Genomic DNA, 55,412 nt, shown 5'->3' with positions numbered 1-55,412 from the left:
CTCGGTGTGCCTCGCGATCCAGAACCTGTGGCTCGCCGCGACCGCCGAGGGCCTCGGCGTCGGCTGGGTCAGCTTCTACCGCGAGCCGTTCCTCGGCGAGCTGCTCGGCATCCCGGACGGCATCCGGCCGGTCGCGTGGCTCTGCGTCGGGCCGGTGAGCAGGCTGGAAACCGTGCCCGACCTGGAGCGCCACGGCTGGCGCAGCCGCCGTCCCCTGGCCGAGGCGGTGCACCACGGGCGCTTCACGCCACGTGACCCGGGGGTTGCGTCAGCCGCCGGCGTCTGACCCGTTAGCGTTGCGCCGATGCGTCTGATTGCCGTAGCGCTGGGGCTGCTCTCGGCCTTGTGCGCGCTGGCTTTCCCCTTCCTGCCGGTGGTGCAGGACACGGCGGAGGTCGTCTGGCCGACCGGCAGCGACACCCGCTCCGTCAACGCGCCCTTGACCGGGTACTGGGCCCAGGACCTGCGCGCCGAAGTGCCGTGCGCGGCCATCCGCTCGGTGGACGCCCGCACCACCGGTCCCGGCCTGCTCTTCGCCACCGTGCCGGACGGCCGCACCGACCCGAAGGCCGGCAAGGGCGTCGGCCTCCAGCTGAAGGTCGACAACGGCGTGCTGCTCGCCTCCAGCCAGGGCCAGCAGATCGCCCAGCAGCCGCTGCCCGTCGAGAAGTGCGACGTCGAGCTGGACGTCGACGCGACGCAGATGACCCTCGCCGTGGCCGGGACGCCGGTGTTCCACGCCGACGGCGACGTCCGGCCCCGCGTGGTCGGCATCTACTCCTCGATCAACTCGAGCAAGGACCCGATCGCCGGCCTGCACGTCTCGGTCGTGCCGGACACGCGCTACCAGACGTCGCCGACCGCGCTGAAGATCGGCGTCGGGGTGCTCGCCGTGCTGTCGCTGGTCGGCTGCATGATCGCGGTCTGGCGCCGCGACTCCGGCGCCGCGAGACGCGCGCCGCGCTGGGCACCGGTCGGCTGGTGGCGGCTGACGCTGCGGGACGCCACGGTGATCACCGCGCTCGGCGCGTGGGTCTTCATCGGGCCGGTGACCTCGGACGACGGCTACATCCTGACGATGGCCCGGGTCACCGAGCAGACCGGGTTCCTCACGAACTACCACCGCTGGTTCGGGGTCGCCGAGGCACCGTTCGGCTGGTTCTACCACGTCTTCGAGCTGATGGCGCACGTCAGCGTGGTGCCGCCGTGGATCCGGCTGCCGTCGTTCCTGCTCGGGGTGCTCAGCTGGCTGCTGATCAGCCGTGAGGTGATGCCGCGCCTCGGCACCCAGATCCGCACCAGCCGCCCGGCCAGCTGGGCCGCGGCGACGGTGTTCCTCATCTGGTGGATGCCCTACAACAACGGCGTCCGCCCCGAGCCGGTGGCCGCGCTCGGCTCGCTGCTGGCGATCTGCGCGGTGGAGCGCACGCTGGTGACGCGCCGGCTGCTGCCGCTGTGCCTCGGCCTGACCGCGGCCGGGTTCACCCTGGCCGCGACGCCGACCGGGCTGATCGCGGTGGCGCCGTACCTGGTCGCCGCGCGCCCGCTGTTCAAGCTGATCCGCCAGCGCGCGAACGAAAACGGCTGGCTGCCGGTGCTCGCGCCGGTCGCCGCGGCCGGGCTGCTCGTGCTGGTCGTGGTGTTCGCCGACCAGACGTTCGCGACCGTCCAGGAGGCGACCCGGATCCGGACCCAGGTGGGCCCGAACCTGTCCTGGTTCCAGGAACTCGCGCGCTACCAGCTGCTGTTCGCCGACCTGCCGGACGGCTCGGCGCCGCGCCGGTTCCCGGTGCTGCTGGTCGTGCTGTGCACCGCCACCTGCCTGGTGATGCTGCTGCGCCGCGGCCGCATCCCCGGCGCGTCGCTCGGCCCGGCGCGCCGCCTGATCGGCACGACGGCGGTGTTCTTCCTGCTGCTGGCCCTGACGCCGACGAAGTGGACGCACCACTTCGGCGCGTTCGCCGCGGTCGGCGCGTCGATGGCCGCGCTGGCCGCGCTCGCGACCAGTTCGACGGTGCTGCGGTCCAAACGCAACCGCGCGGCCTTCCTCGCGGCGCTGCTGGTCGTCGCCGCCCTCGCCGCGACCGGGCCCAACACGTACTGGTTCGTTTCGCGCCTCGGCGTCCAGTGGACGAACGTGGCGCCGTCGATCGGCGGCATCGGGCTGTCCACGATCCTGCTGGTGGCCGCCGCGATCGCCGGCGTCTACGCGTTCGTCGAGAACGTCCGCGCGCACCGGCCGGGGCTGCCGGCCCAGCCGCAGGAAGGCCGGCTGCGCGCGCTGCGGCGCGGGTCGCTGTCGCTGGTGGTGGTCTGCGGCCTGGTGGCGGGCGGCGAGTTCGTCACGATGGCGTGGGCGATCCACAACCAGGCCGGCAGCTACAGCCTCGGCGCGGCGAACGTGGGGCACCTGTTCGGCAAGAGCTGCAACCTCTCCGACCACGTCATGGTGGAGCGCGACGCGGCGACGAGCATCCTGCACCCGCAGTCCGAGCAGCGGACGGTCGCGGAGAAGCCCAAGGAGCCGAACTCGCCGCTGCCGAACCCCGACCAGGACAACGGCCGCGTCCAGACCGGCTTCCACACCCACGCGGTCGACGACAAGGATCCGCTGGCCGAGCCGCCGCACGGGTTCACCCCGGAGAACGTGCCGATGTGGTCGAGCTACCTCGACCAGGAGACGCGCGCGGGCCGCCTGCGCAGCGACTGGTACGCGCTGACGGAGAAGCCGGCGGACGGCCAGATCGTGGTGGCCACGGCCGGCGCGGCCCGCCGCCCGACGTCGGTGAGCCTCGACTACGGCGTCAACACCCCGGAAGGCGTGAAGGTGCTGCGCAGCCAGTTCATGCTCCCGCCGGGATCGGGCACGGGCGGCTGGAACGACACCCGCATCAACCTGCGCGACCTCCCGGCGGAGACGAACGCGGTCCGCATCAACATCGTCGACAACGACCTGACGGAGGACGGCTGGATCGCGGCGTCGGCCCCGCGCGTCCCGACGTTCACGACGCTGACGGACAAGATCGGCACGAAGCCGGTGTACATCGACTGGCCGGCGTCGTTCGTCTACCCGTGCGCGCAGCCGGTGACGTCCCACGACGGGATCTCGCAGGTCCCGGAGTACCGCATCACGGCGGGCGGCCTGGCGGACGAGGCGGAATGGGCCTCCTCGACCAACGGCGGGCCGATCGGGTGGCTGGAGGAGCTGGCCGAGGAGCCCGAGGTGCCGAGCTACCTGATCGGGCAGCCGAGCCAGTCGTGGGGCCAGCTGCTGCAGATCGAGCCGTTCACCGAAGGCGTCGCGCCGACGGTGGTGCACGGGGAGAAGACCGTGCCGGGGTGGTGGTCCCCGGGTCCGGGGCCGCGCCAGCCCAACGGCAAGGACCCGACGCGCTGACCCCGTCGTGAGTGTTCAGGGCGGGTCTGACCCGACTGAACACTCACGACCAGCCGCAGCAGACCCGGGTCAGGGTTGTGTCCACGCCTGACGGCGGTGGAGGTGGAACCCGGCCCGTTCGAGGTTGGCCACGCTCGGCGAGCCGGGGCGGGCCGTCGCCACCGCCAGGGTGCAGCCCTCCGCGGCCGCCGCCACGAGACGGCGGCGCAGCAACGCCGGCTGCGCGCCCCGGCCGCGGTACTCGGGCAGGGTCGAAGCGGCTCCGAGAACGGCGACCTCGGCGTCGACCGTCATGCCCGCGGCCGCGATCGGCGTCTCCCCTTCCCACACCGCGAACCGCCGCATGATCGGGAGCCGGTGCTCCGCGGCCATGAACGCCGCGACCGGCCCCCGCACCTCGAAGCCGGCCAGCAGGACGCGCAGGAAGAGCTCCTCGTCGACCGCGTCCGGCGGCGGCGCCGGCGCGGGTTCGAGCCGGCGGACGGCCAGGAACCGCTCGCCTGCCGGCACCAGTTCCGGCACCCGCAGCCCGGCCGGGGCGACGACCGCCGGGTGGACACCCTCCCAATCCGGCGAACCCAGCAAACCGCCGAGCGCGGGCAGCGTCTCCGGCGTCACCCCGGTCACCGTCGAGAGGTACCCGAGGGCGGGGTCGGTCGCCAGCACCGCCAGCAATCCCCCGTGCTCCCACGCCCGGAAGCGGCCGGGCACCGCCGCGGCCGACGCCGCCTCGCTCGCCCTCGCCGCCCGGCGGTGCAGGGCGCGCTCCGCCCGGCGCACGTCGGACGTCAATAGCTGCGCGGAGTCCACACCACCCCGTTCTCCGCGCGGGTCCGCGACGAGCCCACGATCAGCAGGCAGCGCATGTCCACTGTGAACGGATCAAGATCGCCCAGCGTCGTGACGCGGATGTCCTCCTCCGGGCCGCCGACGTCCCGCGCCACCACGACCGGCGTCTCCGGAGCGCGGTGGCGGAGCAGGACGTCGCGAGCCGAGGCCAGCTGCGTCGTCCGGGAGCGCGACGCCGGGTTGTACAGCGCCAGCACCAGGTCGGCCGCGCCCGCTGCGTCGAGGCGCTTCTCGATGATTTCCCACGGCTTCAAGCGATCCGACAGCGACAGCACGCAGTAGTCGTGCCCGAGCGGCGCGCCGACCCGCGATGCCGCCGCCTGGGCCGCCGTCACGCCCGGGACGATCCGCACCCGGACGCCCGCGCCGTGCCCCGAGGACACCTGCTCCAGCACCGCCGACGCCATCGCGAACACCCCGGGGTCACCCGAGGACACCACCGCGACCCGCGCGCCCGAAGCCGCCAGCGACAACGCTTCGACCGCCCGGTCGGCCTCGACGCGGTTACCCGACGCGTGCCGCTGCTGCCCCGCCTTCTGCGGCACCCGCGCGACGTACGGCCCGTACCCGACGACGTGCTCGGCGGCCGCCAGCTCCGCCGCGGCCTCGGGTGTCAGCCACTCGGGACCCGCCGGGCCGAGACCCACCACGACGACCTCGCCACCCGGAGCCGGGACCGCAGGCGCGTCGGGAGCAGGACTCTGGCGTGACGCGTAAGCCGGCGAAGGCAGCAGCGCCAGCGAAAAGTACGGCACCGAAGCGGGATCCACTTCGCCCAGGGGCTCGATCCGCTGCTGCCCCCAGGTCGCGCGCTCGACGTAGACGGCGTCGTCCAGCTTCCCGGCCTCTTCGAAGGCCTCCCGCACCGAGCCGAACGTGCGGCCCAGCTTCAGCACGGCCGCCGCGTCGGTGTCCGCCAGCCGCCGGGCCAGTTCGGGTGCCGGGAGCGTGCCCGGGAGCACCGTGAGCACCTCGTCGCGCTGCACCAGCGGGCGGCCGAGCACCGACGACGCCGCGCTCACCGACGTCACGCCGGGCACGACGACCGCGTCGAACCGGCCGGAAAGCCGTTCGTGCATGTACATGTACGAGCCGTAGAAGAACGGGTCGCCTTCGCAGAGCAGGACGACGTCGCGCCCCGCGTCGAGGTGCTCGGCGAGCCGCTTCGCGCTCAGCTCGTAGAAGTCGGCGATCGCGCCCTCGTACCCGCCGGGGTGGTCGGTCGTCTCGGTCGTGACCGGGTAGACGAGCTTCTCCTCGATCTGCCCCTCGCGCAGGTACGGCTCGGCGACCGACCGCGCGATGCTGCGCCCGTGCCGCGCGCAGTGGTAGGCGATCACCGAAGCTTCGGAGATCAGCCGGGCCGCCTTGACCGTCATCAGTTCCGGGTCGCCGGGGCCGAGCCCGACGCCGTAGAGCGTCCCGGTCATTCTTCGGCGCTCGCGAGGGCGTTGATCGCGGCGACGGCCATCGCGCTGCCGCCCCGCCGGCCGTGCACCACCAGGTACGGCGCCGGCGCCCGCTTGGCGAGCTCCACTTTGGACTCCACGGCCCCGACGAACCCGACCGGCACGCCGATGATCGCCGCGGGCACGCCGACGCCTTCGTCGAGGATCTCCAGCAGGCGGAAGAGCGCGGTCGGCGCGTTGCCGATCGCCACGACCGAGCCGGGCAGCTTGTCGCGCCACAGTTCCAGGGCCGCCGCCGAGCGCGTCGTGCCCATCCGCTCGGCCAGCGAAGGAACGCTCGGGTCCGAAAGCGTGCACACGACTTCGTTGCCCGCGGGCAGGCGGCGCCGGGTGACGCCGCTGGCGATCATCTGCGCGTCGCACAGGATCGGCGCGCCGGCTTCGAGCGCGGCGCGGCCGGACTCGACCACGTCGAGCGTGTAGCGCAGGTCGTCGACCAGATCGACCATGCCGCAGGCGTGGATCATCCGGACCGCCAGGCCGGCCACGTCGTCGGGCAGGATCGCCAGGTCCGCCTCCTCGCGGATCGTGGCGAACGAGTGCCGGTAGATCTCGGCACCGTCCCGCAGGTAGTCGATCACAGCTTCCCCTTCAGCTCGTCGAACGGCACCCACCGGCCGTCGACCCGATATCCGTCCGCTTCGGCGACAATGTCCACATGGGACTGTGACGGCTTCCCGCACCGCCGTTCACAGCCCGAGAAGTGCGCGCGCAGGCCCGGCCGGAAGACGGCGTCGGCCCGCACGTCGGCCCGCGACTTCGCGCAGCCGGGCCGGCCGATGCACGCGGTGGTTCCCAAGGCCTCGCCACCGAACCCCAGCCGCTCGAAGACATCGGCGGGTACGTCCGGCAGGACCAGCGACTTCCACGGCGTGACCAGCGCCGGGCCGAATTCCGCCAGCGCCCGGGCCTGCGCGGCGGTCAAGTGCCCGAAGCGGGGCACGACCCCCGCCGCGAAGCCGCCATCCCGCTTGATGAGCCCGGCCGGGACTTCGGTGCTGGTGCGCGGCACCGGCGTCCCGCGCCAGGCCGGGTCGTCGAGTTCGGCGACGCGCCAGGCGGACCCGCGCACGCGGAGGAAGTCGAGCGCGACTTCGACGAGCACCGAGACGGCGTCGGCGCGAGCCACGCAACGTCCGGTGTCGCCGCCCGCGAGCAGCAGGGTTCCCTCGGCCGGGCCGGTCGCCCGCCAGCAGACGTCCGCGCCTTCCCCGGCGACGTCACCGCGGCCGTCGTCGAAGGCGAAGAGGAAGCGGCCGGGCAGTCCGGCGAGCTCCGGGGTGGCGCAGAGCACGGCGTCGAGCGACGCGGCCAGGCCGCGGACGTCGGCGAGCCCGCCGCGCACCCCGCTCAGCGGCGACGCGAGGATGTTGCGGACCCGCTCGTGCGACGGCGAAGGCAGCAGGCCGGCGTCGGTCAGCCGCGTCGCGAGGCCGGGCCGGGTGACGCCGCGCAGCTGGACGTTGCCGCGTGAGGTGAGGTGGAGGTCGCCGTCGCCGCACGCCTCGGCGCAGTCCGCCAGCGCGCGCAGTTGCGGTGCGGAAATCGCACCGCCGGGCAGGCGCACGCGGGCCAAGGGGCCGTCGGCGGCGTCGTGGGGTGCGAAAACACCCGGGCACGCGTCGGCTCGCACACGCGCGGGGTTCGGCATGAGGTCACTGTAGCTGGCGGTTTTCCGGCTCCGGCGGGTCCGAACGGGGCCGGATCCGGGCGACTCCGGCGTCCAGGTCCACGTCACGCCGGGGTGGCGCGCCGTCGGCATCCTGCTCGACGAGCATCGACATCGTTTCCCGGTGTTCCAGCTCACGCCGTTTCGTGCCGTAGAGGAACGCGGTGGTCTCCTCGATGTAGGTCGCGGACAGCCGTGCTTTGAAGCGCGAGCCGTTCTTGCGCGGCCGCAGTTCGATCGCGGCCATGACCAGCAGGATCACGACGCCGCCCGGGAGAGCCAGTCCCAGCCAAGTACCCATGCCCGGCGAACCGGATGACCGCGGGTCAAGTTCCCGGCACAGCAGAACTCTGGTCAAATGTAGTAGGTGTGCTACATTCGATCGCATCAGTTCGATGGGGGTGTCGCGATGAGAGATCCAGCGGTTCCCGTGGTCCGCGTGCGCGGGCTGCGGATGCGCTACGGCACGAACGACGTGCTCCACGGCGTCGAGTTCGAGGCCCACCGGGGCGAGGTCGTCTGCCTGCTCGGGCCCAACGGCGCGGGCAAGACGACGACGATCGAGATCCTCGAGGGCTTCCGGATGCGGTCGGCGGGCGAGGTGAGCGTCCTGGGCGTCGACCCGGCGCACGGCGGGGAAGACTGGCGGGCGCGGCTGGGAGTCGTGCTCCAGTCCTGGCGCGACCACGGGAAGTGGCGCGTGCGGGAGCTCCTGGCCCACCTCGGCCGGTACTACGCGCCCTACTCGACGGAGTCGCGGCCCCGGCCGTGGGACGCCGACGAGCTGATCAAGACGGTCGGGCTCGCCGAGCACGCGCACAAGAAGCTCAAGCAGCTCTCCGGCGGCCAGCGGCGGCGGCTCGACGTCGCCATCGGCATCGTCGGGCGGCCCGAGCTGCTGTTCCTCGACGAGCCGACCGCGGGCTTCGACCCGGAGGCACGGCGGGAGTTCCACGACCTCGTGCACCGGCTCTCCGACGAGCTCGACACCACGATCCTGCTCACCACGCACGACCTCGACGAGGCCGAGAAGCTGGCCGACCGGATCCTCATCCTCAACGGCGGGCGCATCATCGCCGACGGCTCGGCCGACGCGCTGTCCCGGCAGATCTCCGGTGAGGCCGAGGTCCGCTGGACCGTCGACGGCCAGCGCTTCGTCCACGCGACGGCCGAAGCGACGAAGTACGTGTACGACCTGTTCAAGCAGCACGGCGAGGCCGTCTCGGACCTCGAGGTGCGGCGGGCCTCGCTGGAGGACACCTACATGACGCTGGTCCACCGCGCCGAGGCCGGCGGCGAGACGGAGCTGGGTCTCCAGGAAGCGGGTGCGCGATGAACGCCCAGTCCGCCGCCTTGCGGGCCGGGGTGGCCCGCGGCTGGATCGAGTTCAAGCAGACGTGGACCAACCGCGACGACGTCGTCGGCCAGTTCGTCTTCGTCGCGCTCTTCCTCGGCACGCTGTTCTTCATGCGCAACGCGACCCTGCCCGGCACCGGGTTCTCGCTCGGCGCGGCCACCGTGCCCGGCGTGCTCGGCGCCGGGATCGTGTTCAACGGGCTGAACAGCGCGGCCGGCTACCTGTCGATCGACCGCGAAGACGGCACGCTGCTGCGCGCCAAGGCCACGCCGAACGGCATGCTCGGCTACCTGGTCGGGAAGACGACGGCGCTGTCGATGGCGCAGGTCACCAGCATCCTGCTGGTGCTGGTCCCCTGCCTGTTCCTGTACTCCGAGCTCGCGCCGGACGGCGTCTGGTCGTACCTGAACCTGCTGTGGGTGCTGGCGCTCGGTCTGGTCGCCACCCTGCCGCTCGGGGCCGCGCTGGGTTCGCTCACCAACAGCCCGCGGTCCATCGCGCTGATCACGCTGCCGATCATGGGGATGGGCGCGATCTCGGGGATCTTCTACCCGATCACCGCGCTGCCGGGGTGGGTGCAGGGCATCGCGCAGGTGTTCCCGATGTACTGGCTGGGCCTCGGGATGCGCTCGGCGCTGCTGCCCGACGGCGCGGTGGTCGTCGAAATCGGCCAGTCGTGGCGGCCGTTGCCGACCCTGGCCGTGCTCCTGGCGTGGACCGTGATCGGATTGGCCCTGGCCCCGGTGCTGCTCCGCCGCATGGCGCGGCGGGAAGCGGGTTCGTCGGTGGCCGAACGCCGGGAGAAGGCCATGCAGCGTGTGGGGTAGTGATGAGTGAAGTCGTCTACAACCGGATCGCCATGCTGCGCGCGGAGCGGTCGATCTCGCGGCGGCAGCTGGCGGAGGCACTGGGCGTGCACTACCAGACGATCGGCTACCTGGAGCGCGGCGAGTACAGCCCGAGCTTGTTCGTGGCGCTGCGGATCGCGGAGTTCTTCGAGGTCCCGCTGGAGGTCCTGTTCTCGACGAAGCCGTTCCCGCGGCTGGGCGAGCAGTCCGCCTAGGGCTTCGTGAGGCCGGCGTCGACGAGCGCTTGGACGACGTCATCGCGGCGAGCCTCGCGGACGGTCCGGTTCAGCTCGACGTGCAGGAACGGCGCGTCGCCGGCGGCCTGGCCCTGGACGTTCGTCGTCCCGGCCAGGCCCCGGCACGGCTCGGCCCAGGCCCGGCAGACCCGGAACCCGGCTTCGTCGAGGCGGTCGGCCGCGCGGCGGGCGGCGTCCCCGGCTTCGGCGGCCCCGGCCGACAGCACGACGTCCGCCGAGACGAGGGTCGTGTCGTTGAAGCCGTGCAGCTGGACCTGGGGCACACCGCGGCGGGCCAGCAGCGTGGCGACGACGTGGAAGACGGTCCCCGTGTCGTGCGCGGGGTCTTCGCGACGCCGGTGGGCGCCGCCGACCGCGAGGATCGCGCCCGGGGTCCGCCGGAAGAGCTCGAGGCCGACCAGCTCGGTCCGCAGGTCGGACGACGCGTGCGGCGCCTCGACCACCAGCGACGGCGGCGCGGACCGGTCGATCGCGTACAGGCCCCAGGCGCGCTCGGAGCCCGGTTCCTGGTGGACCAGGCTGTCCCCGTCGACGGAAAACCCCAGCTCGCCGAGGTCGTGCGGGGCCCGGTCGAAGAATGCGGCGAACCCGGCTTCGGCGGCCGCCAGCTCGGCGGCGGTCGCCCGGCGGTAGCGCTGGCGGCTCGACTGGGCGGCGGCGAAGTCGCGGAGGAAGGCGTCCAAGCCGCCAGGTTACCGAGCGCCGGTCAACGTCACCTTGACGCACCTCGACCGGCACCGGAGAGTGGAGCCGATACCCACGCGTCGGCAGGTGGAGGAACCCGGTGAGAGTCCGGGGCGGTCCCGCCACTGTCATCGGGAAGAGATTTCCCGAGAGCCAGGAACTCCGGCCGGCGCGCCCGTCGACCCGGGGCGCGGACCCCGAGGAGGAACCTCGTGATCCTGCTTCTGTCCACTTCGGACACCGATCTGCTCAGCGCCCGTTCGGCCGAGGGCGAGTACCGCCTCGCGAACCCCGCGCGGCTCGACGTCGCCGAGCTGCCGGGCTTGCTCGACGGCGTCCGCATCGTGGTCGTCCGCATCCTCGGCACGCCGCGGACCTGGCAGGAGGGCCTGGACACGCTGCGGGCGTCCGGCGCGCACGTCGTCGTCCTGGGCGGGGAGCAGACGCCGGACGCCGAGCTGATGAAGCTCTCGACCGTCCCGGCCGGCATCGCCGCCGAGGCCCACGCCTACCTCGCGCAGGGCGGCCCGGCGAACCTCACCCAGCTGCACCGGTTCCTCTCCGACACGCTCTTGCTCACCGGCGACGGCTTCGAGCCGCCCGCGGAACAGCCCGCCTGGGGCATCCTCGAACGGCCGTCGCTCGCCGAAGGCCCGGTCATCGGGATCCTCTACTACCGGGCGCATCACCTGTCCGGGAACACGAACTTCGTGCACACGCTCGCCGACCGGATCGAAGCCGCGGGCGGCCGCGCGTTGCCGATCTACTGTGCTTCGCTGCGCACGCGCGAGCCGGAGATGATGGCCGAGCTGGGCAAGGTCGACGCACTGCTCGTCACGGTGCTCGCGGCCGGCGGGACGCGGCCCGCCGAGGTGGGCGCCGGGGGCGACGACGAGGCGTGGGACGTCGCCGAGATGGCCGCGCTCGACGTGCCGATCCTGCAGGCGCTCTGCCTGACCAGCGACCGCGAGACGTGGGCGGCCAGCGACGACGGCCTCTCGCCGCTCGACGCCGGCAACCAGATGGCCGTCCCGGAGTTCGACGGGCGGCTGATCACGGTGCCGTTTTCGTTCAAAGAGCTGGACGAAGACGGGCTGCCCCGCTACGTGCCGGACGCCGAGCGCGCGTCCCGGGTCGCTCGCATTGCACTGGCGCACGCTCGGCTGCGGCACACGCCTGCGTCGGAACGGCGCATCGCGCTGATGTTGTCCGCGTACCCGACGAAGCACTCTCGCGTCGGCAACGCGGTCGGGCTGGACACACCCGCGTCGGCGATCGAGCTGCTGCGGCGGATGCGGGAACTGGGCTACGACCTGGGCGCGGACGCTTTCCCGGGCGTCGAACCGACCGGCACCGACCAGCCCGACGGGGACGCGTTGATCCACGCGCTGATCGCCGCGGGCGGCCAGGACCCGGAGTGGCTGACGGAGGAACAGCTGTCCGGCAACCCGATCCGGGTGCCCGCCGCGCGGTACCGCGAGTGGTTCGCCGAGCTGCCTTCGGAACTGCGCGAGGCGATGGAAGAGCACTGGGGGCCCGCGCCGGGCGAGCTGTACGTCGACAACGGCGACATCGTGCTGGCGTCGCTGAAGAGCGGCAACGTCATCATCATGATCCAGCCGCCACGCGGGTTCGGCGAGAACCCCGTCGCGATCTACCACAACCCGGACCTGCCCCCGAGCCACCACTACCTGGCCGCGTACCGGTGGCTGGAAGAGGAGTTCGGCGCGCACGCCGTCGTCCACCTGGGCAAGCACGGCTCCCTCGAATGGCTGCCGGGCAAGACGGCCGGGCTTTCGGCGTCCTGCGCACCGGACGCGGTGCTCGGGAACCTGCCGCTGGTGTACCCGTTCCTGATCAACGACCCGGGCGAGGGCGCGCAGGCGAAGCGGCGGGCGCACGCGACGATCGTCGACCACCTGATCCCGCCGATGGCGCGCGCGGAGTCCTACGGCGACATGGCGCGGCTCGAGCAGCTGATGGACGAGCACGCGAACATCGCGGCGATGGACCCGGCGAAGCTGCCCGCGATCCGCGCCCAGATCTGGACACTCATCCAGGCGGCGAAGCTGGACCACGACCTCGGCATCGACGAGCGTCCGCACGACGCCGAGTTCGACGACTTCCTGCTGCACATCGACGGCTGGCTGTGCGAGGTCAAGGACGCCCAGATCCGCGACGGGCTGCACATCCTGGGCGCGGCGCCGGTCGGCGAGGCGCGCGTCAACCTCGTGCTGGCGATGCTGCGAGCGTCGCAGATGTGGGGCGGTCGCGAGGGGGCGGTGCCGGGGTTGCGGTCGGCGCTGGGCCTGAAGGAAGACGCGCCGATGTCCGATGTGGACGCCGTCGAGAAGACGGCGCGGGAGCTCGTCCAGACGATGGAGATGCGCGGCTGGGACGCCACGGCGGTCGAGTCGGTGGCCCCGGACGCCGAGGTCGCGCGGGTGCTTTCGTTCGCCGCGAACGAGATCGTCCCGCGACTGGCCGGTACGTCCGCCGAACTCGACGCGGTGCTGCACGCCCTCGACGGCGGCTACATCCCGGCGGGGCCGAGCGGATCGCCGTTGCGCGGCCTGGTGAACGTGCTGCCGACCGGGCGCAACTTCTACACGGTGGACCCGAAGGCGATCCCGAGCCGGCTGGCCTGGGAGACCGGGCAGGCGCTGGCGGATTCCCTGTTGAAGCGCTACCGCGAGGACAACGGCGACTGGCCGCGGTCGGTCGGGCTGTCGGTGTGGGGGACGTCGGCGATGCGGACGTCCGGCGACGACGCGGCGGAGGTCCTGGCGCTGCTGGGCGTCCAGCCGGTGTGGGACGAGGCTTCCCGGCGGGTGACGGGCATCGAGGCGATTCCGCTGTCCGAGCTGGGCCGCCCCCGGATCGACGTGACGATCCGGATCAGCGGCTTCTTCCGGGACGCGTTCCCGCACGTGATCGCCATGATGGACGACGCGGTGCGGCTGGTGGCGGCGCTGGACGAACCCGCGTCGGAGAACTTCGTCCGCGCGCACGTCTCGGAGGATTTGGCCGCCCACGGCGATTCCCGCCGGGCGACGACGCGGATCTTCGGCTCGAAGCCGGGCGCGTACGGCGCGGGTCTCCTGCCATTGATGGACAGCGGAAACTGGCGCGACGACAAGGACCTGGCGGAGGTGTACGCCGTCTGGGGCGGCTTCGCGTACGGCCGCGACCTGGACGGCCGCCCGGCGCGCGAGGACATGGAAAGTTCGTACAAGCGCATCGTGGTGGCGGCGAAGAACACGGACACGCGCGAGCACGACATCGCGGATTCGGACGACTACTTCCAGTACCACGGCGGGATGATCGCCACGGTCCGGGCGTTGACGGGCACGGCCCCGGCGTCCTACGTGGGCGACAGCACGTCACCGGACGCGGTCCGCACGCGAACGCTGGGCGAGGAGACGGCGCGGGTGTTCCGCGCCCGGGTGGTGAACCCCCGCTGGCTGGCGGCGATGCGCCGCCACGGCTACAAGGGAGCGTTCGAGCTGGCGGCCACGGTGGACTACCTGTTCGGCTTCGACGCGACGGCGGGCGTGGTCGGCGACTGGATGTACGAGAAGCTGACCGAGTCGTACGTGCTGGACGAGGTGAACCAGAAGTTCCTGCGGCAGGCCAATCCGTGGGCGCTGCGCGGAATCGTGGAGCGGTTGAACGAAGCGGCGGACCGCGGGCTGTGGGCGGAGCCGGACCCGGAGCTGCTCGCGAAGATGCGCGAGGTGTACCTGTCGCTGGAGGGCGACCTCGAGGCGCAGTAGCCCGGAAACGCCCGGGAAACGCGGGCCGGAGTTGGGTGGCGGGCATGATCACCGCCGCCCCTCCGAAGACCCGCTCCTGGGCGCTTCCGCTCATCTGCCTCGGCGCCGCCGTGCTCTACGCCTGGAAGATCGGCGACGGCCAGCTCGGCAACACCTACTATTCGGCCGCCGCGAAGTCGATGACGAGCAGCTTCACGAACTTCCTCTTCGGCTCCTTCGACCCCTATGGCGTCGTCACGGTCGACAAACCGCCGATGGCCCTGTGGCCGCAGGCGCTCTCCGTGTGGATCTTCGGCTTCCACGGCTGGGCTTTGCTGCTGCCGCAGGTCCTCGAGGGCGTCGCGGCGGTCTTCCTGCTCCACCGCACCGTCCGGTTGTGGGCCGGCGAGAACGTCGCCCTCCTGGCCGCGGCGATCCTGGCGCTGACGCCGGTCACCGTGATCATGGACCGCGGGAACAACCCCGACACGCTGCTCGTCCTGTGCCTGGTCGCCGCCGCGTACGCGCTCACCCGCGCGCTCGAAGACGGCCGGAAATGGCTGTGGTGGTGCGCTTTCTTCGTCGGCTGCGGTTTCCTGACGAAGATGCTGCAGGCCTGGATCATCGTGCCCGCCCTGGTCGTCGCCTACCTCGCCGGCACGACCGGGCCGCTCAAGCGCCGGCTGCTGGACGTCCTCGGCGCCGGCGTCGTCCTGGTCGTCTCGTCGTTCTGGTGGATCGCGCTCCACGACTGGTGGCCCGGCGCCAAGCCGTACGTGGGCGGCAGCGCCGACGGCTCCGCGTGGGACCTCGTCTTCGGCTACAACGGCTTCGGCCGCCTCTCCGGCGACGGCGAGGGCGGCGGCATGATGATCATGCGCAACGGGCAGCAGACCATGAGCTCGTTCGGCGGCGACCCGGGGCCGGGCCGGATGTTCAACGACCTGGTCGGCGGGCAGATCTCGTGGCTGCTGCCACTGTCCCTGCTTGTCCTGGTCGTCCTCGGACGCCGGTGGCGCGACGCCGGCTGGCTGCTCTGGGGCGGCTGGCTGCTGGTGACGACCGTGGTCTTCAGCTTCGCCGGCGGCATCTGGCACCCGTACTACACGACGGCGATGGCCCCCGCGATCGCCGCGATTTCGGCCGTCGGGCTCGCGCTGCTGTGGCGCAACCACCGGCGGACCCTGCTCCCCCTGGCCATCGCGGGCAGCGCGGCCTGGGCGTTCGTCCTCACCTCGCGGGACACGGCGTTCCACGGCTGGACGCGGTGGGCGGTGCTCGGCACGGCGCTGGTCGCGGTCGCCTGGCTGGTGGTGGCGCCTCGGCGACGTGCCTTCGTCGCCGGCCTGGTGCCACTGTTGCTGACGCCGGCGGTGTGGTCGGTCGCCGCCGCGCAGAGCACGTCGGCCGGGACGCTGCCCGCCGCCGGACCTTCCAACGGTCCCGGTGCGCCGCCGCCGTCATCCGGCGGGCCGCAGCCCCGGCTGATGCTCTCCGGCGGAGACGGCACCGCCACGCTGTCGGACGAGCAACGACGCATCCTCGACTACGCCCACCGGAACGGCACCGAAATCACCCTGGCGGTGAACGCCGAAGCGGGCACGGTCGCGCCGTTCCTCATCGAGTCCGACGCGACCGTGATCGGGATGGGCGGCTTCGGCGGCCGCGACAACGCGCCGTCGGTCGCGCAGCTCGACCGCTGGCTCGCCGAGGCCAAGCTGCGGTTCGTGCTGAGCGGCGCGGGCACCCCGCCCGGGCCGCCGCGGAGTCCGGTCCAGGGCGAACGCCAACGCTGGATCGAGCGGCACTGCACGGTCGTCGACCCAGGCGCGTACGGCGGCCGGCCCGGCCTCGGACGGGGCGACGGGCCGGTCCGCATCGGCGGCGCGGACACGCTCTACCGGTGCCGCTAACGGCGAGGAAACACCGGCGCGGCGATCATGGCGGCATGCGGGTCCTGGTGGTGGAGGACGAGCCGATGCTCGCGGACGCGATCGCGGAGTGGCTGCGCGACGAGTCGCACGCGGTCGACATCGCCCACGACGGCGGCGCCGCGCTCGACCGGATCGCCGTCCACGACTACGACGTCGTCGTGCTCGACCGGGATCTGCCGGTCGTGCACGGCGACGACGTCTGCCGGCGGGTGGTGGCGTCCGGGGCGGCGACGCGGGTGCTGATGCTCACCGCGGCGGTCGAGGTCACCGACCGCGTCGCCGGGCTGTCCCTCGGCGCCGACGACTACCTGACGAAGCCGTTCGCCTTCCCCGAACTGGCCGCGCGCATCCAGTCGCTGGGGCGGCGCTGCCGGCCGGCCGCGCCGCCGATCCTGCGCCGCGGCGGCATCACGCTGGATCCGGCGCGGCACGAGGTGTTCCGCGACGGGCGCTACCTGCCGCTGTCCAAAAAGGAGTTCGCCGTGCTGGCCGAGCTGCTGCGCGCGGACGGCGCCGCCGTGTCCGCGGAACACCTGCTGGAGAAGGCGTGGGACGAGCACGCGGACCCGTTCACGGGTGCGGTCCGGCTCACGATCCTCAAGCTGCGCCGCAAGCTCGGTGACCCGCCGCCGGTGGAGACGGTCACCGGGGTCGGCTACCGGCTCCGATGAGCCTCCGGCTGCGGCTGACCGTGCTCTACGGCGGCCTGTTCCTGCTGGCGGGCGGGGCGCTGCTGGGCGTCACGTACCTGTTGTTCACGCGGCAGGTCGGGCGGCGGGTCACGTTCATCGCGGGCACCGCGCCGGCCGGGCTGCCTTCGCTGCCGTCACCGGAGTCGCTCGACGAGCAGGCGCGGCAGGTGCGCGAAGCGGCGGCGACGTCGCTGCTGACGCAGGGCGCGATCGCGCTCGGCGCCGTGGCGGTGCTGGCGGCCGGGCTGGGCTGGCTGGTGGCGGGCCGCGCGCTGGCGCCGTTGCGGCAGGTGACGGACACGGCGCGCCGCATCGCGGCGGCGGCCGACCCGGGCGGGCACGAGCGGATCGCGTTGCGCGGCCCCGATGACGAGGTGAAGAACCTCGCCGACGCGTTCGACGTGATGGTCGAGCGGCTCGACCGGTCGTTCGACGCGCAACGCCGGTTCGTCGCGAACGCGTCGCACGAGCTGCGCACGCCGCTGACGCTCAACCGCTCACTGGTCGAGGTGGCGATGCACCGCCGCACGGCGTCCGACGACGTCCGGCAGCTCGGCGGCAAGCTGCTGCGGATCAACGCGCGGCACGAGAAGCTGATCAGCGGGTTGCTGCTGCTGGCCCGGTCCGAGAGCGCGCTGACCGAGCGCTGCCCGGTGGATCTGGCGGCGGTGGTGGCGCACGTGGTCCCACCGGGGGTGACGGAGGACCTGGCCGAGGCGACGGCGCTGGGCGACGCGCTGATGCTGGAGCGCCTGGCGCACAACCTGGTGGAGAACGCGCTGCGCCACAACGTGGCAGGCGGCTGGGTGCGCGTGACGACCCGGTCGTCGCCGGGCCGGGCGGAGCTGGAGGTGGCCAACAGCGGGCCGGTGATCCCGCCGGAGGAGGTGCCGGCGCTGTTCGACCCGTTCCACCGGCGCGCCCGGGTGGCGGCCGAGGGAGCGGGACTGGGGCTGTCGATCGTCCGCTCGGTGGCCCACGCCCACGGCGGCGAGGTGACGGCGACGGCGCGGGAGGAGGGCGGCCTGGTCGTGGTGGTGACCCTGCCGGCGCCTTGAGGCTCGCTGAGTCGCGCGGCCAGGTCAGCAGGGCGTGCGTCGCCGCTCGCCGCGGGCCTGATGGCTCGAAGCGATCCGGACACCCGCGCCCACTCGCCCGCGCCGCGGGCTTGCACCGCTCCGGCACGGCCCGCGCCGCTTGCCCGTTCCTCCGCTGCCGGTTGCCCGTCCTGCCACCGAACCACGATCCGGCGCGCGGGAATCCGGGCGCCGCCTTACTCTCCCGCTCACTTCGCCGTTTCGGTCCGTTGCGGCCTCACCCGGGCGGCACCATTCCCGGGAAAATATCGGATATTCGGCCGCTTTTCGCCCGCCGGACGCCCCTACCCGACCTTCGCGTCTTGACTTCGTCAATGGTCTAGTCCAATAGTTTGTCCACCCTCGAACCCCACCGGGAGGACGGATCATGCGCAGAAGCAGACTGGCCGCCATCGGGCTCGCCGTCGCCACCTTCATCGGTACCGCGGTGAGCCTCGTGATCGGCGCGCCCTCCGCGACAGCGGCGCTGAGCACCAGCTGGTACGCCGCCGCGCCGTATCTGATGCCCGTGAGCAACAATCCCCCCGATCCGATCACCGTGATGAACGCGACCGGGCTCAAGGCCTTCCAGCTCGCGTTCATCCTGGCGCCCAACGGCGGCGGCTGCAGCCCGACCTGGGACGGCACCAACGCGGTCTCCTCCGACACCACCGTCGCGAACGTGATCTCCCGGATCCGGGGCAACGGCGGCGACGTTTCGGTGTCCGTCGGCGGCTACGGCGGCACGAAGCTCGGCCAGACCTGCGGCACCGTGGCCGCGACCGCCGCCGCGTACCAGCAGGTCATCACCAAGTACTCGCTCAAGGCGATCGACTTCGACCTCGAAGAGCCCGAATACGAGAACACCGCGGCCATCGCCAACGAGCTCGGCGCGGCGAAGACGTTGCAAGCCAATAACCCCGGCCTGTTCGTGTCGGTGACCATGCCGGGCACCGCGGCCGGCACCGGCTGGTTCGGCACGCAGCTGCTCGACCAGGCGAAGTCGATCGGCTTCACGCCCAACAACTTCTCGATCATGCCCTTCGACGGCGGTTTCAACGGCGGCTCGTCGCAGGTGTCCGCGCTGGAAGCGCTGCACGGCCTGCTCATGTCGCACATGGGCTGGGACAGCGCGACCGCGTACTCGCACGAAGGCTTCTCCGGCATGAACGGCAAGTCGGACGCGGCCGAGATGTTCTACACCGCCGACTTCCAGACGGTCTACGACTACGCGACCAGCCACGGCCTCGGCCGCTTCACGTTCTGGTCGGTCAACCGCGACCGCGCGTGCGTCGGCACGACGGACAACGGCGTCTGCAGCAACGTCCCGCAGAACGACTGGGACTTCACGAAGTTCAGCGTCCGGTTCGCCGGCGCGACCCCGCCCCAGACGACGCCGACCCCGCCGACCACCACGACCCCGACCACCCCGGGCGGCGGCTCCTGCACCGCGGCGGCGTGGGACAAGGCGAAGGTCTACGTGAAGGACGACGTCGTCTCGCACAACAGCCACAAGTTCACGGCGAAGTGGTGGACGCAGGGCGAGGAGCCCGGCACCACCGGCGAGTGGGGCGTCTGGACCGACAACGGCGCCTGCTGAGCCGTCCGGCCCGTGCGGGTTCCGGCCCGCACGGGCTACTTCCAGTCGAGGTGGGTGTTCTCGCGCTGGACCTCCGGGGTCAGCGCGGGCACCTCGACGACGTGCCGCCCGGCTTCCCGCAGCAGCTCGGTGCCCCGGGCGTCGACGAAGACGGGCGGCTCGCGCCACGCGAAGACGACCCGCGGGATCCCCGCGCCGAGGATCAGCTCGGTGCAGCTGCGCGGGTGGGAGCTGCGGTTGCTGCACGGCTCCAGCGAGCTGTACATCGTCGCCCCGGCCAGGCGCGGGTCGCCGGCGCACTTGGCGAGTGCCGCTTCCTCGGCGTGGTTCAGGGGGTCGCCCTCGCCGGAATGCCCGGTGGCGACGACCTCGCCGCCGGCGTCGGTGATGACGGCCCCGACCCGGAAGGTGTGGCTCGGCGGGCACTCGGCGGCGAGCGCGATGGCTTCCCGCAGGCGCCGGACGTCCCGGCCGGTCGGCTCGGCCGCGGCCCGGTACCGGAGGATCGCCATCCCTTGGAGCTCTTCGACGCCGGCCAGGATCAGCGGGCGCGGGTAGAGCCCGGGCCCGACGAACCGCGGCGCGCCCGGCTGCCCGACGAAGAACGGCGCGATCGCGAGCCGCAGCTCGTCGGCGAGACCTTCGGTGAGGAACCGGGTGTGGATCCTGCCACCCCCTTCGACCAGCAGGTTGCCGATGCCGCGCGCCCCGAGGTCGTCGAGGATGCGCGAGAAGTCGGAGGGATTTCCGGCATCGACGACGGTCGCGACGTGTTTCAGCGCGTCGGCGGCCCCGGGCGGTGCGTAGACGATCTTTTCGGTGTCCCCGACGGTGAAGAACTGCGCGTCCGGGTCGAGGCCGCGGGTGGTCACGGTGACCTTGACGGGTTGCTCGGGCTTCCCCTGCTCCAGCCGCCTCCGCCGCAGCTCCGGCGAGCGCACGAGCAGCCGCGGGTTGTCGGCCCGGACGGTTCCGGCCCCGACGAGGATCGCGTCGGCCTCGGCTCGCAACCGGTCCACGACCGCGAAGTCGTCCTCAGTGGACAGTACGAGCCGCTCGGGCGAGGTGTCGTCGAGGAAGCCGTCGAGCGACTGCGCGGCGGACAGCAGGACGTGCGGCCGGGTGATCACCCGGACCAGTATGCCCGCCCCGTAACGCACCCGGCGATTGCGACGTCTACGAGTGCATGACCACGCGAGGCTGGTACAAGGAACGGACGCTCACCCTGGTCGACACCCTCGGGCGCGACGTCCCGGTGACGACCGGGCTCACGCGCGACCCGGAGGGCCGGCTGGTCGCGGCCATCGCGATCGGCGACGGCCCGAGCGCCGTCTACCGCCACGTGCTCGACCAGGACGACCGCACCGGACTCGTGGTCAACGCGGCGCACACGGTCGACGACCTGCGCACCCTGTCCGGCATCGAACCGGCCCGCGGGCTCCGCGCCCACCACCAGACCGGTCAGGCGGGCAAGACGGCGTACTGGCGGACGTAGAGGTCCGTGTACGTCACCGGGCCGCGCGGGCCCGGGACCTTGTCCAGGTTGATGCCGGTTTCCGGGACCGCGAGCAGCTTGAAGCCGTCGAGGAGGCGGGTCGGGGCGTTCCAGAAGACGCCGGTGCCGGTGTAGCCGTCGAAGAAGGCGTCGGCGGCCGCCGCGTCGTCGGTGGCGATGCCCGCCGCCAGGCCCGACGTCTGTTCGTTGGCGATCTCCACCGCGTCGGCGAGCGCGCCGACCTTGGCCACCGTGACGGTCGCCTCGCGGTCGGAGTCCAGCGCCCACTCGTAGCCGATGGCGTGCTCGTGCGGCGCCAGCGAAGGCGTGACGCCCCGCTCGGCCAGCGCCTCGGAGATGCCCGGCCAGACGTCGTCGTGGATGCCCTCGTGGATGAGCAGCAGGTTCAGCCGGTTGCAGACGCCCAGCCGGTCGAGGCTCGCGTAGACGAGGTCACGCGCCTTGGTGACGTCCGCCCCGCGGTCGACGTACAGGACGCCGCCGCCGTCGGCGTGGGCCAGCGTGCGCACGCCGTGGACGGCCGCCTCGGTGGCCAGCGCCCGGGTGCTGTCGCCGCTGCCGCGCAGGATCACGAGCGGCACCAGGTTCGGCAGCCGCACCAGCGCGGACGCCGCCTCGCGCTCCACCCGCGGCACGAGCTGCACGCAGTCGGCGTCGATGCCGGCCTCGGTCAGCGCCGGGGCGATGACGACCTCGCGCAGCCGCTGCGCCGAGCCGAGCGCGGCCGAGCCGGTGCGCAGCACGCCGCCGTTGCGCGACTTGACCAGCTGCGACGCCACGTCGACGGTCACGTTCGGCCGCGCCTCGTAGTTCGCGCCGATCACGCCGACCGGGCGTCGCCGCTCGACCAGCTTCAGGCCGCCGTCCAGGGTGGACACGTCGACCGAACGCTCCTGGTGCGGAGCGCCGGCGAGCAGCCGCAGCTGCTCGGCCATGCCGGTCAGCCGCTCGGGGGTGATGGTGAGCCGGTCGAGCAGACCGGCGCTCATCCCCTCGCCCTTGGCGCGCTCGACGTCGGCCTGGTTCGCCTCCAGGATCTCGTCGCGGTGCGCGAGCAGCCTTTCGGCCATCCCGGTCAGCGCGGCGTCGACGGCCTCGGCGGAAGCGGCGGCGAGCGACGGCGCGGCCAGCTTCGCCGCCCGTGCGCACTCCTCCACGGCCTTGGCGACCTCGTCCATCGTTCGTCTCCCTCCGCGCGGACCAGCGAGAGACCAGTTTGCCGCATGGGCGTGTCTAGGCGGCGACGGGCTCCAGCAGGTACAGCCCACCGGCGATCAGGCAGCTGACCGTCGCCACGGCGAAGACCAGCACCCACAGCACCGGCGGCACCGCGGTGAGCCGGCCCAGCTGGTCGGCGTCGGAGTCGCGGGCGCGGCCCCGCCGCCGCTTGACCTGCAGCTCGACCACCGGCCGCACGCCCCCGAACAGCAGGAACCACGTCACGAGGTAGCTGAACGGAGCCTGCACCTCGACCGGCGCGACGAACGCGACCAGTGCCAGCACGACGGCGCTGGCGACGACGGTGAACACCCCGTAGGCGTTGCGGACCATCACCAGCACGCCGAGCAGCAGCAGCGCGATCAGGACGAGGACCGTGCCGGCCAGGTCGGCGCCCAGCAGGCTGGCGAACAGCAGCCCGAGCACCGACGGCGCCAGGTACCCGGCCATCGCGGTGAAGGCCATGCCCGGCCCTTCGGGCTTGCCGCGCGAGACGGTGACGCCCGAGGTGTCCGAGTGCAGCTTGATGCCCTGCAGCCGCCGCCCGACCAGCACGGCGGCCAGGGCGTGCCCGGCCTCGTGCACGATGGTGACGCCGTTGCGCGCCAGCCGCCACGGGCTGCCGCCGACGAGCACGACCAGCAAAGCCACCCCACCGGCGACCAGGGTGATCACCGCCGGGGCCTGGGCCTCATCGAGCAACGACGGCGTGGTGGCGGCCGCACGAAGGGCGGCACCGGCCTGACTGCCGAGGGCGAGTTGAACGGGCGAGCTCACCCGGACACCTCACCACAGGCGATATCTGGCTACGGTGAGTCCCCGCCGCTGGAGCTTTCGGCGGCTCCGGTATCGGATCGATGCGATCTCCTTTCGTCGTGGTGGAGGTGGGAGGGCGAACGCGGGCTCGCGGTGAACGTCCGGCCCGGCTCCTGGGCAGGTCCGGCGGCCGCGCCGACGGAGGGCAATGGCTTCCGGCGAGGTCGGCCGGGCTCACGTGACTGAAACCATGATTCGCGTAGCCGAAGCCGAGACTCGCGTGACCGAAGCCGAGGCTCGCATGCTTGAAGCCGGAACTCGCGTGATCGAGGCCGTGGCCCGTGCTTGGAGCCGGAACTCGCGTGATCGAGGCCGGAACTCATGACCGGGGCTTGGCCGGGCCGCCGGGTCAGGTCATCGGGACTCCCTCATCCGCGCCTCCCCTTCCACCCGGAACAGGAACGACACCCAGCTCCGGAACGGCGCCCACGCCTCGGCGATCTCCGTCAGCTCGTCCACTCCCGCGTCCGGCAGGTGGTACGCGTCGCGCATGATCTCGTGGAGGCGGGTCTCCGCGCGGGGGAACACGTCCGGGTGGCCGGCACCGCGGATCAGGATCAGCTCCGCGCTGAAGCGGCCGATCCCCGGCAGGAGCTGCAGCTGTTTCAGCGCCTCGTCGGCCGGCATCGCCCGCAACGTCGCCGCGTCGAGCAGGCCGTCCGCCGCGGCCTCGGCGATTCCACGCAGGCGCTGCATCTTCGGCCCCGACAAGCCCGGCAGGTACTCCAGCTTCGCCAGCACCGCGGGCGCCGGGAACGACGTCAGCACGCTGCCGCCGACGTCGACCTCCGTGCCGTGGCGCTCGGCCAGCCGGCGGCGCAGCCGGACCGCCTGCGTCATCCAGATCCGGTGGCTCAGCACCGCCCAGCACGCCGCCTCGTACGGGGACGCGAACAGGACCGGCCGCAACCCCGGATGCATGCCCTGCACCAGGGACACCACCGGGTCGCGGCCGCCGACGTCGGCGAACCCGGTGCCGTCGACGTCCAGCGAACACATACGCCCCGCCTGGGTCATCACCGCGTCCGGCCGCGCGGGCGACCCGTGCACCTCCACCACGACCTCGGCGGGCGATCTCTGCCGCAGCACCGCCCCCACCGGTGTCCACTCGCCCTCGAGCGGGAACGCCACCTGAAGCGCGCCGGGCTCGGCGTCCGGCCGGCCGGCCGGCGCGAAACCGGTCAGGAACCGGGCCGCCGCGGCCAGGTCGAACTCGCCGCGCACCGTGATCTCGTTGTCCAGCAGGGAAACCGTCATCAGTCCTCCTCGGATCGGAACCTCGCCTGCGACGCTAGGCAGGAGCACCGACAATTTCGGCCTCGAACGCCTGAGCCCGCGGCTTCTTCACTCGTTCGAGTTCCCCAGCTTTGACATACTGTCGGTATCCGAGAGGAGCGCAATGCCGACCGAGACCGCCACCGAACGTCTGGAAGACCTCCTGGACACGCCCGCGAAGATCGAGGACGGCTACCTCGACCTGCTGGGCGTCGTCAGCCAGGCCGGCCCGCCGACCGGCCTCACCCAGCGCCTGATGCGCACCACCCTCCTCCCGCGGATCTACGAGCGGTACTGGCGTCCCGCCCTCGGCCGCGCGCTCAAAGGCCCCTTCGGCCCCAGCATGAGGGGCGAAATCGAGCTCGCGACGAAGCTCCTGGACCTGCGCCCCGGAGACACCGCGCTCGACGTCGCCTGCGGCACCGGCCGGTTCACGCGCGCGTTCGGCACGGCCGTCGGCCCGGCCGGGCTCGCCATCGGCCTCGACGGCGCGCGGACGATGCTCACCGAAGCCGTCGCCGAGGCCGGCCCGGCGTCCGTCGCCTACCTGCGCGCCGACGCCGTGCGCCTCCCACTAAAAGAGTCCACAGTGGACGGACTCTGCTGCTTCGCCGCCCTCCACATGTTCGCCGAACCCGAAACGGCGTTGGACTCCTTCGCGCGCGTCCTGAAACCCGGCGGCCGGATCGTGCTGCTGACGAGTGCCCGGCGTGGCTGGCAACCCGCGCGGGTGGCGGAGTCCGTCGGCGGGATCCTGAGCGGGCAGCGGATGTTCGACCGCGGCGAGATCGCGGCGGGCCTGCGCGCCCGCGGCTTCGCCGGGATCACCGAGCGGTACGCCGGGGTCACGCAGATCGTGGCGGGCCGGCTGACCTGAGCGCCGCGGATTGTCGGAGCCTGCGGTTAGCATCGCCCCCATGACCCACCACGAGCCCGTCCCGCCCGACGACAGCTACCTGCGTTCCCTGGTCGAGGCCACCGCCGACGCCGTCGCGGCCGCCGAACCGCTGTCCTCGCCGCACACCGGCGCGGACGAGGCGACGCGGGCCGAAGTGACCGCCGTGGTCGAACGCAGTTCACCCGATCTGGTGGCGTTGAGCCAAGATCTCCACGCTCACCCCGAAGAGGGGTTCGCCGAGCACCGTTCGGTGCGAGCACTGGCCGGCCTCCTGAAGCGCCACGGCCACGAAGCGACCGTCGGCGTCGGCGGGCTCGACACCGCGCTGCGCGTCAGCACGCCTGAACGAGACGGCCCGCACATCGCCGTGCTCGCCGAGTACGACGCCCTTCCCGGCCTCGGCCACGCGTGCGGCCACAACGTCATCTGCACGACCGCCGCGGGCGGCTTCCTCGGCGCCGCGACCGTGGCCGAGCGGCTCGGCGGCCGCGTCAGCCTGATCGGCACGCCGGCCGAGGAAGGCGGTGGCGGCAAGGAGATCCTCGCCCGCGCCGGGGTGTTCGACGACGTCGACGCAGTGATCATGCTGCACCCGTTCAGCCACGACATCGCGCTGCACCCGTTCCTCGGCCGCCGTCAGCTGGAGATGGTCTTCCACGGCGTCGGCGCGCACGCCTCGGCCCAGCCCTTCATGGGCCGCAACGCGCTCGACGCCGCCGTCGCGGCCTACCAGGGCGTCTCGGCGCTGCGCCAGCAGCTCCCGCAGAGCGACCGCGTCCACGGCGTCTTCACCGACGGCGGCGCCCGGCCGAACGTCATCCCGGCCCGGGCCGCGCTGCTGTTCTACCTGCGCTCCCAGAACCCCGAAACCCTGCGCGACCTCGCCGCCCGCATGACGTCCATCGCGGAGGGCGCGGCGGCGATGACCGGCTGCGGCGTCGAGCTGACCTGGGACGCCCAGGCCGCCTACCTGCCGATCCGGTTCAACACCGCGCTCGCCGGGCGGTGGACGGCCAACCAGCTCGGCACCGGCCGCACACCGCTGCCGCCGGGCATCGTCCCGGAGTCGCTCACGGGATCGACGGACCTGGGCAACCTGTCGTACCGGATGCCCGCGCTGCACCCGATGCTCGCCGTCTCGGGTCCGACGGTCGCGTTGCACACCAAGGAGTTCGCGGCCGCGGCCGGGTCCGAGACGGGCGACGCCGGAGTCCGGGACGGCGCGCTGGGCCTGGCCCTCACCGCCGCCGACTACCTGGGGGACGCCGAGCTGCGGAAGGCGGTCCACGACGAGTTCGAGGCGGCGGGAGGCGCACTGGACGTACCGTCGTTCTTCGCGTGACGCCTGAGGATCGCCGGAGTTTTCTCAGCTGATTCTTCTCAGCAAAGCCTGAGGTATTTCCACAGGCTGTTCACAAGCACGGGCGCGAATCTTGAGTCATGACCGAGAACGAGAGTCGGCCCGGCCCCGCCTCACCCGGTGGGCACCAGCCGCACCAGAGCACCCAGCAGTACGGGCCGTACGCGCAGCAGCAGTACGGCTACCAGCACCAGGCCGCGCCGAACCCTCTGTTCACGCCGCAACCGCCGCCGCAGATGCCCACGGCGCTGAAGGCCAAGCCGCGCAGAGGCGGCCGCGTAGCGATGATCGTCAGCGCGACGGCTCTCGGCGCCGCGCTGGTCGGCGGTGTCGGCGGCGCCGCGATCGTCGGGCTCACCACGAACTCGGCGGACGGTACGACGACGTCGGTGAGCACGCCGGCGGCCACGGGGCAGACGGTGTCGAACCCGGCCTCCGGCGACGTCAGCGGCGTCGCGGCGAAGGTGACGCCGAGCGTGGTGCAGATCAACGTCACCACCGGGCAGGGCGAGGCCATCGGCTCCGGCGTCATCCTCACCTCGGACGGCCGGATCTTGACCAACGCGCACGTCGTCGACGGCGCCCAGAGCGTCGTGATCACCACGTCCGACGGCAAGAAGTACCAGGCCAGCGTGGTCGGCGCGGACACCAAGGCCGACATCGCGGTGGTCCAGGCGCAGAACGCCAGCGGCTTGACGGCGGCGACGCTGGGCGACTCGAGCAAGCTGGTCGTCGGGCAGGAAGTCATCGCGATCGGGTCGCCCGGCGGGTTGCAGAACACCGTCACCACCGGCATCGTCAGCGCGCTCAACCGGAACCTGTCCGACATCGGGCAGGGCCAGGAGCAGCAGCAGTCGCCGTTCAACCGGACTTCGAACCAGACCGAGGACTCGCCCAGCTACACCGCGATCCAGACGGACGCCGCCATCAACCAGGGCAACTCCGGCGGCGCGCTGGTCGACGCCCAGGGCAACGTCATCGGCATCAACTCGGCGCTCTACAGCCCGACGGCCTCGGCCAACGGCTCGGCCGGCAGCGTCGGGATCGGCTTCGCCATCCCGATCAACGACGCCAAGAAGATCGTCGACCAGATCGTGAACAGCTAGGACGCGGACGGGCCGTGGTCGGGGCGGTCCGTTCCACCCGCTTTCGGGGAGCGGGACGGCGAAGGCCGTTTCGAGAGTCAATCGGGGGCTCTCGAAACGGCCTTCGCGTTGTTTACAGCTCGTAGGTGAGCGTGAGGGTGTGGTTCTGCTCGGCGTCCATCTCGATGTTCGCCGTGCCGGAGATCCCGGTCAGCTCGCCCGAGCCCGAGCCGGTGAGGATCTTGAGCGTCAGGCCGGACTCGTCGGCCGAGTGGTGCAGGACGAAGGCGCCCTTGCGGCCGTCGACCGAGACGGCGAGACGCTCGAAGGCAACGTACGCGCGCGAAGTCGCGTTGGACGCCGTCAGCATCTCGACGGTGCTGGTCCCTTCGACCGCTCCGGTGAACGTCTTGGCGATCGCCACCCGGGCGAACTCGGTCCCCGCGGCCTCGTTGGTCGCCTGCGGCGCCCACTCATCGAGCACGAACGACGCGGTGGCAGTGCTGGTCATGGCTGTTTTCCCCTGTCTCGAAGGTGAGCCGAGCTTGGCAGCCATACCTGACAGTTCGCGTCAGGTATTCCTCACCGCTTCCGGTTGCCGAACAGCCCGCGCGTGATCTCCCGGCCCAGCGCGCTCGCGGCGGACCGCATGAACGACTTCACGGCCGGGTTCTTCATCGCCGACTCGAGGAACCCCGGCTCGTCCTTCTCCTTCTCGGGAGCCGGAGGGGCCTCGGCGGGCGGAGCGTCCGGAGCGGGAGCCGGCGGGATCTTCGCGGCCAGCTTCTCGTACGCGGACTCCCGGTCGATCGTCTCGGCGTACTTCGCGTGCAGGTCCGACGAAGCGACCGCGGCGGCGACGGCTTCGGGACCGATCGAGCCCATCTTCGAGCGCGGCGCCCGCAGCCGCGTCCACGCCACCGGCGTCGGCGCACCCCGCTCCGACAGCACCGTGACGATCGCCTCGCCGATGCCCAGCGACGTCAACGCCGTGTCGAGCTCGTAGAACTTCGTCTTCGGGTAGGTCTTGACCGTCTTGGCCAGCGCCGCCTGGTCGTCCGGCGTGAACGCCCGCAGCGCGTGCTGGATCCGCGCGCCCAGCTGCGAGAGGACGTTGTTCGGGATGTCCGTGGGCAGCTGCGTGCAGAAGAACACGCCGACACCCTTCGACCGGATGAGCTTCACGGTCTGCTCGATGCGCTCCAGGAACGCCTTCGGCGCGTCGTTGAACAGCAGGTGCGCCTCGTCGAAGAAGAAGACGAGTTTCGGCTGGTCGAGATCGCCTTCCTCCGGCAGCTCCTCGAACAGCTCGGCCAGCAGCCACATCAGGAACGTCGAGAACAGCGCCGGTTTCGCCTGGAGGTTGTCCAGCTCCAGCAGCGTGACGACGCCCTTGCCGTCGTTCTGCCGCATCAGGTCGTGAACGTCCAGCTCCGGCTCGCCGAAGAAGTTCTCACCGCCCTGAGCCTCCAGGTTGGACAACGCGCGCAGGATCACCCCGGCCGTCGCCGCCGACACCCCGCCGATGCCCTTGAGGTCTTCCTTGCCCTCGTCGCCGGTGAGGTGCGTGATCACCGACCGGAGGTCCTTCGTGTCCAGCAACGCGAGGCCGCGCTGGTCCGCCCAGTGGAAGATCAGCCCGAGCGTCGACTCCTGCGTCTCGTTGAGCCCGAGCACCTTCGACAGGAGCACCGGCCCGAAGCTCGTGATCGTCGCCCGGATCGGCGAGCCCTTCCCGTCGCCGCCCAGCGACAGGAACTGCACGGGGAACGCCGTGCCGGCCCAGTCGTCGCCCAGCTCCTGAGAGCGCTTCGCGACCTTGTCGTTCGCCTCGCCGGCCGCGGCCAGCCCGGACAGGTCGCCCTTCACGTCCGCGAGCACCACCGGCACCCCGGCGGCCGACAGCTGCTCCGTGACGAGCTGCAGCGTCTTCGTCTTGCCCGTCCCGGTCGCGCCCGCCACCAGGCCGTGCCGGTTCAGCGTCGCCAGCGGCAGGCGCACCGCGGCCGCGGCGTCCGCCTTCCCGTCGATCACCACCGCGCCCAGCTCCAGCGCGGCCCCCTCACTCGCATAACCAGCGGCGATCTCGCTCGCCGGCGACTCTTGCCCGGTCACTCGCACCTCCCCGATCGTGTGGCCTGCACCACATCTCGGAGCGTAACGCGCCGTACGCGCAGGTAACGCCCTTCCCATCCCCGTGTCGGGTTAGGGTCACCGGGTGACCGACCGCCTAGTCTGGATCGACTGCGAAATGACGGGGCTCGACCTCGGCAAGGAAGCGTTGATCGAAATCGCCGCCCTCGTCACCGACGCGGAGCTGAACGTGCTCGGCGAAGGAGTCGACATCGTCATCCACGCCGACGAGGAAAAACTCGCCGGGATGCCCGACGTCGTCCGCGAGATGCACGCCCACTCCGGCCTCACCGAAGAGGTCCGCGCCTCCAGCGTCACCCTCGAAGAAGCCGAACGCCGCGTCCTCGAGTACATCCGCGAGCACGTCCCGGAAGCCGGCACCGCGCCGCTCGCCGGCAACTCGATCGCCACCGACCGCGGCTTCATCGCGCGCGACATGCCGGCGCTCGACGCCCACCTCCACTACCGCCTGGTCGACGTCTCCTCCGTCAAGGAACTCGTCCGCCGCTGGTACCCGCGGATCTACTACGCCAAGCCGGAGAAGGGCCTCGCGCACCGGGCACTGGCGGACATCAAGGAATCCATCGGCGAGCTCGACTACTACCGGCGCGTCGCCTTCGTCCCGCAGCCCGGCCCGACCAGCGACGAAGCCAAGGCGGCGGCCGCTGAAGTGCAGGAACGGTTGCAGAGGTAACCCCCTGAAATCCGGTTGAGGGCACCCGCTACGATTACTGCCATCGAGGTGATCGCACGCGGTTCCCTCGCTGATGGTGGGCGTAGCTCAGCTGGTAGAGCACCTGGTTGTGGTCCAGGAGGTCGCGGGTTCGAAACCCGTCGCTCACCCCAACACCCCGACGTGGTCGGGCCCTCGCGGGCCCTCCCCATGGTCGGGGTTTCGCCTTTTGTGGGGCCGAACCCCCACACTCCCGCCGGGGGCTCGCCCCCGAAACCCCCCGTCCCGCGTGGTTTCGTTGCGCTGTTCGTGGCAACCCTCACGACCGGATGGCTCAGCGTGCGAACGTCCGATCGCCGGTGCACCGTGGGATGGTGGCACGTTCAGGACCGAAGATCAGGCGGAAGAAGAAGCTGCGGTACGAGGACATCACCGTCGTCGACCGCTCGCTTCTCAAGCGGGCGGTGGGCGCCGCCGCCCTCGGCAACGCCATGGAGTGGTTCGACTTCGGCGTCTACGCCTACATCGCCGACACCATCGCCGAAGTCTTCTTCCCGCCCACGGTCTCCCCTGGAGTCCGGCTGATCGGGACCTTCGGGGCCTTCACCGCCGCCTTCCTCATGCGGCCGCTCGGCGGGCTCGTCTTCGGGCCGCTCGGCGACCGGATCGGGCGGCAGAAGGTCCTCGCCGTCACCATGATCATGATGGCCATCGGGACCCTGTGCATCGGGCTGATCCCGTCCTACTCGTCCATCGGCGTCTGGTCGCCCATCCTGCTCGTCCTCGCGCGGATGGTGCAGGGGTTCTCCACCGGCGGCGAGTACGGCGGCGCGACGACGTTCATCGCCGAGTACTCCCCCGACAAACGCCGTGGCTTCATGGGTTCCTGGCTCGAGTTCGGCACTCTGTCCGGGTATGTGCTCGGCGCGTCCGTCGTCACCGGGATGAAGGCCTGGGTCCCGCACGAGACGCTGCTCGACTGGGGCTGGCGGATCCCGTTCCTGGTCGCCGGGCCGCTCGGCATCATCGGCCTCTACCTGCGGCTCAAGCTCGAGGAGACGCCCGCGTTCCAGAAGCACGCCGAAGAGGCGGAGAAGCGCGGCCGCTCCGGCGAGCCGTTCTGGAAGATGTTCACCGACTACTGGCCCGCGCTGCTCATCTGCGTCGGCCTGGTGCTCGTGTTCAACGTCACCGACTACATGCTCCTGTCGTACATGCCGACGTACCTGTCCGAGCAGCTGCACCTCGACGCCACCCACGGCCTGCTGCTGATCATCGTCGTCATGGTCGTGATGATGCTGATCATCCTGGTCGGCGGGCGGATCACCGACCACGTCGGCCGCAAGCCCGTGATGATGGCAGGCTGCGTCGGCTTCGTCGTGCTTTCCTGGCCGCTGATGCTGCTGGTGCACGACGGCGGCCTGATCCTGACGTTCCTCGGGCTCATGGGCCTCGGCCTGCTGCTGCTCTGCTTCGAGGTCTCGATGCCCGCGGCGCTGCCGGCGCTGTTCCCGACCGCGATCCGCTACGGCGCGCTGTCCATCGCGTTCAACATCTCCGTGTCGCTCTTCGGCGGGACGACGCCGCTGGTCATGCAGGCGCTGATTTCGGCCACCGGCCACGACTTCTGGCCGGCCTGGTACATGATGGCCGCCGGCGCGGTCGGTGCCGTCGCGGTCTACTTCAGCCGCGAGACGGCGAACAAGCCGCTCTGGGGCTCCGGTCCCGCCGTGGCGACCGAAGCCGAAGCACGGGAGCTCGTCCGCGATTCGGCGAAGGGCTAGACCGTCTCCAGCAGGAGCCCGGTCAGCTCGGCGGGCATGGTGATCATGCAGTCGTGCCCGGTCGGCAGCTCGCGGACCGGCTCGCCCGCCGGGACCGGCCGCCGGGTGATGCCCGCCGGACGTTGTCCGCCCACGCAGTGGATGTGCGTGCGCGGGATCGCCTTCGCCGCCGGGTTGTCCAGCCGGACCGGCTCCGTGAGGCAGCGCACCGGCTGGTCGGAGAGCATCGAGCGCAGCCAGGCGACGTCGTCGGGATCGGTGACCCCGAACAGGCCCATCGGCGGCATCTCCGGCAGCGGCGGTACCCGCCAGCCGTCCACCGCGGCGTCGATGAGCTGCTTGGTGATGGGCATGACGTCGGCTGCGGTTTCGCCGTCTTCGGGCACCATCGCGTCCAGGAACACCAGGCGGGCAATCCGTTCCGGGACGGCGTTGGCGACGCCCGAGATGACCATCCCCGCGTAGCTGTGCCCGACGAGCACGACCTCGCGTTCGTCCTCGAGCAGGCGGACGACGTCGTCGACGTGGGTGCCGAGCCCGACTTCCGGGCTCAGCAGGTGAGCTTGGTCGCCGTAGCCGGTCAGGGACGGCGCGAGCACCCGGTGTCCGGCGGATTCCAGGCGCGGGACCACCCGATCCCAGCAGTGTCCGCTGTGCCAAGCGCCGTGGACCAGCAGGAATGTTGACATGCACGCCTCGGTTCTCTTCGGTTCCTCGGTACCATTCGGTAACCGGAACCATCGTGATCCACTCGACGCGCACCGGGCAATACGGCACTAAATGGTGCCCCGGTTCTCAGGAGGTAACCGTGCAGGACCCCTGCCAGGCCCGCGAAGTCCTCGGCATCGTCGGGGACAAGTGGGCGCTGCTGGTCGTGCGGATGCTCAAGGACGGGCCGCGGCGCTTCACCGAGCTCAAACGGAGCATCGACGGGATCAGCCAGCGCATGCTGACCGTGACCCTGCGCGACCTCGAGCGCGACGGGATCGTGACGCGCACGGTCCACGCCGTCATGCCGCCGCACGTCAGCTACGAGCTGACCACCATGGGCCGGACCCTGCGCGAAGCCACCGCGCCGCTGATCGAGTGGAGCATCACGCACCTGCCGCTCATCGCGGCGGCGCGCGAGGAGTACGACGACCGCTAGTTCGCGGCGGTCCGCCACTCGTCCCAGGACAGCTGCCAGACGCTCCAGCCATCGGCCGGCTCGAGCTTCGGGCCACCGCTGTTCTGGACCGTGACGACGTCACCCTTCTTCGACGTGTCCATCAGCCACTTCGTGTTGTCGGTGGACAGGTTGAGGCAGCCGTGGCTGACGTTGCTGTGCCCCTGCTGCCGCACCGACCACGGCGCGGAGTGGTAGAAGATGCCGCTGTAGGAGAGGCGAACCGCGTACTGGACGAAGGTGCTGTAGCCACCGGGCGAGTCCTCGGGCACGCCGTAGGTGGCGGAGTTCATCGTGTACCCGTTGTGCTCGCTCATGACGGTGTAGGTGCCGGCCGGGGTGGTGTGGCCGGGCTTGCCCATGGAGGTCGGCATGGTCTTGACCTCCTTGTCGTTGATCGTGACCGTCATCTGGTGGGTCTGACCGTCGGCGACCGCGACGAGCTTGTCGCCGACCGTGCCGGTGATCTTCTTGTCCTCGCGGCCGTAGCTGCCCTTGCCGAGCGCCTTGCCGTAGACGGCGGCGTCGACCTTGATCTTGGTGCCGCTCTTCCAGTAGTCCTTCGGCCGCCAGGTCACCTGCTTGTCGCCGGACCAGCGGAAGGCACCCTCGGTGGCGGGCTCGGCGGTGACCTTGAGCGCCTTCTCGGCGGCGGCCTTGTCCGCGACGCTGCCGGTGAAGGTGAAGATCAGCGGCAGCCCGACGCCGACGGTCTCGCCCTCGTCGAGGTTGACGGAGACACCGAGCTGCCGCGCGGGCCTGACGGTGCTGAAGCTCGACGTGGCGCTGACCGGCTTGCCGTCCGAGCCGGTCGCGGCGGCGGTCAGCGTGTAGGTCTTGTTGTAACCGAGCGGCTCGACGGAGTCCCACCCGGAGCCGTCGGCGCGCGCCTTCCCGGCGACGACCTTGCCGTCGGCCCCGGTCAGCTTGACGTCCCCGACCTTCCCGTCGGCGACGACGACACTGACGGGCTCACCGGGCGCGACGTCCTTGGCATCCTTCGCAGGGCTCAGCGTGAGCACGGCGGGCTTCGCCACGGGCTTGGGAGCGCTCGAGGACACCGTCTCCTTCGGCGGTTCACTCGAAGGGTTACTGCTACAGCCGGCGACCGTGAGGCCGATCACTCCAGCGGCCACGAGCAGCCGCACCCCCGCACTCGTCATGCCCACCTGCCTGTTTAGCCGTCGATGTCCGACTACAGTGTGCCCGACCAGCCCCGACACCGGGGCGGCAACACCGCAACTCGCTAACGGGACCCCCCTGAAACGGGCCCCGGAACCGGGTGCTAATGTTTTCCACGTCGCCGAGGGAAACCTTCGGCAGACACCGGCGCCATTAGCTCAATTGGCAGAGCAGCTGGCTCTTAACCAGCGGGTTCGGGGTTCGAGTCCCTGATGGCGCACACCCACTCCCCAGGTTGAAGATCTCTTCAACCTGGGGTTTTGTGTTATCCGGAATCACTTCGTCCACTTCCTCACTGTCCTTTGTGGTCTCCTGCGAGCCCGAGGGGAGCCCGAGAGCGCAAGCCGGGTGCAACGCCTTCCGCGGGATCGCCCCAGCCAGCTTCCGGGCTGCGTCGGCGGCGACCTCCTCGGCAACGTTCGTGTAGAGGTCCATCGTCACCTTGATCGACGAATGCCGGAGCATGTGCTGGATCACCTTCATGTCCACACCAGCCCCCAGCGCCAGCGTCGCGGCACCGTGGCGGAGGCCGTGCAGGGTGATCGGGGGTAAGCCGGCCAGCTTGATCAACCTCGCGAACTCGTCAGCGACATCGGCCGGGTGCAGCGGACTGCCGTCCGGTTCGGTGAAGAGCAAGTCGTGCTCCACCCAGTCGTCGCCGAGCCGCGCCTTGGCCTCGTCCTCACGGGCCAGGTGAGCGCGCAGCACCAGCACGGTGTTCGGGTCCAGAGCGACGATGCCCTCCGACGACGGGGTCTTGGGCTTGCTCTGACCGGTCTCCCACCCGTACTGCACGATCTGGTTCGCCACCTCCAGCGACGCCGCATCCAGGTAGGTGTCCGAACGGCGCTGGCCACATGCCTCGCCCCGCCGCAGACCGGTATGGGCGACCAGGTGGAACAGCGCGTACAGCCGGTGGTTCACCACGAAGTCCAGGAACGCCCCGGTCAGATCCCCGGTCCACACCATCACCGGGTACGGCACCTCGCCGGTCCGTCGCCACTTCGCGATCCGTTCCGGAGTCCACAGCTTCGGCTTCGGCCGCACCGCCGACGGCAACTCGACCAGCTTCGCCACGTTGTGCGTCAGCAAACCCTGATCTACCGCCGGGCGCAGGATCGCCCGCAGCGTCTCCTTGATCCGGTGCAGCGACGTCGGCCCGACCGGACGCTGCCACTTCACCGCCTCGATCTTGTGCGGGTCGCCGCTGGCCCGGTACTCGGCGATCTGCTCGTTGCGCTCCACGATCGCCTCGAACATCGCATCCAAGTGCCCCACGCGCAGCCGGTCACGCCGGACCTTGGCCAGGTGCGGACGCAGGTACAGCCGGACGTGCGACTCGTAGGAGCGGTACATATTCCGGCTGACGTTCCGCTTCTTCCGCGCCAGGAACTCATCGAACACCACACCCATCAACGGCTGTTCCAGCACCGCCGACCCCGCCCGGACGAGACGACGCACGGTCTCGGTCTCGGGCAGCGGCTCCTTCTGCGAGATCAGTCCCGCCAGCAAGTCCCCGATCTTCCGCGACGTCTCGGTGTCGCCCTCTTCGGCGATCCCGAGCAGGTCTCGGACCCGCTGCAGGCCCTTCTCGGCCTCGGTCGCGCTCTCGTAGCCGCCGCGGCGTCGGGGCCGGCGGTTGCCCTGCGCGTCCTCCGGCAGCTCGATCCGGAAGTACCACTGCCCATGCCGCTTGTTCGCCAGCCTCGGACACGCGGCACCGAGCGACTTCTTGTTCCCGTCCCGGCATGAACACCGCCGGTACACCGAGCCATCGGCCATCGAGATTCCTCTCCCCTCATTCGTCAAGCACCCACCAAGGGCTTTCTCGCAGCCCGATACTCGCGCTGCGACCACCACTCGGGGAAGCCCGAGCCCGGGAAAGATCACCGGATCAGGTGGTCAAACCCAACAGTCGCAACAGCCCCGACGTCGGCACCCGATAGGACGCGCCGGCCCGGAACACGGGGCAGGGAAAGGAGTCACCACGGGCAAGGGCATACGCAGTGGTCCGCCGGATTCCCAACGCACGCGCGGCCGTCATGAGATCGACCACCGCCGGCAATGCGGCCACCTCGGCCAGCGTCATGGCTTGCTCCACCTCGACGGTCATGCGCTCAACCCCAGCCTCTGCAGGGCAAGCTCATGGCACCGCGGGTCGAGATCGATCCCGATGAACCGGCACCGGTGCTCTCGCGCGGCGATCCCGGTGGTCCCGCTCCCCGAGAACGGATCGAGAACCGTCCCACCCGGACGGCACCCCAACTGAACGCAGCGCCGCGCGATCTCCAGCGTTCCCCTGGCCGGATGACTCACACGACCACGGTCCGACGAGACACTCCAGACCTCGGTCTCGGCGGTCTCGCCGGAGTCTCGAGACAGGACGAAGATGTTCTCGTAGCAGTGTGAGAACCGGTCTCGCACGCTCTCAGGCCTGGCGTTGGGCTTATGCCAGATGATCTCGCGCTTCAGCCACCAACCACGGTCCAGTAGCTCGAGCACAACCCGCCACGGCACTCCGACGAGGTCCTTCGCCCGATACGACGCCTGCGGCGGCCGATGCGTCCCGTACGGAGTCCGCAACCGCTCCGATGCGGTCCTCGACGTAGAGCCTTTCGCGACGTAGTGGCCCCAAGAGCCGCCGTAGCTGTCTCCAAGGTTCAGCCAAACTGTGCCTTGTGTCGCCAGGACCGCGGCTAGCTCGTCGACGGCTACGGCAAGTCGACCAACGTACTCATCGACCGTTGGCTCCGCGCCCAACTGACCGGCTAGGCGATAGTCGCGCAAGCCCCAATACGGCGGTGACGTGACGACGCAGTCCACTGAACGTCCGGGAAGCATGCGCAACGCCAACACAACGTCACTTTCGTACAGTGCCACCTGTCCATCGTCGTAGGAAACCCTCACGCGGCACTCCGTTGACGGTCATCGCGCTGGAAGAGATTCAAGACAGTACCGTCGGCGGGACATGCAGCGAGCAGGAAGAGATCGTTGATGCTTTCGCCGGAACGCCGCATGACGTCGCCGGGATTTCGAGCGTACCGCGCTCGCAAGCTGCCAGCATCAAAATAATAGACTGGGTGCCATACGACAAGGAATCCGATCCCCGGGCAGCGAGATCCTGCGTCCAACGGGCCGATCACGGCGTTCCGGATGGTCCACCCTTCCTGCTGCAACGCAAATGCAACCCGCCACGCCACGGTAGCGTGATCTGGTGACTGCCCGTCGAAGACAAGCCACGTCGCGCCAGTCCGCCTGAGGACCCGGTGCAACCCCGACCAGACCTGACATATGCCGGCAACGACCTCCGCTCCGGCGACCGACCTGATCTCCGGGTGCCCGAAAACGCAGTCCAGGCTGTCATCGGCAATGGACGCGATCCGGGACACTGCACCCGCCACGGATCGCTGGAAATGATTCGGCAGCAAGGAAACCTCCACGTCACTCGATGACAGAGTCATGGAGTTGCAGGTGATCTTTGATGTCGACGACGGTCACAGCGGCTCAGTCGGCAGCCGCGAGCTAGCTCTTGCTGTGTAATTAACTTCCGCCTCAGGGTAACGGCGAACTTCGACCAAACTGTCACAACCGTGCCCCGCCGCACGACATCAGGGTGCCTCGAACAACGCGGACAGGGAAGTGTTCATGACCGACCCGGAAGCCCCAGAAGCATCGCCTACCTCACACCCCGAAGGAAGGCGACGCTGGACGATACTGTGGTCGGGTTTGATTCCCTCGAGCGCGATTGCCACACTTCTCGGCGTACTTTCGGCCCTTGATCAGCTGTTTCACCACCTGGTGGGCAACGGCTACCGCAGCCTTGAGTTCGCTTGCGGTGGCCTCTTGGCCTTGGCCCTTGTTGTCGCGCTTGTCCGTGATCTGCGTCGGCGGAAGGAGCAGGGACGTCTACGAGTCAAGCATGTTGCCGTCTTCGCAGCTGCAGTCTTGTTATCCGTCGGCTTGGGTTTTGCAGGAGGCAGGCTGTTCTGGCAACCAAGTGCCGATGCGACGACAGGTACCGGTTCAAGTCAGCAGATTCCGACGACCACCGCGCCGCCTCCATTGCCGGTCACTGCTTCAGTGTCGTTCTCGCCGTCACCGACTCCAGTTGACTCCATAACGCCGTCCCAGACGCCTTCATCGGCGATGACACCGACGAGAATATCCAGACCGCCTTCAGCCACGGTGCGGCCAGCGCCTGGTTACGCGCAAATCGAAGTCGTGGGAGATCACCCAGGTGGATGCAACACCTCGTACACCGCGTCGGGAGCGACTAACGGTGACCCAGCCACGACCGACAAGGCACTCTGGTTAGTCGTCGACTTGTTACCAGACAACGCCAACGGAAACAAAGACCACTTCTACGCCAAGGCACCGGTCAGCGGACCGTTCGAAGGTGTCAGCGTCGCAGCAAACACCGATGGCGGCGTGCGAAACATGCGCTTCTTGATCGTAGCCGGCGACGCGAGGGCGGACGCTGAACTGCGCGCCAACTACGAGTCGGACCGAAACCCACGACGGCAGCTACTCCGACGTCCAGCGCGAACAGCTTCCATCGGGTAGTGGCATTGCTGCCGAGACTTCACCGGTCGAGCAACGGTGCTGATTCTGCCTTTCTTCACGTGCCCTAGCTCATCGTCAGGCACGCGTTGCTTCTGGGTGTCGCAATCAAAATCGTCGTCGAGGTGCCAAGTCGCGTAGCGCGGAAGTCACCCAGCGAGCAACCCTGCCACCATCTGCCTTGTTTCCTCCTCGAGATCGACGTCCAGCGATGCAGCTGTCGACTCCAGCTTGGCCACGATTTCACGTAGGCCGACACGGTTACCCGCGCGATGCTCGACACGGAGCGAGTCACGGTAGAGCAACTCGCTGACCGGATCGGCAAGAAGCCCGCGGACGACAGCTCGTCGTGCTGAGGCGAGATCGCCGGCGTGGTAGCTAGCGGTGGCCAGAACGTGCGCCACCTCGACAACGGTGTCGATCATCTCTCGCTGGGGCCACGAGCTCCACGCGTACCGATCCGACGGCACGTTGCTCAGCGGCAAGCCCGAGACCAGCTCCATGGCTTCCTTCAGCAGGTCGATCGAGGTCTCGGGGTCGGCGAGACCGCGCCGAGACAGAACTCGGAACTGGTCCCAGTCGCTCTCGAAGGAGTCCGAGAGGCGGTAGCCGCCTCGTCTCGCGTCGACGTTCGGGAGGTACAGCTCGCCGTCGGCGTCTCGGCCGAGCCAGGTGCGCAGGCGTGAGATGTAGCCCTGGCGAGTCGCCGCCGACCACGGTGCGGTGTCGGTGCCGAGCTGCCGTGAGATCTCGTCCGCGTTCGCTCCGGGGTGGAGGCTGAGGAAGGCCGCCAGCTCGGTCAGCCGGTTGATCTTCTTCGCCTCGACGACCGCGGGGTCGACGCCGATCAGGCTAACCGGGCCGAGCAGCCTGATCGCGGGAACCGGGGCCTCGTGGGCGACGGCGGGAGGGGAGGGCGTCGGCTCGGGTTGAGGTTCCGGCTCGGGGGCTTCCGGTTCGGCGTGGCCCGCGGTTAGCTGGGTGACCTGGTCGGGCGTCAGCCGTTGCAGCTCGACGTCCGTGTCGAGTTCGTCGACGAAGGTGCGACCGGTTCCGACATCCAGGCTCCAAGCCCCCGGCAGGACTTGGCCTTCCGGGATGACCGTCACGATCGCGGCGACTCGCTCATCTACGGCCACGAGGTCGCCGAACTGAGCTTGGTCGACCGGCACGGCCGAGAGGATCACGAAGCGACAAGACTCGGTGGCCACGGTCTCGAGAGCTTCGCTCCAGTTCTCGGCAAATCGAGCTTGGTCGACGTTGCAGGCGGCGGTGCGCTTGCCAGTTCCAATGACAATGATCGTGATATCGCTGGTCCATTGGGCAGAGAGAAGGTCCCACGTCATCGCTGCCAGCACGGCGCCGGCATCCTCCCGGTTCCCTCGGAGCGCAAGCAGGCCCGCCTGCTCGAGGTTGGCCAGCACCAAATCGCTCTCACTCGTGTAGCCCAGGGAGACCAGGGCTGGATAAGGAGCCAGGTCTTCGTCCATCTCGGATGCACTCGGGTGCTCGCTCAACAGCCACTCGGTCTCCGTGATGGCGGCGAACGGGCGGATGGCGTCGGCGGGTCGGGCGAGCCGGAGGCGAATCCCGTTTGCTCCGATGCTTGCCCCAGCGACCGGGGGCAGCTCAGATCCGTCTCGGCGAGCGTTGCGGGCCATCGCTCGCAACGCGCGGTCGAGCTGCTGCACTGTCGGCGTTTCGACGACGGCGGCCTGCTGACACACACGTCCGCGCCGCGCGGACATCAGCAGGAGCAGAGACACCACCAGCACTCCTCCGGCGCCGGCGAGCAGCGCCGGCGTCACACCGCTGTCCTGCTCGACCGGAGGCGCGACCTCGGCGGGACGCGGGGTTGCAGGCGGAACGGCGGCTGCGGGGCTAGGCGTGGCCGGCGTGTGGACCGGTACCGGAGTTGGTGGCGGGCTCGGGCTGGGCTTCGGGTCGTGGCCTGGCAGCCGGAGGACGTCGCCGGGGTGCAGCTGGTCCGGGCTGATGAGCGGGTGCCCGGACGGCTGCGGGCGATCTCGATTCAGGTCGAAGATCTCCTGATAGCGGTGAGCGTCACCGAGCCTGTCCCGGGCGATCCCGGACAGCGTCTGGCCCGGCCGGACGATGACCTCGTCGGCTCCCGGCAGCTGGAGAACCCAGCCTGGCTTCAGCAGTTCTGGATCGCGGAGCGCGTCTCCGCCGGGCTGCGGAACTCCGCGGTTGAGCTCGTAGATCTCCCGGTAGCGGCCTGCGTCGCCGAGTTCGGCCTTGGCGATCGAGCTGAGGTTGTCGCCGGTGACGACGACGTGGGGCGGTACTTCGGTGGCTTCGGCCGTGGCCGTGCCGGCCAGCAGGAGGAGCAGCATTCCGGCAGCGAGACGCTGAGCCCAGCCGAACCCCGGCAGCCGCAGAGGTCGTGTCCCTCGAAGGGCCGCTGTGGCTTCGACGCCGAAGGCGACGAGCAGCTGGAGCCATGCGACCAGGCCGACACCGACCAGCAACAGGAGAAACAGGCTGCCGTCGTCGCGAGTGGTCAGCCAGGTGAAGACGTCGTCGACCCGGTCCGGCAGGTACGCGGTGCGGAACTTCCACAGTGCTGCAGGAGGGCCCCCGATCAAGGCGCTGATCGCCACGAGGCCGGCGAGGGTTCGGACTGTGCGCATGGTGTGCTCCTCCCGGCTCAGTCCGCCGAGACGAGGACGGCGGCACCGTGGCCGTGAACGGTGAACTCGGCGATTCCGACGGATCCGAGGAAGATCGTGGTGCGGGTGATAGCGGTGTCGACGACGACCTCGTGCTCGTCGGCGTGGGCTGTGCCGGTGGCGCCGGACGTCGCGATGTACCGCCGTGCCTCCGCCTCGGCGATGGCCGGCTCGACGTCTGCGTCGGTGCCGTGGGCAAGGGAGTGCGCGTGTACGGCCTGCGCGCCGGCGCGGGCGGCTTCTTCGGCGATCGCCGTCGCCTGCGAGTACGCCAGGCCCTTGCGCGTCCCGTCGACGGCGATGCCGACAGCGGCGAGCAGCGCAAGGCAGAGGCCGAGGATCAGTACCGACGCTGAGCCGCGTTCATCACGCAGGAGGCCGCGGGGCTTCATGACCGTGAGCCGTAGCGGTCAATAGGTGAACGGAACTGCGCTCGCAGCGTCTTCGAACCTCCGATACCCGGGATCGCGAGGGTGTCCAGCGGGACGTCGCAGGTGATCGTGGCGGTGACATACCCCGGTTCGCCGAGGGACTTCGCGAAGTCCGCAGCGTCGACCACGACCTCGATGCTGCTGCAGGTCAACTGCTGCTCGGCCAGCACTGCGCGGGCGCGGCGCTCGGCGGCCACAGCTGCAGCCTCGCCATCGCGAGAGATGGACGCGGCGCGGGCGGCCGACCGAGCAGCTTCGTCGATCGCCGCGTCGGCGACCAGAACGCGCACTCCGACCAGGCCCAGCCCCACAAGCAGGATCAGCGCGGTCACGCCGACCGCCGTCTCGACGGTGATGTCGCCGCGCTCGTCGCCGATCATGGCTCGAGCCGCTCGATCGGGCCGGACGCCGTCTGGCTGATCAGGAACCGGGCGAACGGCACGAGCGAAGTCGCCTCACCGGTGACGGTCACCGTGACGCTGTCGCCGTCCGTGCCAGCCCGGGCGTGTACGTCGGAAAGCCAGGTACCGGTGACCTCGCGGGTGTACGTCTCGGCGGCCGACGCTGCGGTTGCCAAGTCCGTCGGCAGCAGGCGTGCCGACCGCACACCGTCCCTTGCAGCCTCCAGGGCCACGCCGCGGCCGAGAAGGACGAACGCAACCTGGATGCCTGCCCACGCGACGAGCAGGATCGCGCTGTAGATGACCGCGGCGGCGACGTTGTCGTCCCCGCGTTCGCCGTGCATCAGTGCCCACCGATCAAGGGGAGCTTGCCGTTGACGAAGGCCGTGATGCCGGCGCCGATCAGCGTGGCGATGGTGATGCCGAGCGCGGCGTAGAAGGCCTTGGTGATGTTCTCGTCGCCGCGTTCGCCCTCAGCGGCGAACTGGCTCAGGCGTGCCTGCAGGAACAGCCACCAGAATGTGATCTTGCCGAGCATGTTCTTCTCCTCTCAGGTGTGGAGCATCAGGTAGAGGCCCGGGAACGCGAGGAAGCCGATGAACGCCAGCCCGAGCAGCGCGACGGGCATATCCATGCGGTCCGAGCGGACCGACGAACCGGTCTTGCGGTCCGCGAGCTGCTTCTCGTCCAAGGCCGCCGCTTTGGCGCGGAGCGTGTCGACGATGCTGGCGCCGTCCTGGCCGGCGCTGGCGATGATGTGCCCGATGTCCTTCAGCTCGCGGACGCCGGTTTCCTCGGCCAGATCGGCGAATCCGGCCCACGGCATCCGACCGCGCAGCGCAGCTTCGTCGATAGCCAGCTTGATTCGCTGGAAGGCCCAGCCCGTGCCGAGCGTGGCCGGGTAGCGCAGCGCTTCGACCGGACCGCGGTCGCCGAGCCTTCCCAGAGCGACGAGCCGGCAGTAGGCAGCCAGCGCGCCGGCGAACGCCGCCCGCGCGTGCTTGACCTTGTTCTTCAGCACCAGCACCGGCAGCTGCCACCCGACGAACGCACACCCTGCGGACGCCGCGCCGGTCAGCACGATCGGCGGTGCGGCTCCGACCAATGCGAGGACGGTGGTCAGCACCGGGATCCACAGTGCACCAACGAGCAAGAAACCCACTCGCTGGGCGACAAAGGACTCGCGCGACTGCCCGATCAGCGCGAGGTCAGCCGGTTTCGCGATCAGTTTCAGCCTGTCAGCTTGGGCAATGACGACCTCGCGCAGTCCAGGCGGTCCCTGCGGTGTCTCGCGGAGTACGTCGGCGAGGCGCGGCCGCGTCGGCGCGAACGCCGCCACGATCAGCGTCACGCCGATCGCCGCCGTGATCGCCAATGCGATCAGCACCGCCTCGGTACTCATGTCGGTTCCTGGTGCAGGAATCGCGGTGCCGATGGCTCGACACCGAGTCGCCGCAGCCACACCACGGCGATGCCTACAACGCCGAGCACGGCGGCGAGCACCAGCTGCCCGCCGAGCGAGCTGTAGACCGACGTGTAGCTGTTGCTGCCGAAGACTGCGAAGCCGACGAACATGACCGCCCACAGGCCGAGCAGGATTCGTGCCGCGGAACGGCGGCGCGCGCGTTCGGTCTCCGCGTCGCGGCGCGCCGCGACGTCGGCGGCGATCTGCCGGGCCAGAGTAGTCAGCAACTCGGCGGTGCCCGTGCCTTGCTGATGAGCGACGCACAACCCGGCCGCCGCGGCGTCGCCGACCTGGTCGTCGACGTCCTCGGCGAACTGCATCAGCGCGTCGGCGACGTCCCAGGTCTGTAGCCGCTGTCCGAGCGTGGTCACCTCGGCGAGGATCGCAAGGGGCACGTCGTTGGCCGAGCTCTGCAGGGCGCCGACGAGACCCGCGTTGCCGGCGCGCAGGACGTCCGCGAGGCCGCGCAGCCAGTCTTCCAGGGCCTCCAGCCGTTCGATCCGCTGGGCGGCAGCCCTTCCCGCGCCGAGCAGCCACGGCACGAACGCGGCCGCCGCCGCGATGGCGATCCCGGCGACCGGCCAGCCGCTCACCAGCCAGACCAGGGCACCCGCACCGCAAGCCAGTCCCCATCGCGCCGGAACGCCGGGCCTGGCCAGCAGCCACCGCCGGCCGCGCCGGAAGGCCGGCACGTCGTTCGGCTCGCGTCCGTAGATCCCGAGGACGGCTAGGGTGATTCCCAAGCCCGCTCCGGCGCCGGCCAGTGCCAGGATGAACTCGGTCATCGTCGGCTCCGATCGGTCAGCCAGCCGCCGTCGCCGTCGCTGGTCAGCCAGGTCCGGTCGAAGCCGCCGCGCTCGTAATCCTCGATGTCGGTCGGCAGGTTTCCGGTCGGCGCAGAACGCCCGCCGTCGGCTGACGCGAACAGGTGGGTGCGGGCCGGGCGCCCGTACTCCCCCGGTTCGACGGAAGCGATTTCGGCGACGTGGCGATCGAGATGGCCCGGTCCGTGCACCAAGTCGACGTGCACGATCAGGTCGATGGTGTTCGCGACGACCTCGTAGGCGAACTCGGGCGTCCAGGCCGCGTTCGTCTCCAGGCAGAGCAACACCATGCGGTGGATCGCCTGCGCTGCGCTGCGAGCATGCAGGGTGGACAGCGACCCGGCGCCGCCGGCGGCGAGCGCGTTGAGCATCGGGACGATCTCGCCGCCCCGGACCTCGCCGACGACCGTGCGGGAGGTGTGCATCCGCAGGGACTGCCACACCAGCCTCGTAAGATCCACGCCGCCGACCGGGCGGCCGTTCTCCCAGCGCTCGGTGTTGCCCTCCCGTTCCTCGAACGCGACCACCGCCGGAAAGCGGTCCCGATGACGGTGCAAGCCGAGCTCGAATTCGGTCTCCAGCGTCGCGAAACGCTCGCTCGGCGGGATCTCCCAGCACAGCGCTCGCAGCAGCGTCGTCTTCCCGGCCTTCTGCCGCCCGCAGACGACGATGTTCTTCTCGGCTCGCACTGCCGCGCGCAGGAGTGCGAGCTGAGCGGTCGAGAGCATGCCCCGCTGCCTCAAGGCTTCCAGGCCGGCAGTAGGTAGCCGGTGTCGGCGGATCGAGATGTGCGGCCGGTCGGTGACGCCGATCGTCGCGGCCAAGCGTTCTCCGCCGGGCAGCTCCATGTTGAGCAGCGGACGGGCGTCGTTGATCGTGTGCTCGGTGCGGCCCATCCGGGCCGCGATCCGCTGCAGCCACCGAACGACCGCCTGATCGGTCGACGCGATCCGCGGCGCTCGTCCGACACGGCCGTCGTGGTACGACAACCAGACGGGGTCGCTGCCGATGACGTCGATGTTCTCCAGCTCATCGTCGGCCAGAAGCGCTTCGAGCCGGCCCAGGCCGAACATTTCCGCCAGCACGCCCGACCTGACGACCTGCTCCTGCTCGAGGTCGAGGAACGGGCGGCCGGATCCCGCCCACTCTTTGATCACCGTCGCGAAGACATCGTCGAGCAGGATCTCCGCGACTGCACGCTCATCCTGCTCCCCCGACGCGACCCTCTGCTGCACAAGCGGCGCCAGCCGCTGCTGCACCCGGTCGATGATCTCCTCGAGGTCCGCGACCGCGACGACGTCAACGGACATGGTGGCTCACCACCGGCGGTGGCTTCCGCAGCCAGCTCATCCTCTGCATCGCGCGCCGGCCGACCTCGTCGGCGGCTTTCCGCGCGTGGGTCAGCAGTGGTGACGTCTCGAACTTTCGGCCGGGCCGATACAGCTCTGAGAACTGCGCCGCGGTGACCGGGTCCCAAGGCAGCGCACCGGCGACGTGCAGACCGAGCTCTTTCCCGATTTCCCCGTGCGAATAGCGCTGGTGGACCCGCGGGTCCGCGTCGACGATGAGGACGACGAGTCCTTCGTCGTCGAATACCCCGTGCTCTTGTCGGATGACGTCCACGGCCTTCGCGAGAGCCTGCAGCGACCCCCGGGAGTTGGTCACGACCGCCACGACCAGGTCGGCCTCCGACAGCGTCGCGGCCGCGGTGGCCCGGCTGCGGAACCGGCCGCAGTCGGCGAGGACGTCGACTGTCTCCAGGTCCAGGAACAACGAGGTCAACCGTCGCCAGTCCAGGCTGTCGGCTTCCCGCGGGGAGTTCACGCCCGGCAGCAGGTGATGCCGGGCGGTGCCGTCCGGGAGGACGAGCAGCTGGCTCGACATCGCCCGGTGCAGCGGCATGGACCGCGCCTGCAGCATCAGCTCGAACACGCCGGTCCGGCCATGGCTGCCATCCGGGTCGAACACGCCGAGAGCACGCCCGCCGGCCGGGTCGCACTCGGCGACGACCGCGTGCCGCGGCCAGACCCAGGTCAAAGCCAACGCGGCCGTCGAGACTCCCGGGCTGCCATTCACTGAGATGAAGGAGATCAGCACGTGGATCACCGGTCCTTGGGGAGCACGACGATCGCGACACGGCCGCCCGACGCGCGTGACGCCAACTGCACGCCGTTCGCCTCGGGCACGACGACGTCCACCACCTTGGTCGAGGTCGCGTCGCGTTCACTGACGCTGATCACCGCCCCCCGGACAGGCGCCCACGCTTCTGCGGTGGTTCCCTCAGGGCCTGCGGGAACCAGAAGAATCGGCTGCCGAGGCTGCAAGGGCGCCGCGGGCAGCTGCCCGAGCTTCACCGGCACACCGATCAGCTGCTGCCCGGCGCCAGGCACCGTAGCCGAGGCCGAGACCGCGTCGGGCGTCACGATCGCCCCCGGCTGCAGATCGGTCGGGGACGTCCGGCCGATGACCTCGGACCGCCGCTCCCACGGCAACGGCCGAACACCGGGGTCGGGCCGGACTTGGACCTCACGCAACGCATCGGCGGTGATGACCTCGCCGTACCGGACCGGCCGGGCGACGCCGACCGCAAGCACTGCGTCGTCGGTCGCGCGGAAGACCCACACGACACCGGTAGCGGAGAGCGCGGACAGCACCACTCCGAGCAGGACGAGGAGCTTGGACCGGCGGCGCCGCGGGGGCCGGAGCGGGACCGGAGCAGGAGGCGGGGCGTCGGGAACTCCGCGCAGTTTCTGCACTCGCGTCGTCATCGCGGGCCTCCGGTGTTGAGGGTCCGGATCTCCCGCAGCGGCAACCGCGCCGACGAGGTCAGCGCCATCGTCCTGAACGCGCTCTGCCCGCCGCCCGACCAGCGGATCTCCCAGTGGCTCGTCGCGTTGACCGCGGCTACTCCTCCGTCGACGAGGTCGCGGTAGACGTGGCCACAGGTCGGCGACAGCTGTCCGACCTGGTCGTCCTTGAACTCGGTGCCAGGTCCCGGACAGCTGACGGTCGTCCCGTCGCCCATCGCCCAGTCGATCTTCACCAACGTGGCTGTGGCGATCACGGTGACCGAGCCGGCGCTCGCGGTCCGCATCACCGGTCCGACGGTGGCTTCGCGGCGGGCGGTCCACATCCAGACCGGAAACCCGATCGTCGCGCCGTGCGGCGAGTCCGCGGAGGGTGCGAGCCGGATGTCCGGCGCCGACAATCCCATCTCCGAGATGGCCTGTTGGGCCAGCTCCGCCGGGGACACCTGCGGGACGACGACCGGCTGCCCGTTCGGGGTGAACACCACTCGCGGCCATCCCTGCAGAGCGCCGCCGCCCTGGCAGATCAGCAGCCTCAGCGAGCCTTCGGACGGCGAGTGGCCACCCCACAGCGGATCACCGGCGGGCGGTGGCGTCCACGGGCGGTCCGTACACGGATAGTGTGGCCGCTGCGCGCTCTGCCCGGCTGAGCCGGCACCTGCTTGGTGAGGGGCAGACTCTTCGGCGGAGCGGCCCGGGTCGGCAGCCGACACCCAGCACATCCCGCGAGTCCCGGTCGACGTGCACCCTCCGGGACCGGTCTGGCCGTACGCGGTCGCTGGTAGCGCCACCGCGGCGAGGCCGACGGCGAGCACGCAACTGCTCTTCAACATGGCTTCTCCAGACGTGGTTGGACCTGTTGCACCAGCCAGCGGTCGGGATCCGGATACCGGACAACCTGAGCTTCGAACTCGTAGCGGCGCGGCTGGTCGGGGTGGTCGAGGTCGCGGCCGGCCTCGCCGGTCCTGTCGCTGACCAGGTGCTCGTCGGTGGCGTCGAGGCAGTCGGTGATGACCACGCGCTGCGGCTGGGCGACGGAAACCGACGTCACCTTCGGGGAGCGTCCGTACCGGCCTTCGGTGTGGGCCGGTACGGACGCGAGGTTGCCAACCTCGTTGACGTAGCCGGTCAGCGCCGGATCAGCCATCGCCTTCGCGAGTTCGGGACGCCAGTCCTTCTCGCGCGGCGCGCGGCCGGCTTGCTCGCTGATCTGCCAGTACAGCTCGTACACGGTGAGCGCCGCGCTTGCTGCCTCCGCCTCCGGCGTGGCCGTTTCCGGCCCTGACGGAAGCGAAACCGGCGACGACGGCTCGGTAATCGACGACGTCTGCGCGCTCCCTGCACATGCCTCCGTACCGACGGAGAGAACGATCAGCGATGCAAGCGAGATCCAAATCTTGGGCATTCTCCGGCCTTCCTGCCAGAAGCTCTCTGCTGGACGCGCTGCGACGTCACGCCGGCCCGTAGTACCCCGGGCCACACCCCACACCGCCGTTCCACCATGCACCGATCACGCGCCAACGGATCACCGGCTGGAGGTTCGTGGTTCCCGGTCCGACGCAGTAGTGGTACAGGTTGAAGAAAATGTCCTGGACGTCGAGCATCACGGTTGACCCGGAACCGTTGTCGCAATGCGTGTACTCGCCTCCGCCGATGTAGCCACAACCAGCGATCTCGACCTTCTCGGACAGCGGCCGAGCGGAAGCTTCCATAACTACAGAGCAGCCGAGTGAAAGAATGATCGACACGATAACGGAAGCGCGCCGAATACAAGTCCTGAAAGACATCTTTTCTCCAAGGAATATGTCTCGAGCCCGACAGAATGGCCGCACACAACGCCACGGACGAACAGGCGTCAACCAAGTCGGACAGGTGAAACTTCGGAGCGCGAAGCGGAGCAGTCACGAAGCGCTCACAGTGCACCGTCTTAGATGTCACCCGTCCGGCGTCACGGACGGGGCAACTGTCACTTTAAGTGCTCGACCTTCCACCTCACGGACGATCTTGCTCGCGGCGTCCCGCGACTTGCCTGTCTTGAAGCTCCCGTGGCGTTACCCTCATTGCCGAGGGGTACGTATCCGTCGCTCGGTGCTTCCATCCCAGGATCAGCGAGAATGACAGCGATTACTAGGGGGTTTCTGTTTTCATGTACAGGAAACATGAAACACAAGGAACGCAAGTCGAAAAGCGAAAGACTTTCGCAACCGAGCTTCGAGATGTGCGCATCGCCCGCGGCCTCTCCCTGACGGAACTGGCCGCTCGAACTCACTACAGCCGAGCTCACCTAGCCAACGTCGAACATGGCCGTCGCGCTGCGACCACGGAGCTGGCCCAGGCTTGTGACACCGCGCTCGAGGCCGGCGGTGAGCTGCTGGCTTTGATTCCACGTCCACGCCAGGGCGATTCGGAAGCAGTAGTGACACGTCCGGCCCAGCTTCCCGCAGCTCCGGGCCGGTTTGTCGGGCGAAGCGCTCAGCTTTCGGCTCTCGACACAGTCTCAGAACAAGCGGACAGGTTGTCGATCGCCACTGTGCACGGGCCACCCGGAGTCGGGAAGACGACTCTGGCCCTCTACTGGGCCCATCGTGAGATCGATCGCTTTCCCGACGGCCAGCTGTTCGCGGATCTTCGAGGCCACTCGGGGCACCAATCACCCGCCAGCCCCGCCGAGATCCTCGAAGACTTCCTGATTTCCCTGGGATTGACCCCTGCGGACGTTCCCTCCAGCGAAGAGAAGCGGGCAGCACTGTTTCGCACGATGACGCACAATCGTCGCATTCTGGTCGTCCTCGACAACGCACTTTCGTCCGACCAAGTACGCCCCTTGCTTCCCGGCGCAGCCGGCAGCACGGTCCTGGCGACGAGCCGGGTCATGCTCACCGGACTGGTCGTGCGCGCGGGCGCGACGCAGCTGGCGCTCGCCCCCTTCGACGCCGCCGATTCACTCCGTTTCCTGCGTGAAGTGGTGGGCCCGCGGGTCGACGATGAGCCAGAGGCTGCGCAAGCCGTCCTTGACCGGTGCGGTCATCTTCCGCTCGCTGTCGCCGTCGCCGCGGAACGCATCGCCGCCCATCCCGTTCGTCTATCCGAGCTCGCTGAAGACCTCGCCGAAGAGCGCCAACGCCTCGCCACCCTGGCGTCGGACGACGAGGCGGACGTTCGTGCCGTCTTCTCCTGGTCTTATCGGGCTCTGCCCGCAGCGGCAGCGCGGATGTTCCGGTTGCTCGGCCTACACCCGGGCAAGGAGATCAGCGTCGCGGCGGCCGCGGCGCTCGCCGACACACAGTCCGACCAGGCAGCGCACCTTCTTCGCACGCTCGCCATGTGCCACCTGGTCGAGGAGGCCGGCCGAGGCCACTTTTGGCTACACGACTTGCTTCGGGTCTACGCATCAGAGCAAGCACTCGCCGTCGACGCGCCCGAAGACATCGAACGAGCTCGAGTTCGTGAGCTGTCGTGGTACCTCCACACCGCCGCCGGCGCGGGGCGCGCTCTGGAGCCGTTCCGGCCTCCGACCACCGAGACCGCGGTCCCCGGCTACGCCGATGCCTTCGCCTGGTGCGAACAGGAGCTGGCCAGCTTCCCTTCGGTGGTCGGGCTCGCGCTCAAGATCGGGCACCTTGATCTTGCGTGCCGCATCTCGCAGGCTCTCTTTTCTTACTTCCACCTTCGCAAACCTTGGACGATCTGGGAGCGCACCTACCACCTCGGCCTGGAGGCCGCTTCCAAGCTCGGAGACCCCTGCCTGCAGGCCGACATGCTGACCGGCCTCGGCCTCGTCGAACTCGGCTTGGGAAACCCGGAAAGCGGCCGTCAAGCGTTTCGCCGAGGACTGGACCTGCTGGAAAACGAAGGGGAACCGACAAGATCAGCGTGGTGTCACATCGGCATCGGACTCGCGCATGCGGACATGGAGGACGTCAGCATGGCCCGGAGCGCGCTCGAACGCGGCATGGTGATCCACCGGGACCAGAGCGACCAGCACGCCGAATCGGTGGCACTCGTACATCTCGCCGATCTCTGCCGAGGAGAGAAGCACACTGACGACGCGCTGCGGTACGCCGGCCGCGCCCTGTCGCTCTGCAGGTCCATCGACGACAAGTACGGCGAAGGGCTCTCGCTCTATCAACTGGGAATGACCTACCTCGCCGCCAACATGCTCGACGATGCACTGCGCCAGCTCGAAGAAGCCCTTTTTGTACAACAGGCCGCGCATGACGACAAAGGCCAAGCCGATACCCTGTGGGCTCTCGCACGAACGTTCACTGCTCGCGGCGACAACACCATGGCGCGTTCTCGGCTCGAGGAGGCCGCGAGCATCTTCGAACGGCGCGGGGATCCCGCCGAAGCCGCGGTGCGCGCCAGCATCGCCAATCTCAAGGACGGGGTAGCAAAGTGACTCCGAACGTCTTCTCCGACCTGGATCTCGACGGCACGATGGTCACCGATCCCGCCGCGACGGCCTTCGCGGCAGCCGACTTCGGTGGCATCATCAGCCGCCCGCCGCTCGCAGTTCTCCGCGCCGGGTCCGCGACCGACATCAAGATCGTCTTACCGATCGCTGCGGCCAACAACATCCCGGTCGTGCCACGGGGGCGCGGCCACACCAGCCTGGGGCAGGCCCAGGCGCTCGACGGTTTGATCATTGATCTGACCGCCATGGACGAGGTTCACGATCTCAGCGAAGACCACGTGACCGTCGACGCCGGCGCGACCTGGAACTCACTTCTCGCCCGCACGCTCAAGCACGGACTGACTCCACGCGTCCTCACCGACTACCTGGGAACGTCCGTCGGAGGCACCCTGTCCGCGGGTGGAATCGGCGGTACCAGCCATCGGTACGGAGTCCAGACGGACAACGTGCTCGCCCTCGATGTCGTCACGGCCGACGGGGCACTCCGTCGCTGCTCACCGATCGAGCTACCCGACCTCTTCCACGCGGTCCTCGGAGGATTCGGCCAGTGCGGGGTCATCGTGCGAGCCACCCTGCCACTGATGGCGGCGCCCGCGCGCGTGCGGCGCATCAAGATCCATTACCCCACCTTCGACGAGCTGGTCACCAGCCAGCGCAGCCTGCTCGCCGGCGGTCGATTCGACTTCCTGCAGGGAGAAATCCTGCCGACCCCGGACGGCTGGGTGTACATGCTGGACGTCGCCTCGTACTACGCACCGCCTCGCGAGCCCGACGATGAGGTCCTAGTCTCAGGACTCGGCTTTGTGACCTCTCGCGACAAGATCGAGGACTTGAGTTACTGGGAGTTCGCCACCCGCCTCGACGAGACCGTGACCTACCTCGAAGACACCGGCGAATGGCAAGCTCCGCACCCCTGGCCCAACCTGCTTCTCCCCGATGCGCAGATTGACTCGTTCACCAGCGGCATCATGGCCGGCCTCGAGCACGCCGACCTGGGCGCGTCCGGATTGATCCTCATCTACCCGATGACCACCACAGCTTTCGGCACCCCGCTTTTCCGGCTACCCGACGCCAGCACGGTTTACCTAGTCGCCGGGCTTCGCTTCGCCACTGACGCGGCGACGGCCCAGGACATGGTGGCCGGAAACCGACGCTGGTACGACGCCGCCATCAACTTGGGCGGCACCAGCTACCCCACCGGAGCCATCCCGTTCACCAGCGCCGACTGGACACGTCACCTCGGTGCGGCACAGGTGGCGCTCGCCGAGGCGAAAGATCGGTACGACCCGCTGAACTTGTTCCCGCGACGCTTCGCGTGATCCGATCGGCCGGCCTGGACCGAGTACCTCCGCAGGGCGACGCCGATGGCTCGGTCAAGGCCGCCAGCAGGTCGGCCGCGATGAGTCCGCCCTGCACCCAGTTCCACCCGAACCAGCCGAGCACGACGCCGACGCTCGACGCGAGCTTGACGTCGCCGACCCGGGTTGGCGACGTCAAGCTCGATATCGTTCAGGTGGCTACAGGACCCGAGACGATCATCGTCGGCACCGGGCACGAGTTCGCCCGCGCGTCAGCTTAGGCAGGGTGACGCCACACGACCGGCGGGTAGACCGTCGGGAGCTCCGCTGATGTCTTCGTCCAGGAAGTGCAGCTCGAACCTGGCCGTGTCGTAGCCGCCGGCTTCCCAAGCGAGGTCGCTGTCGCCGATGCGCCACTCCCTGCCGGTCGCTCGCTCCCTCAGCAACCACGCCATCGCTACCTCCTGGCTCGCGATCCCGACCTCAGCGCGACGAACGTATCAGATGCATAGAACGTGCGTTCGATTGACGCAACGCACTGCGGGCGGGTCCCGGCCAGCCCCGGAACCCGCCCGCTCTGCTGCTGACTACTTCGCGACGGAGGTCAGGAACGCTGACCAGCCAGCGTCCGTCATGACGAAGAAGCCGCCATGCGGATCCTTCGAGTCACGGATTGCTGCACCGTCGCCGACGGGTGCCACCTCGACACACTCGTTGTTCGGTGCGCTGTAGCTACTCTTCCTCCAAGCAGACTCCCGCACGTGATAGTGGTGCATCGCCAGTCTCCAGTCTTTTGATCATGCGGCCGCTCCGATGATCTCCATGAGCAGGTCGCGAGACCCACTCGGATCCTCGGCGGAGGCCCACAGCGTCTCGAACAAGTCTACGTAGGGCTCAACCTCGCCCTCCTGCTCCAGATAGACGCCCGCACGAAGAAGCTCGATGTAGCCGATGTCCGGCTCACCGTCTTCGAACCTCAAGATGCTGAACGGATAGCCCATCGCGGGGTACGCACCGCTCTTGCTCCGCACGAACCTGAGGTCGACGTTCGGCAGCTCCATAAGGTCCGCGATCCGCCGGAGCTGCCCCAGCCAAGTTTCGCGTCCGCCGACCTGGATTCTGAGCACAGCTTCGGTCAGCACGCCTCGGACGCTCAGCGCCGACTCGTCTTGCAGCCGAGCCTGACGGCGAATACGCGCCTGGACTCGATCCTCATGCCGGACATCACCGGCCGCGGAGCCCACCGACTCGATCGCGCGGGCGTAGTCCTCGGTCTGGAAGAGCCCCGGCACAACATCGATCTTGAAGATCAGCAGGTGAGAGGCTTCGGCTTCGAGCGCGACGTACTCACGTACGTCAGCGGCGAAGGCTTCGGTCGAGATTTGATCCAGCCATCGATAGCTCTGGGCCGCCTGCGCGTCGCGGAACAGCGCGTCGCGTTCGTCCGCGGGCCGGCCAAAGTGCAAGGCGAGCGTCATGACGTCGGCAGGCGTAAGCGGCAGCTTGGCGGTCTCGATCCGCGATTGCTTCGCCGTCGACCAGCCGACCGCCTTCGCGACCGCACCCTGGTCCTGCCCACTGTCAGTCCGCCAACCCAGGATCGTGCGTGCGATCCGCCGCGCGCGAACGCCCGACTGCCTCACCTTGACCTCGTCGGCCACGGCTACTCCTCTCGCTCGGTCGGCGTCGAGCCTACGACAGCACAGAAAGTTGCATCGTAGCTCGATCGGGTGGCAATGCAACTTATCGTCTTCGCAATATTGCATCTCGTGCAAATTTGCGCGACGGTGGTCGCAGCATCGACTTCGGGCGCTCAGGACGCCCGCC

General features: G+C 69.9%; 54 protein-coding genes, 2 tRNA genes, 1 pseudogene and 1 riboswitch (1 of these 58 running past the window's edge). Of the genes and pseudogenes, 25 read left to right on the top strand and 32 right to left on the bottom strand.

Annotation, left to right across the window (positions count from 1 at the left end):
* A protein-coding gene (gene bluB / locus ACZ4TR_RS45860) for a 5,6-dimethylbenzimidazole synthase (protein WP_465295001.1) crosses the window boundary here: on the top strand, nt 1-286 show its 3' portion. It extends 374 nt beyond the left edge of the window; the window shows 286 of its 660 coding nt (coding positions 375-660); its start codon lies off the left edge, out of view; the stop codon is at nt 284-286.
* An 18-nt stretch (nt 287-304) separates the two neighbouring features.
* Nucleotides 305-3,397, top strand: a complete 3,093-nt coding sequence (locus ACZ4TR_RS45855; RefSeq protein ID WP_465294999.1) for an arabinosyltransferase domain-containing protein — start codon at nt 305-307, stop codon at nt 3,395-3,397.
* Between the two features lie 69 nt (nt 3,398-3,466).
* Here the strand turns inward: ACZ4TR_RS45855 and ACZ4TR_RS45850 are convergent, their stop codons facing one another.
* Genes ACZ4TR_RS45850 through ACZ4TR_RS45830 form a run of 5 tightly spaced genes read right to left on the bottom strand, consistent with a single transcriptional unit; the run spans nt 3,467 to nt 7,685 of the window.
* Entirely contained in the window at nt 3,467-4,207 is a 741-nt protein-coding gene (locus ACZ4TR_RS45850; RefSeq protein ID WP_465294997.1) for a GNAT family N-acetyltransferase, read from the bottom strand.
* The gene (locus ACZ4TR_RS45845) at nt 4,186-5,676 is read right to left on the bottom strand and encodes a precorrin-2 C(20)-methyltransferase (RefSeq protein WP_465294995.1); all 1,491 of its coding nucleotides are present in this window, start codon (nt 5,674-5,676) and stop codon (nt 4,186-4,188) included. The genes ACZ4TR_RS45850 and ACZ4TR_RS45845 overlap by 22 nt, the downstream gene beginning before the upstream one ends.
* Complete coding sequence (locus tag ACZ4TR_RS45840) at nt 5,673-6,296, bottom strand: precorrin-8X methylmutase (protein ID WP_465294993.1); 624 nt, start codon at nt 6,294-6,296, stop codon at nt 5,673-5,675. The genes ACZ4TR_RS45845 and ACZ4TR_RS45840 overlap by 4 nt, the downstream gene beginning before the upstream one ends.
* Nucleotides 6,293-7,366 (bottom strand): precorrin-3B synthase, encoded by a 1,074-nt coding sequence (locus ACZ4TR_RS45835; RefSeq protein ID WP_465294992.1) that lies wholly within the window; start codon nt 7,364-7,366, stop codon nt 6,293-6,295. Before ACZ4TR_RS45835 ends, ACZ4TR_RS45840 begins: the two co-directional genes overlap by 4 nt.
* 4 nt (nt 7,367-7,370) lie before the next feature.
* Nucleotides 7,371-7,685: a DUF6191 domain-containing protein gene (locus ACZ4TR_RS45830; protein WP_364512153.1), complete on the bottom strand. Its 315-nt coding sequence runs from the start codon at nt 7,683-7,685 to the stop codon at nt 7,371-7,373.
* 108 nt (nt 7,686-7,793) lie between these two features.
* Here ACZ4TR_RS45830 and ACZ4TR_RS45825 point away from each other — a divergent pair, with 108 nt between their 5' ends.
* Genes ACZ4TR_RS45825 through ACZ4TR_RS45815 form a run of 3 tightly spaced genes read left to right on the top strand, consistent with a single transcriptional unit; the run spans nt 7,794 to nt 9,804 of the window.
* Complete coding sequence (locus tag ACZ4TR_RS45825) at nt 7,794-8,720, top strand: ABC transporter ATP-binding protein (protein ID WP_364512156.1); 927 nt, start codon at nt 7,794-7,796, stop codon at nt 8,718-8,720.
* Nucleotides 8,717-9,568, top strand: coding sequence for an ABC transporter permease (locus ACZ4TR_RS45820; RefSeq protein ID WP_465294990.1), 852 nt, complete (start codon nt 8,717-8,719; stop codon nt 9,566-9,568). Before ACZ4TR_RS45825 ends, ACZ4TR_RS45820 begins: the two co-directional genes overlap by 4 nt.
* A 2-nt stretch (nt 9,569-9,570) precedes the next feature.
* Complete coding sequence (locus tag ACZ4TR_RS45815) at nt 9,571-9,804, top strand: helix-turn-helix transcriptional regulator (RefSeq protein ID WP_155541712.1); 234 nt, start codon at nt 9,571-9,573, stop codon at nt 9,802-9,804.
* On the opposite strand, the gene ACZ4TR_RS45810 is transcribed toward ACZ4TR_RS45815, so the two are convergent.
* Nucleotides 9,801-10,529 (bottom strand): hypothetical protein, encoded by a 729-nt coding sequence (locus ACZ4TR_RS45810; protein ID WP_364512162.1) that lies wholly within the window; start codon nt 10,527-10,529, stop codon nt 9,801-9,803. The genes ACZ4TR_RS45815 and ACZ4TR_RS45810 overlap by 4 nt on opposite strands.
* Before the next feature lie 69 nt (nt 10,530-10,598).
* A riboswitch (cobalamin riboswitch) is annotated at nt 10,599-10,711 on the top strand.
* Nucleotides 10,712-10,742: 31 nt separating this feature from the next.
* Between ACZ4TR_RS45810 and cobN the strand changes: the two genes are divergently transcribed.
* The 5 genes from cobN to ACZ4TR_RS45785 all read left to right on the top strand — a co-directional run bounded on the left by cobN (nt 10,743) and on the right by ACZ4TR_RS45785 (nt 19,587).
* Complete coding sequence (gene cobN / locus ACZ4TR_RS45805) at nt 10,743-14,306, top strand: cobaltochelatase subunit CobN (protein ID WP_465294988.1); 3,564 nt, start codon at nt 10,743-10,745, stop codon at nt 14,304-14,306.
* A 44-nt stretch (nt 14,307-14,350) separates the two neighbouring features.
* Nucleotides 14,351-16,198, top strand: a complete 1,848-nt coding sequence (locus tag ACZ4TR_RS45800) for an ArnT family glycosyltransferase (protein ID WP_465294986.1) — start codon at nt 14,351-14,353, stop codon at nt 16,196-16,198.
* A 35-nt stretch (nt 16,199-16,233) separates the two neighbouring features.
* The gene (locus tag ACZ4TR_RS45795) at nt 16,234-16,890 is read left to right on the top strand and encodes a response regulator transcription factor (protein WP_364512174.1); all 657 of its coding nucleotides are present in this window, start codon (nt 16,234-16,236) and stop codon (nt 16,888-16,890) included.
* Nucleotides 16,887-17,969, top strand: coding sequence for a sensor histidine kinase (locus tag ACZ4TR_RS45790; RefSeq protein ID WP_364512177.1), 1,083 nt, complete (start codon nt 16,887-16,889; stop codon nt 17,967-17,969). The genes ACZ4TR_RS45795 and ACZ4TR_RS45790 overlap by 4 nt, the downstream gene beginning before the upstream one ends.
* 406 nt (nt 17,970-18,375) lie before the next feature.
* A complete protein-coding gene (locus ACZ4TR_RS45785; protein ID WP_465294984.1) occupies nt 18,376-19,587 on the top strand; it encodes a chitinase in 1,212 nt (403 codons plus the stop codon).
* Between the two features lie 35 nt (nt 19,588-19,622).
* Here the strand turns inward: ACZ4TR_RS45785 and ACZ4TR_RS45780 are convergent, their stop codons facing one another.
* Nucleotides 19,623-20,717 (bottom strand): dihydrofolate reductase family protein, encoded by a 1,095-nt coding sequence (locus ACZ4TR_RS45780; RefSeq protein ID WP_465294982.1) that lies wholly within the window; start codon nt 20,715-20,717, stop codon nt 19,623-19,625.
* A 56-nt stretch (nt 20,718-20,773) separates the two neighbouring features.
* Here ACZ4TR_RS45780 and ACZ4TR_RS45775 point away from each other — a divergent pair, with 56 nt between their 5' ends.
* Entirely contained in the window at nt 20,774-21,082 is a 309-nt protein-coding gene (locus ACZ4TR_RS45775) for a hypothetical protein (protein ID WP_465294981.1), read from the top strand.
* Here the strand turns inward: ACZ4TR_RS45775 and ACZ4TR_RS45770 are convergent.
* The 3 genes from ACZ4TR_RS45770 to ACZ4TR_RS45760 all read right to left on the bottom strand — a co-directional run bounded on the left by ACZ4TR_RS45770 (nt 21,049) and on the right by ACZ4TR_RS45760 (nt 24,394).
* The gene (locus tag ACZ4TR_RS45770; protein ID WP_364512188.1) at nt 21,049-22,281 is read right to left on the bottom strand and encodes an aldehyde dehydrogenase family protein; all 1,233 of its coding nucleotides are present in this window, start codon (nt 22,279-22,281) and stop codon (nt 21,049-21,051) included. The two genes, ACZ4TR_RS45775 and ACZ4TR_RS45770, sit on opposite strands and share 34 nt — an antisense overlap.
* Nucleotides 22,282-22,336: 55 nt before the next feature.
* A complete protein-coding gene (locus ACZ4TR_RS45765; RefSeq protein ID WP_465294979.1) occupies nt 22,337-23,098 on the bottom strand; it encodes a M50 family metallopeptidase in 762 nt (253 codons plus the stop codon).
* 393 nt (nt 23,099-23,491) lie between these two features.
* Nucleotides 23,492-24,394 (bottom strand): DNA-3-methyladenine glycosylase family protein, encoded by a 903-nt coding sequence (locus ACZ4TR_RS45760; protein WP_465294978.1) that lies wholly within the window; start codon nt 24,392-24,394, stop codon nt 23,492-23,494.
* 142 nt (nt 24,395-24,536) lie between these two features.
* Here ACZ4TR_RS45760 and ACZ4TR_RS45755 point away from each other — a divergent pair, with 142 nt between their 5' ends.
* From ACZ4TR_RS45755 to ACZ4TR_RS45745, 3 genes are all read left to right on the top strand, one after another.
* The gene (locus tag ACZ4TR_RS45755) at nt 24,537-25,289 is read left to right on the top strand and encodes a class I SAM-dependent methyltransferase (protein ID WP_465294976.1); all 753 of its coding nucleotides are present in this window, start codon (nt 24,537-24,539) and stop codon (nt 25,287-25,289) included.
* 40 nt (nt 25,290-25,329) lie between these two features.
* Nucleotides 25,330-26,652 (top strand): M20 family metallopeptidase, encoded by a 1,323-nt coding sequence (locus ACZ4TR_RS45750; protein WP_465294974.1) that lies wholly within the window; start codon nt 25,330-25,332, stop codon nt 26,650-26,652.
* Nucleotides 26,653-26,750: 98 nt separating this feature from the next.
* Nucleotides 26,751-27,776 carry a S1C family serine protease gene (locus tag ACZ4TR_RS45745; RefSeq protein WP_465294972.1) on the top strand — a complete coding sequence of 342 codons (1,026 nt, stop codon included), beginning with the start codon at nt 26,751-26,753 and terminating at the stop codon, nt 27,774-27,776.
* A 112-nt stretch (nt 27,777-27,888) separates the two neighbouring features.
* Here the strand turns inward: ACZ4TR_RS45745 and ACZ4TR_RS45740 are convergent, their stop codons facing one another.
* Both ACZ4TR_RS45740 and ACZ4TR_RS45735 read right to left on the bottom strand, forming a co-directional pair.
* Entirely contained in the window at nt 27,889-28,266 is a 378-nt protein-coding gene (locus ACZ4TR_RS45740) for a DUF3224 domain-containing protein (RefSeq protein WP_465294970.1), read from the bottom strand.
* Between the two features lie 71 nt (nt 28,267-28,337).
* Nucleotides 28,338-29,870 carry a helicase HerA-like domain-containing protein gene (locus ACZ4TR_RS45735; protein WP_465294968.1) on the bottom strand — a complete coding sequence of 511 codons (1,533 nt, stop codon included), beginning with the start codon at nt 29,868-29,870 and terminating at the stop codon, nt 28,338-28,340.
* Nucleotides 29,871-29,973: 103 nt separating this feature from the next.
* Here ACZ4TR_RS45735 and orn point away from each other — a divergent pair, with 103 nt between their 5' ends.
* The 3 genes from orn to proP all read left to right on the top strand — a co-directional run bounded on the left by orn (nt 29,974) and on the right by proP (nt 32,345).
* Nucleotides 29,974-30,582 (top strand): oligoribonuclease, encoded by a 609-nt coding sequence (orn, locus tag ACZ4TR_RS45730; protein ID WP_465294966.1) that lies wholly within the window; start codon nt 29,974-29,976, stop codon nt 30,580-30,582.
* Nucleotides 30,583-30,658: 76 nt separating this feature from the next.
* A tRNA-His gene (locus ACZ4TR_RS45725) sits at nt 30,659-30,734 on the top strand.
* A 198-nt stretch (nt 30,735-30,932) separates the two neighbouring features.
* Nucleotides 30,933-32,345 (top strand): glycine betaine/L-proline transporter ProP, encoded by a 1,413-nt coding sequence (gene proP, locus ACZ4TR_RS45720; RefSeq protein ID WP_465294964.1) that lies wholly within the window; start codon nt 30,933-30,935, stop codon nt 32,343-32,345.
* Here proP and ACZ4TR_RS45715 read toward each other — a convergent pair.
* On the bottom strand, nt 32,342-33,034 hold the full coding sequence (locus tag ACZ4TR_RS45715) for an alpha/beta fold hydrolase (RefSeq protein ID WP_465294962.1): 693 nt from the start codon (nt 33,032-33,034) through the stop codon (nt 32,342-32,344). The genes proP and ACZ4TR_RS45715 overlap by 4 nt on opposite strands.
* 119 nt (nt 33,035-33,153) lie before the next feature.
* Here ACZ4TR_RS45715 and ACZ4TR_RS45710 point away from each other — a divergent pair, with 119 nt between their 5' ends.
* Nucleotides 33,154-33,492, top strand: a complete 339-nt coding sequence (locus ACZ4TR_RS45710) for a winged helix-turn-helix transcriptional regulator (RefSeq protein ID WP_465294960.1) — start codon at nt 33,154-33,156, stop codon at nt 33,490-33,492.
* Here ACZ4TR_RS45710 and ACZ4TR_RS45705 read toward each other — a convergent pair.
* Nucleotides 33,489-34,673 carry a L,D-transpeptidase gene (locus ACZ4TR_RS45705; RefSeq protein WP_465294958.1) on the bottom strand — a complete coding sequence of 395 codons (1,185 nt, stop codon included), beginning with the start codon at nt 34,671-34,673 and terminating at the stop codon, nt 33,489-33,491. The genes ACZ4TR_RS45710 and ACZ4TR_RS45705 overlap by 4 nt on opposite strands.
* Nucleotides 34,674-34,839: 166 nt before the next feature.
* Between ACZ4TR_RS45705 and ACZ4TR_RS45700 the strand changes: the two genes are divergently transcribed.
* Nucleotides 34,840-34,912: transfer RNA gene (locus ACZ4TR_RS45700), tRNA-Lys, on the top strand.
* Nucleotides 34,913-35,160: 248 nt separating this feature from the next.
* Here the strand turns inward: ACZ4TR_RS45700 and ACZ4TR_RS45695 are convergent.
* Nucleotides 35,161-35,661, bottom strand: a pseudogene (locus ACZ4TR_RS45695) (site-specific integrase); the annotation flags it as partial.
* Here ACZ4TR_RS45695 and ACZ4TR_RS45690 point away from each other — a divergent pair.
* Nucleotides 35,575-36,444 carry a hypothetical protein gene (locus ACZ4TR_RS45690; RefSeq protein ID WP_465294956.1) on the top strand — a complete coding sequence of 290 codons (870 nt, stop codon included), beginning with the start codon at nt 35,575-35,577 and terminating at the stop codon, nt 36,442-36,444. The pseudogene ACZ4TR_RS45695 and the gene ACZ4TR_RS45690 sit on opposite strands and share 87 nt — an antisense overlap.
* A gap of 142 nt (nt 36,445-36,586) precedes the next feature.
* Here ACZ4TR_RS45690 and ACZ4TR_RS45685 read toward each other — a convergent pair whose 3' ends face one another.
* Both ACZ4TR_RS45685 and ACZ4TR_RS45680 read right to left on the bottom strand, forming a co-directional pair.
* Entirely contained in the window at nt 36,587-36,805 is a 219-nt protein-coding gene (locus tag ACZ4TR_RS45685) for a DNA-binding protein (protein ID WP_284743924.1), read from the bottom strand.
* Nucleotides 36,802-37,599 carry a DNA-methyltransferase gene (locus ACZ4TR_RS45680; RefSeq protein WP_465294954.1) on the bottom strand — a complete coding sequence of 266 codons (798 nt, stop codon included), beginning with the start codon at nt 37,597-37,599 and terminating at the stop codon, nt 36,802-36,804. Before ACZ4TR_RS45680 ends, ACZ4TR_RS45685 begins: the two co-directional genes overlap by 4 nt.
* An 11-nt stretch (nt 37,600-37,610) precedes the next feature.
* On the opposite strand from ACZ4TR_RS45680, the gene ACZ4TR_RS45675 reads away from it, so the two are divergent.
* Nucleotides 37,611-37,910, top strand: coding sequence for a hypothetical protein (locus ACZ4TR_RS45675; RefSeq protein WP_465294952.1), 300 nt, complete (start codon nt 37,611-37,613; stop codon nt 37,908-37,910).
* Nucleotides 37,911-38,337: 427 nt separating this feature from the next.
* Nucleotides 38,338-39,255, top strand: a complete 918-nt coding sequence (locus ACZ4TR_RS45670; RefSeq protein WP_465294950.1) for a hypothetical protein — start codon at nt 38,338-38,340, stop codon at nt 39,253-39,255.
* Nucleotides 39,256-39,401: 146 nt separating this feature from the next.
* On the opposite strand, the gene ACZ4TR_RS45665 is transcribed toward ACZ4TR_RS45670, so the two are convergent.
* The 13 genes from ACZ4TR_RS45665 to ACZ4TR_RS45605 form a co-directional block, all read right to left on the bottom strand.
* Complete coding sequence (locus ACZ4TR_RS45665) at nt 39,402-41,906, bottom strand: hypothetical protein (protein ID WP_465294948.1); 2,505 nt, start codon at nt 41,904-41,906, stop codon at nt 39,402-39,404.
* A 17-nt stretch (nt 41,907-41,923) separates the two neighbouring features.
* Nucleotides 41,924-42,337 carry a pilus assembly protein TadG-related protein gene (locus ACZ4TR_RS45660; protein WP_465294946.1) on the bottom strand — a complete coding sequence of 138 codons (414 nt, stop codon included), beginning with the start codon at nt 42,335-42,337 and terminating at the stop codon, nt 41,924-41,926.
* Entirely contained in the window at nt 42,334-42,756 is a 423-nt protein-coding gene (locus ACZ4TR_RS45655) for a hypothetical protein (protein WP_465294944.1), read from the bottom strand. Before ACZ4TR_RS45655 ends, ACZ4TR_RS45660 begins: the two co-directional genes overlap by 4 nt.
* A complete protein-coding gene (locus ACZ4TR_RS45650) occupies nt 42,753-43,121 on the bottom strand; it encodes a hypothetical protein (RefSeq protein WP_465294942.1) in 369 nt (122 codons plus the stop codon). Before ACZ4TR_RS45650 ends, ACZ4TR_RS45655 begins: the two co-directional genes overlap by 4 nt.
* Nucleotides 43,121-43,315 carry a hypothetical protein gene (locus ACZ4TR_RS45645; protein WP_465294940.1) on the bottom strand — a complete coding sequence of 65 codons (195 nt, stop codon included), beginning with the start codon at nt 43,313-43,315 and terminating at the stop codon, nt 43,121-43,123. Before ACZ4TR_RS45645 ends, ACZ4TR_RS45650 begins: the two co-directional genes overlap by 1 nt.
* 12 nt (nt 43,316-43,327) lie before the next feature.
* Complete coding sequence (locus ACZ4TR_RS45640; protein WP_465294938.1) at nt 43,328-44,179, bottom strand: type II secretion system protein; 852 nt, start codon at nt 44,177-44,179, stop codon at nt 43,328-43,330.
* Nucleotides 44,176-45,027 carry a type II secretion system F family protein gene (locus ACZ4TR_RS45635; protein ID WP_465294936.1) on the bottom strand — a complete coding sequence of 284 codons (852 nt, stop codon included), beginning with the start codon at nt 45,025-45,027 and terminating at the stop codon, nt 44,176-44,178. The genes ACZ4TR_RS45640 and ACZ4TR_RS45635 overlap by 4 nt, the downstream gene beginning before the upstream one ends.
* The gene (locus ACZ4TR_RS45630) at nt 45,024-46,376 is read right to left on the bottom strand and encodes a CpaF family protein (RefSeq protein WP_465294935.1); all 1,353 of its coding nucleotides are present in this window, start codon (nt 46,374-46,376) and stop codon (nt 45,024-45,026) included. Before ACZ4TR_RS45630 ends, ACZ4TR_RS45635 begins: the two co-directional genes overlap by 4 nt.
* A complete protein-coding gene (locus ACZ4TR_RS45625) occupies nt 46,366-47,172 on the bottom strand; it encodes a hypothetical protein (RefSeq protein ID WP_465294934.1) in 807 nt (268 codons plus the stop codon). Before ACZ4TR_RS45625 ends, ACZ4TR_RS45630 begins: the two co-directional genes overlap by 11 nt.
* Entirely contained in the window at nt 47,169-47,723 is a 555-nt protein-coding gene (locus tag ACZ4TR_RS45620) for an SAF domain-containing protein (RefSeq protein ID WP_465294933.1), read from the bottom strand. The genes ACZ4TR_RS45625 and ACZ4TR_RS45620 overlap by 4 nt, the downstream gene beginning before the upstream one ends.
* A gap of 107 nt (nt 47,724-47,830) precedes the next feature.
* Nucleotides 47,831-48,361 (bottom strand): hypothetical protein, encoded by a 531-nt coding sequence (locus ACZ4TR_RS45615; protein ID WP_465294932.1) that lies wholly within the window; start codon nt 48,359-48,361, stop codon nt 47,831-47,833.
* Nucleotides 48,362-48,699: 338 nt separating this feature from the next.
* Nucleotides 48,700-49,278 carry a hypothetical protein gene (locus ACZ4TR_RS45610; protein ID WP_465294931.1) on the bottom strand — a complete coding sequence of 193 codons (579 nt, stop codon included), beginning with the start codon at nt 49,276-49,278 and terminating at the stop codon, nt 48,700-48,702.
* 46 nt (nt 49,279-49,324) lie between these two features.
* Complete coding sequence (locus ACZ4TR_RS45605; protein WP_465294930.1) at nt 49,325-49,660, bottom strand: DUF6355 family natural product biosynthesis protein; 336 nt, start codon at nt 49,658-49,660, stop codon at nt 49,325-49,327.
* Nucleotides 49,661-50,019: 359 nt separating this feature from the next.
* On the opposite strand from ACZ4TR_RS45605, the gene ACZ4TR_RS45600 reads away from it, so the two are divergent.
* The 3 genes from ACZ4TR_RS45600 to ACZ4TR_RS45590 all read left to right on the top strand — a co-directional run bounded on the left by ACZ4TR_RS45600 (nt 50,020) and on the right by ACZ4TR_RS45590 (nt 53,866).
* A complete protein-coding gene (locus tag ACZ4TR_RS45600; protein WP_465294929.1) occupies nt 50,020-52,272 on the top strand; it encodes an ATP-binding protein in 2,253 nt (750 codons plus the stop codon).
* Nucleotides 52,269-53,606 (top strand): FAD-binding protein, encoded by a 1,338-nt coding sequence (locus ACZ4TR_RS45595; protein ID WP_465294928.1) that lies wholly within the window; start codon nt 52,269-52,271, stop codon nt 53,604-53,606. Before ACZ4TR_RS45600 ends, ACZ4TR_RS45595 begins: the two co-directional genes overlap by 4 nt.
* 80 nt (nt 53,607-53,686) lie before the next feature.
* Complete coding sequence (locus ACZ4TR_RS45590; RefSeq protein WP_465294927.1) at nt 53,687-53,866, top strand: hypothetical protein; 180 nt, start codon at nt 53,687-53,689, stop codon at nt 53,864-53,866.
* Nucleotides 53,867-54,172: 306 nt separating this feature from the next.
* Here ACZ4TR_RS45590 and ACZ4TR_RS45585 read toward each other — a convergent pair whose 3' ends face one another.
* Together ACZ4TR_RS45585 and ACZ4TR_RS45580 are read right to left on the bottom strand one after the other, a co-directional pair.
* Nucleotides 54,173-54,361 (bottom strand): DUF397 domain-containing protein, encoded by a 189-nt coding sequence (locus tag ACZ4TR_RS45585; protein WP_465294926.1) that lies wholly within the window; start codon nt 54,359-54,361, stop codon nt 54,173-54,175.
* A gap of 21 nt (nt 54,362-54,382) precedes the next feature.
* Nucleotides 54,383-55,246, bottom strand: coding sequence for a helix-turn-helix domain-containing protein (locus tag ACZ4TR_RS45580; protein ID WP_465294925.1), 864 nt, complete (start codon nt 55,244-55,246; stop codon nt 54,383-54,385).
* Between the last annotated feature and the right edge of the window lie 166 nt (nt 55,247-55,412).

The organism is Amycolatopsis sp. NPDC028719 (assembly GCF_055565395.1).
The sequence above is the reverse complement of the archived record's forward strand: the minus strand, read 5'-3'. Positions and strand labels throughout refer to the sequence as shown.

Coding starts and splice junctions, on each gene's coding strand:
- ACZ4TR_RS45855 (WP_465294999.1), top strand. CDS start 305: ATGCGTCTGATTGCCGTAGCGCTGGGGCTGCTCTCGGCCTTGTGCGCG.
- ACZ4TR_RS45845 (WP_465294995.1), bottom strand. CDS start 5,676: ATGACCGGGACGCTCTACGGCGTCGGGCTCGGCCCCGGCGACCCGGAA.
- ACZ4TR_RS45835 (WP_465294992.1), bottom strand. CDS start 7,366: ATGCCGAACCCCGCGCGTGTGCGAGCCGACGCGTGCCCGGGTGTTTTC.
- ACZ4TR_RS45830 (WP_364512153.1), bottom strand. CDS start 7,685: ATGGGTACTTGGCTGGGACTGGCTCTCCCGGGCGGCGTCGTGATCCTG.
- ACZ4TR_RS45825 (WP_364512156.1), top strand. CDS start 7,794: ATGAGAGATCCAGCGGTTCCCGTGGTCCGCGTGCGCGGGCTGCGGATG.
- ACZ4TR_RS45820 (WP_465294990.1), top strand. CDS start 8,717: ATGAACGCCCAGTCCGCCGCCTTGCGGGCCGGGGTGGCCCGCGGCTGG.
- ACZ4TR_RS45815 (WP_155541712.1), top strand. CDS start 9,571: ATGAGTGAAGTCGTCTACAACCGGATCGCCATGCTGCGCGCGGAGCGG.
- ACZ4TR_RS45800 (WP_465294986.1), top strand. CDS start 14,351: ATGATCACCGCCGCCCCTCCGAAGACCCGCTCCTGGGCGCTTCCGCTC.
- ACZ4TR_RS45795 (WP_364512174.1), top strand. CDS start 16,234: ATGCGGGTCCTGGTGGTGGAGGACGAGCCGATGCTCGCGGACGCGATC.
- ACZ4TR_RS45790 (WP_364512177.1), top strand. CDS start 16,887: ATGAGCCTCCGGCTGCGGCTGACCGTGCTCTACGGCGGCCTGTTCCTG.
- ACZ4TR_RS45785 (WP_465294984.1), top strand. CDS start 18,376: ATGCGCAGAAGCAGACTGGCCGCCATCGGGCTCGCCGTCGCCACCTTC.
- ACZ4TR_RS45775 (WP_465294981.1), top strand. CDS start 20,774: ATGACCACGCGAGGCTGGTACAAGGAACGGACGCTCACCCTGGTCGAC.
- ACZ4TR_RS45770 (WP_364512188.1), bottom strand. CDS start 22,281: ATGGACGAGGTCGCCAAGGCCGTGGAGGAGTGCGCACGGGCGGCGAAG.
- ACZ4TR_RS45760 (WP_465294978.1), bottom strand. CDS start 24,394: ATGACGGTTTCCCTGCTGGACAACGAGATCACGGTGCGCGGCGAGTTC.
- ACZ4TR_RS45755 (WP_465294976.1), top strand. CDS start 24,537: ATGCCGACCGAGACCGCCACCGAACGTCTGGAAGACCTCCTGGACACG.
- ACZ4TR_RS45750 (WP_465294974.1), top strand. CDS start 25,330: ATGACCCACCACGAGCCCGTCCCGCCCGACGACAGCTACCTGCGTTCC.
- ACZ4TR_RS45745 (WP_465294972.1), top strand. CDS start 26,751: ATGACCGAGAACGAGAGTCGGCCCGGCCCCGCCTCACCCGGTGGGCAC.
- ACZ4TR_RS45740 (WP_465294970.1), bottom strand. CDS start 28,266: ATGACCAGCACTGCCACCGCGTCGTTCGTGCTCGATGAGTGGGCGCCG.
- proP (WP_465294964.1), top strand. CDS start 30,933: ATGGTGGCACGTTCAGGACCGAAGATCAGGCGGAAGAAGAAGCTGCGG.
- ACZ4TR_RS45715 (WP_465294962.1), bottom strand. CDS start 33,034: ATGTCAACATTCCTGCTGGTCCACGGCGCTTGGCACAGCGGACACTGC.
- ACZ4TR_RS45705 (WP_465294958.1), bottom strand. CDS start 34,673: ATGACGAGTGCGGGGGTGCGGCTGCTCGTGGCCGCTGGAGTGATCGGC.
- ACZ4TR_RS45690 (WP_465294956.1), top strand. CDS start 35,575: ATGGGCGACCAGGTGGAACAGCGCGTACAGCCGGTGGTTCACCACGAA.
- ACZ4TR_RS45685 (WP_284743924.1), bottom strand. CDS start 36,805: ATGACCGTCGAGGTGGAGCAAGCCATGACGCTGGCCGAGGTGGCCGCA.
- ACZ4TR_RS45670 (WP_465294950.1), top strand. CDS start 38,338: ATGACCGACCCGGAAGCCCCAGAAGCATCGCCTACCTCACACCCCGAA.
- ACZ4TR_RS45665 (WP_465294948.1), bottom strand. CDS start 41,906: ATGCGCACAGTCCGAACCCTCGCCGGCCTCGTGGCGATCAGCGCCTTG.
- ACZ4TR_RS45660 (WP_465294946.1), bottom strand. CDS start 42,337: ATGAAGCCCCGCGGCCTCCTGCGTGATGAACGCGGCTCAGCGTCGGTA.
- ACZ4TR_RS45655 (WP_465294944.1), bottom strand. CDS start 42,756: ATGATCGGCGACGAGCGCGGCGACATCACCGTCGAGACGGCGGTCGGC.
- ACZ4TR_RS45650 (WP_465294942.1), bottom strand. CDS start 43,121: ATGCACGGCGAACGCGGGGACGACAACGTCGCCGCCGCGGTCATCTAC.
- ACZ4TR_RS45645 (WP_465294940.1), bottom strand. CDS start 43,315: ATGCTCGGCAAGATCACATTCTGGTGGCTGTTCCTGCAGGCACGCCTG.
- ACZ4TR_RS45640 (WP_465294938.1), bottom strand. CDS start 44,179: ATGAGTACCGAGGCGGTGCTGATCGCATTGGCGATCACGGCGGCGATC.
- ACZ4TR_RS45635 (WP_465294936.1), bottom strand. CDS start 45,027: ATGACCGAGTTCATCCTGGCACTGGCCGGCGCCGGAGCGGGCTTGGGA.
- ACZ4TR_RS45630 (WP_465294935.1), bottom strand. CDS start 46,376: ATGTCCGTTGACGTCGTCGCGGTCGCGGACCTCGAGGAGATCATCGAC.
- ACZ4TR_RS45610 (WP_465294931.1), bottom strand. CDS start 49,278: ATGCCCAAGATTTGGATCTCGCTTGCATCGCTGATCGTTCTCTCCGTC.
- ACZ4TR_RS45605 (WP_465294930.1), bottom strand. CDS start 49,660: ATGTCTTTCAGGACTTGTATTCGGCGCGCTTCCGTTATCGTGTCGATC.
- ACZ4TR_RS45600 (WP_465294929.1), top strand. CDS start 50,020: ATGTACAGGAAACATGAAACACAAGGAACGCAAGTCGAAAAGCGAAAG.
- ACZ4TR_RS45590 (WP_465294927.1), top strand. CDS start 53,687: ATGAGTCCGCCCTGCACCCAGTTCCACCCGAACCAGCCGAGCACGACG.
- ACZ4TR_RS45585 (WP_465294926.1), bottom strand. CDS start 54,361: ATGCACCACTATCACGTGCGGGAGTCTGCTTGGAGGAAGAGTAGCTAC.